Source organism: Actinacidiphila epipremni, assembly GCF_012034175.1.
GTDB lineage: Bacteria > Actinomycetota > Actinomycetes > Streptomycetales > Streptomycetaceae > Actinacidiphila > Actinacidiphila epipremni.
Map to the genome: position 1 here is coordinate 115,343 of NZ_JAATEJ010000001.1, position 55,799 is coordinate 171,141.

Consider the following 55,799-nt stretch of genomic DNA (forward strand, 5'->3'; position numbering starts at 1 on the left):
TCGCCTGCTGGTGGGCGGCGGCCGGATCGCGGAAAATGAGGGCATGGCGGTCGGAGGCTTCAGCAAGCTGCCGAGCGGCACGGTCGTCGTGGCGCTCGCGCTGCCGCACCCTGCCGACCCGGCCGAGCGGATACGCGTCGTGGTGCACGCGCAGAACCGGCAGCGCGCCCTGACCCGGCTCAGCAACCTGGGCTTCCGCGGCACCCGGCTGACCGGCAACACCGAGCCCCCCACACCGGACGAGATCACCGCGGTGCTGCATCACCCGGACGGGCTCATCTGGCGCGCGTACCACGCGAAGCTGTCCGACCCGTGGCACCCGATATCGACGCTGGACCGGACCTGAGGCGCTCAGCTGTCGACGAGCTCCACGCCCGCGCCGCGCAGCTCGCCCAGCGCCCGCTCGGTCGTCTCCGGGGCGACCCCCGCGGTGAGCTTGAGCAGCACCCGGGTGGTGAAGCCCGCGCGGGCCGCGTCCAGCGCGGTGGCCTTCACGCAGTGGTCGGTGGCGATCCCGACGACGTCGACCTCGGCGATCTGCCGCTCCCGCAGCCAGTCCGCGAGGCTCACGCCGTTCTCGTCCTGCCCCTCGAAGCCGCTGTACGCGGCGGCGTACGCGCCCTTGTCGAACACGGCGTCCACCGCGCCCGACGCCACGGCCGGCGCGAAGTTCGGGTGGAACCCGACGCCCTCCGTCCCGGCGACGCAGTGCACCGGCCAGGACGTCACGAAGTCCGGGTGCGCGGAGAAGTGCTCTCCGGGGTCGATGTGGTGGTCCCTGGTCGCCACGACGTGCCGGTAGCTCCCGGCGGTCTCCCCGATCAGGTCCGTGACCCCGGCGGCCACGTCCGCGCCCCCTGCCACGGCGAGGCTTCCCCCCTCGCAGAAGTCGTTCTGCACGTCGACGACGATGAGTGCGCGGTGCATATTGCCCTTCCGGCGGATCCACGAATACGGCCTGAGCCCTGGCATCTTCCCCCACCCCCTCCCACCTTCGCACGCCCCCCTGCAGGAGCCGCGGCTGCCGCCGCGTGGGCGCGCTCGGTCGGAGGCTGCATCTGCGCCGGACGCCAACCACCAGGGGCGCGGGGAACTGCGCGCTCAGCCACCCACCGGCCGGTGGTCCGGATCGAACCGAACAGCCCCTTTGGGACGGTGGCGACGTGCAGGCCGCATATGGCTGGTCGCGCAGTTCCCCGCGCCCCTGAAAAGCTCACCCCGCGGCGCGGATCGCGCCCACGCGGCGGCAGCCGCAGATCAGATACAGCCCCGCGCCCCTGAAAAAACACCCCGCGGCGCAAGCCGCAGCCCCGGGGGGTCGCGCTCAGCTGAAAAGCGCCCCGCGGCGCAAGGTGCAGCTCGGTGCGTCAGAGGAGCTCCGTGGGGAGGACGGGTTCGCCGCGGGAGAGTTGGGTGGCCGAGAGGGGGAGGGAGGCGCGAGCCTCGATGTGGCGGAGGCGGGCCGCGTCGAGAGGTTCGCGGCCGATGATGGAGCCCGCGCGGGCCAGGGGGACGAGGAGTTGGCGGTCGGCGAGGTCGGAGGGGATCTCGCCGCTGCCGATGACTTCCGCCGCGGCGACGCCATCGGCGTCCACCCGCCGGGCGGCCCACTTCCGGCCGCCCACACTCGTCTTGCCGCCCATGGACTTCTTGGCCACCGGGACGAGCCGCCCGGCGGAATCCTCGCGGGCGACGAGCTTGTAGACCATCGAGCACGTCGGCTGCCCGCTGCCGGTGACCAGCGACGTACCGACGCCGTAGGAGTCGACCGGCGCCGCCGCGAGCGACGCGATCGCGTACTCGTCCAGGTCCGAGGTCACCACGATCTTCGTGTCCCGCGCCCCGAGGTCGTCCAGCTGCTGCCGCACCCGGTGTGCGAGGAGCAGCAGGTCACCGGAGTCGATGCGCACCGCGCCCAGCTCGGGCCCGGCGATCTCGACGGCGGCGCGCACCGCCTCGCCGACGTCGTACGTGTCGACCAGCAGCGTGGTGCCGCGGCCGAGGGACTCGACCTGCGCGGTGAAGGCGTCCCGCTCGGTGTCGTGGACGAGGGTGAAGGCGTGCGCGCTGGTGCCCACCGTGGGGATGCCGTAGCGGAAGCCCGCCGCGAGGTTGGAGCTGGTGCGGAAGCCGCCGACGTACGCGGCCCGGGACGCGGCGACCGCCGCGAGCTCGTGGGTGCGGCGGGCGCCCATCTCCATCAGCGGCCGGCCCCCCGCGGCGACCGCCATCCGGGAGGCCGCCGCCGCGATGGCCGAGTCGTGGTTGAGGATCGACAGCACGACCGTCTCCAGCAGCACCGCCTCGGCGAAGCTGCCCTCGACCCGCAGGACGGGCGAGCCGGGGAAGTACACCTCGCCCTCGGGGTAGCCCCAGATGTCGCCGCTGAAGCGGTAGCCGGCCAGCCATTCGAGCGTCGGCTCGTCGACGACGCCCTCGCGCCGCAGGAAGTCCAGCACGGGCGCGTCGAAGCGGAAGTTCTCGACCGCGTCCAGCACCCGCCCGGTGCCGGCGACGACCCCGTAGCGGCGGCCCTCGGGCAGCCGCCGGGTGAAGGCCTCGAAGACCGAGCGGCGGTGCGCCGCACCGCTGCGCAGCGCCGCCTGCAGCATGGTCAGCTCGTAGCGGTCGGTGAAAAGCGCGGTGGACGGCACGTTCACCGGCAGTCCCAGCTCTGCTGTGCTCATGACCAGGATGCTACCCCCGATCTCGTCAGACTGACGAGATCTCCGCCGTGTGCGCGCCCTCACACCGCGCCGCCCCACCCGTCGCTCCGCACAACCCGCCCCCCACCGGGCACGCCCATTTGTGCGAGACCCCCCACCGGCGGCAGCATGGGGGTTGTGAGTGTTGCCGTCCCCGTCGGGCCCACCGAGACCCGCCCCGAGGAGAGCGAGGCGCCTTTCGAGGTGCCCGCGCCGGACGTCCCCTGGGTCACGATCGTCCACAACGACCCCGTCAATCTGATGAGCTACGTGACGTACGTCTTCCAGACGTACTTCGGCTACTCGAAGGACAAGGCCACCAAGCTGATGGAGGACGTCCACTACAAGGGCCGGGCCGTGGTCTCCAGCGGCACCCGCGAGGAGATGGAGCGCGACGTGCAGGCGATGCACGGCTACGGGCTGTGGGCGACATTGTCGCAGGACCGCTGATGGCCCGCGGACGCGCCCGCAAGGGCGCCTTCGGGCCCGTCGAGGGCGGCGGCGCCGCGATCGCGCTGGACGCCGACGAGATCTCCATCCTGCGCTCGCTCGCGGTGCAGCTGCTCGAACTCATCGGCCCGGGCCCCGGCGCGGCCGACGCCGACCCCGACCCGCTCGCCGAGATCTTCGCCGAGGGCCCCAGCAAGCCCCCGGAGGACCCGGCGCTGGCCAGGCTCTTCCCCAACGCCTACGAGGACGACGAGTCCGCCGCGGAGTTCCGCCGCTTCACCGAGAACGACCTGCGGGCCCGCAAGCGCGACGACGCCCTGGCGATGGTGCGCGGCCTGGACCGCGGCGGCTCGGGCATCGAGCTGTCGGCGCAGGAGGCCCGGCAGTGGATGGGCGCGCTCAACGACCTGCGGCTGACGATCGGCGTCTACCTGGACGTCAGCGAGGACGACCAGAACGGCCTCTACCACCTCCCGGACGACGACGACCGCAAGCCGATGGTGATGGCGTACCTGTGGCTCGGCCACCTCCAGGAGTCCCTGGTCGAGGCGATCACCTCCTGAGCCGCCCGGGCCGCCCGAGCCCCCGGGCCTGAGCCGCCCGGGCCCCTGAAGGCCCCCCGGGTGGCCCCGGCGAGGATTCCGCCGCCCCGCCCCCGTGGTACGAATCGGGCATGACGGACGTGAAGGACGTGCCCCCCGGCGCCGGAGCGGCAGGCGGCGCGGGCCCCGACCCCGACGCCGGCTACGTACGCGGCCTCGGCAGCCGGCAGATCCAGATGATCGCGATCGGCGGCGCCATCGGCACCGGCCTGTTCCTCGGCGCGGGCCGCGCCATCCACCAGGCCGGCCCCAGCCTCATCGTGATGTACGCGGTCGCCGGCGCCGCCGTCTTCGTGATCATGCGGGCGCTGGGCGAACTGCTCACCTACCGCCCGGTCTCCGGCTCCTTCGCCGACTACGCCCGCGAGTTCCTGGGCCCGTTCGCCGGCTACGTCACCGGCTGGACGTACTGGCTGATGTGGGTCGTCACCGGCATGGCCGAGGTCACCGCGGCGGCCACGTACATCGCCTACTGGTGGCCGGACGTGCCGCAGTGGAGCGCGGCGGCCGGCTTCCTGCTGGTGCTGTTCGCCGCCAACCTCATCTCGGTCAAGCTCTTCGGCGAGGTCGAGTTCTGGCTGTCGATGATCAAGGTCACCGCGATCGTCGGGATGATCCTCATCGGCGCCGGCGTGCTGACGCTGGGCCTGTCGGCGGCCGGTGACACCGCGTCGGTCACCCATCTGTGGCACGACGGCGGCTTCTTCCCCAACGGCGTGGGCCGCTCGCTGCTCACCTTGCAGATCGTCATGTTCGCCTACATCGCCGTGGAACTGGTCGGCGTGACGGCCGGTGAGGCGCAGGACCCGCGGCGCACCCTCCCCCGGGCCATCAACACCCTGCCGTGGCGCATCGCGCTGTTCTACGTCGGCGCGCTCACCGTCATCCTGTGCGTCGTGCCGTGGACCGAGTTCCAGCCCGGCGTCAGCCCGTTCGTCGCCGCGTTCGCGAAGATCGGCATCCCGTTCGGCGCCGGCATCGTCAACTTCGTGGTGCTGTCGGCCGCGCTCTCCTCCTGCAACTCCGGGATGTACTCCACCGGCCGCATGCTGCGCGACCTGTCCGCCAACGGCCAGGGCCCGGCCCTCTTCGGCCGCCTCACCGCACGCCGCACCCCGGCCGCCGGCATCGCGGTGTCGGTCGCCGTGATGGGCGTGGGGGTGTGGCTCAACTACGTCGACCCCGCGGGCGCGTTCACGTACATCACCGCCTTCGCCACCGTCGCCGGGGTGTGGACGTGGGGCGTGATCCTCGCCTCGCACATCCGCTACCGGGCCGCCGTACGCGACGGGCGCTGCGCCGCCGCGTGGTTCACCGCGCCCGGCGGCGCCGCGGCGAGCTGGGCGGCGCTGGGCTTCCTGGCCGCGGTGCTGGTGATGACCGGCGCCGACGGCCAGGCGCGGATCAGCCTGTACGGGGTGCCGGTGTGGGGCGCGGTCCTGGCGGCCGGCTACCGGGTGCTGCGCCGCCGCAACCCCGCCGCCTTCGCCCGCCGCCCCCACCTGCCGCCGCGGGCCCCCGGCGCCCTCGCCCCCGGGTCGCCGGAGGCCCCGGCCGCACCCGACCCGGCGCTCTAGCCCGCCGGCACTGTAGGGGGTCGTAGGGGCAGGGCCAGGCGATATGCGCCCGGGGTACTTTGCATGCATGCTGACCATCACCCAGGAGCTGCACGACCGGATCGTCGCCCACGCCCGCGCCGACCACCCCGACGAGGCCTGCGGCATCGTCGCCGGCCCCGAGGGCAGCGACCGCCCCGAGCGCTTCATCCCGATGCTGAACGCCGCCCGCTCCCCGACGTTCTACGAGTTCGACTCCACCGACCTGCTCAAGCTCTACCGGGACCTGGACGACCGGGACGAGGAGCCGGTGATCGTCTACCACTCGCACACCGCGACCGAGGCGTACCCCTCGCGTACCGACATCTCCTACGCCAACGAGCCCGGCGCGCACTACGTCCTGGTGTCCACCGCGGAGGAATTTCCCGAGCCGCAGTTCCGCTCGTTCCGCATCGTGGACGGCGTCGTCACAGAAGAACCGGTCAAAGTAGTGACTTCGTACGCCTGACGTCCCGGATGCCGAGACGCGGCCCCTGGCCCGGATCGGGGAATCGATACGATGACCCCATGGTTTCCACCGACGTGAGCGACACGGCGCCGGGCTCGCTGCTCGTGGCGCGGCTGCACGTCGACCTGTGCCGCCGCACCAGCGCCGCCTGACCGCGCGCCGACCGCACCCGTACCGCCACGCCCCGCCTGACCGCACGAACCCCGTACGGCCCGCACCGCCCCCGCGAGCCGCCGCGCGCCCCGCACGGCGACCGTGGGACCCCCGCACACCCCACGCACTCACTGGAGCGCAGACATGGCCATCGAGGTCCGCATCCCGACCATCCTCCGCACCTACACCGACGGCGAGAAGTCCGTCGAGGGTGCCGGAGCCACGCTCGACGAGCTGTTCTCCGACCTCGACACCCGGCACGCGGGTCTGCGGGACCGCGTCGTGGACGGCGGCGAGCTGCGCCGCTTCGTCAACGTCTACCTCAACGACGAGGACGTCCGGTTCCTCGACGGCATCGCCACCAAGGTCGCCGACGGCGACAGCGTGACGATCCTGCCGGCCGTCGCCGGAGGCATGGCCTGATGCGCTACGACAGCCCGCTGGCGGCGGTCGGGAACACCCCGCTGGTCCGCCTGCCGCGCCTGTCGCCGTCCGACGCGGTGAGCGTCTGGGCGAAGCTGGAGGACCGCAACCCCACCGGCTCGGTCAAGGACCGCCCGGCCCTGTACATGATCGAGCAGGCCGAGGCCGACGGGCGGCTCACCCCGGGCTGCACGATCCTGGAGCCCACCTCCGGCAACACCGGCATCTCGCTGGCGATGGCCGCCCGCCTCAAGGGCTACCGCATCGTGTGCGTCATGCCGGAGAACACCTCCGCCGAGCGCCGCGAGCTGCTGACCATGTGGGGCGCGGAGATCATCTCCTCGCCCGCGGCCGGCGGCTCCAACACCGCCGTGCGGGTCGCCAAGGAACTGGCCGCCGAGCACCCCGACTGGGTGATGCTCTACCAGTACGGCAACCCCGCCAACCCCGGCGCCCACTACGCCACCACCGGCCCGGAGATCCTGGCCGACCTGCCCACCATCACCCACTTCGTCGCGGGCCTCGGCACCACCGGCACCCTGATGGGCGTCGGCCGCTACCTGCGCGAGAAGGCCCCGGGCGTGGCGATCGTCGCCGCCGAGCCGCGCTACGACGACCTGGTCTACGGGCTGCGCAACCTCGACGAGGGCTTCGTGCCCGAGCTCTACGACGGCTCGGTGCTCACCACCCGCTTCTCCGTCGGCTCGCAGGACGCGGTGCGCCGCACCCGCGAACTGCTCCAGCAGGAGGGCATCTTCGCCGGCGTCAGCACCGGCGCCGCCCTGCACGCCGCGCTCGGTGTGGCCGCGAAGGCCGAGCGGGCCGGCGAGCGCGCGGACGTGGTCTTCATCGTCGCCGACGGCGGCTGGAAGTACCTGTCCACCGGCATCTACACCGCGCCCACCACCGAGGACGCGGTCGCCGCGCTGCACGGCCAGCTCTGGGCCTGAGGGCCCCCGCGCCCGCGCCGGACGGGACGCCCCGCCCGTCCGGCGCGCCGGCCCGCCCCCGCCGCCCCTTCCGCCGCCTCCCCCCTGCCCCCGGTAGCCCCCCGCCGCCCCTCCGGCGGCGCAATCCGCCCTGCGCCGCCCGCCCGGCCGCACGATACTGGCCGGATGAGACGGAAAGCCCCTTTTGTCGCTTCCGCCGGGGCGAGCCATGGCAGCCGCTGAGCCGGAGCGCACCGGCGCGAGCCTCCACCGGGGCGGCGCGGCCGGCCGGCAGCCGCCGGACAAGCCCTCCGACCTGCCTCCCGGCTCCACCCGCGACATCCTCAAGCGCACCTTGCGCGAGTACAAGGCCGACAACCTCGCCGACCTCGCGGCGGCCCTCACGTACTACGCGATCCTGGCGATCTTCCCCGCCCTGCTCGCCCTGGTCTCGATCGTGGGCCTGCTCAGCAAGTCCACCGCGAAATCCCTCACCGACAACATCACCAGCGTCGCCCCCGGCGCCGTCCGCTCCACCCTGACCAGCATCGTCAGCCAGGTGCAGGCCGGCGGCAACAAGGCCCTCATCCCGCTGGTCATCGGCGTGGCCGTCGCCCTGTGGTCGGCCTCCGGCTACGTCGCCGCCTTCATGCGGGCCGGCAACGCCGTCTACGACATCGACGAGGGCCGCCCCGCGTGGAAGACGCTGCCCCTGCGGCTGGCCATCACCGTCTTCCTCGTCGTCGTGCTCGCCGCGATCTCGGTCGGCATCGTCTTCACCGGCGGCCTGGCCCGCAAGACCGGGCACATCCTGGGCCTCGGCGACACCGCCGTGACGGTGTGGAACTACGCCAAGTGGCCCGTGATGGTGCTGCTGTTCGCCATGGTCGTCGCCGTACTGCACTGGGCCGCGCCCAACGTCCGGCACGCATTCCGCTGGGTCACCCGCGGCAGCCTGCTGAGCGTCGCCATCTGGATCGTCGCCTCCGTGCTCTTCGCCGTCTACGTCGCGAACTTCGGCAGCTACAACAAGACGTACGGCACCTTCGCCGGGATCATCGTCTTCCTGGTCTGGCTGTGGATCTCCAACATCGCGCTGCTGCTCGGCCTGGAATTCAGCGCCGAATCCGAGCGCAGCCGCGCCCGGGCCGCGGGCCACCCTGCCGGCGAAGAGCCCTACGTCGAACCGCGTGACCGGCCGTGAATCGCGTGCGGACCGGGGCAACTGCGGACAACTGGGCCGGTGCCTCCCGTCAGATGAGGCTCCGCCAGGACACCCGGACTGGTGATTCCGCCCACAACGGGGCGCCACGCAGGCCCAGCACCGGGCCTTGCGCTTTACCCTCGCAAGACATGGCGGACCGCTTCCGCCAATACCCCCACGCCCTCTGGAATGGGGTGATTGCGGCGCGCCCACGGAGGTGTTTCCCGGAATGAAGCTCACCGTCGTCGGCTGCTCGGGGTCTTTCCCGTCCGCGGACTCGGCTTGTTCGAGCTACCTCGTCGAGGCCGACGGCTTCCGGCTGCTGATCGACATGGGCAACGGCGCCCTGGGCGAACTGCAGCGCCACTGCGGGCTGTACGACCTCGACGCGGTCGTGCTGAGCCATCTGCACGCCGACCACTGCATCGACATGTGCGGCTACTTCGTGGCCCGCTACTACCGCCACGACGGCGGCCCGGCCCCGGTCATCCCGGTCTACGGCCCGGAGGGCACCGAGCGGCGGCTGAACATCGCCTACGGCGACGTGCCGGACGAGAAGTGCATGAGCGAGGTCTTCGACTTCCGCACCCTGCGGCCCGGCGCCTTCCGGCTCGGCCCCTTCGACATCACCACGGACCTGGTCTCGCACCCCGTCGAGGCGTACGGCTTCCGGCTCGGCTACCGGGGCCGCACCCTGGTCTACTCCGGCGACACCGGCCCCTGCGCGGCGCTGGACACCCTCGCCGAGGGCGCGGACCTCTTCTTGTGCGAGGCGTCCTTCGTGCACGGCAAGGAGGACATCCCCGACCTCCACCTCAACGGCCGCGAGGCGGGCCTGGCCGCCGCCCGGGCCGGTGCCGCCCGGCTGGTGCTCACCCACATCCCGCCGTGGACCAGCCCCACCGCCAACCTCCGCGACGCCCGCGAGGTCTTCCCGGGCCCGGTGGAACTGGCGAAGGCGGGCGCGGTCTACGAGCTGTAGACGGCGCCCGCCTGCGCGGGGCTCACCCGGCCGCTGCGGCCGGCGCGATCGCGACCGGTGCGATCAGCGGGTGATGTCCTCGACCTCCTCCTCGGGCTCGCGGCCCGGGGTCTTGAGGTCGAACTTCACGATCGCGAACCGGAAGACCACGTAGTAGACCACCGCGAAGACCAGGCCGATCGGGATGATCAGATACGGCTTGGTCGCCAGGTTCCAGTTCAGCGCGTAGTCGATCAGGCCCGCGGAGAAGGTGAAGCCCGCGTGCACGCCCAGCGCCCAGGTGATCGCCATCGACAGCGCGGTGAGCACCGCGTGGATCGCGTACAGCAGCGGCGCGATGAACATGAACGAGAACTCGATCGGCTCGGTGACACCGGTCACGAACGAGGTCAGGCCGATCGAGACCATCATGCCGAGCACGGCCTTGCGGCGCTCGGGGCGCGCGGTGTGCGCCATCGCCAGCGCGGCGGCCGGCAGGCCGAACATCATGATCGGGAAGAAGCCGGACATGAACTGCCCCGCGGTCGGGTCGCCGGCGAAGAAGCGGGTCAGGTCGCCGTGCACCACCGCGTGGTGGGCGGTGTCGTTGAAGTCGCCGATCTGGAACCACGCCACCGAGTTGACGAACTGGTGCATGCCGATCGGGATCAGCGCCCGGTTGATCAGGCCGAACAGCGCGGCGCCGAACCAGCCCAGGCCCGTCATCCACTTGCCGAAGTGGGTGATCTGGTCACCGATCGGCTGCCAGCCGGCGACCACCAGGACACCGAGCGCGGTGCCGGTGAAGGCCATGATGATCGGCACCAGCCGGCGGCCGTTGAAGAAGCCGAGCCAGTCCACCAGCTTGGTACGGTGGAAGCGCTGCCAGAGCACCGCGGTCAGCAGACCGAGGATGATCCCGCCGAGGACGCCGGGATTCTGGAAGCCGGCGCCGACGACCGTCTCGCCCTTCTGCCAGTAGCCGCCGCCCAGCCCGCTGCCCGTGTACGTCATCCCGGGCTGGCCCGGGTCGATCGGGAACTGGTGGATCACCGCGTAGTAGGTCAGGAACCCGACGACCGCGGCGAGCGCGGTCGAGCCATCGGCCTTCTTCGCGAAGCCGATGGCCACGCCTATGCAGAACAGCAGCGGCAGGCCGAAGGTCGAGTCCAGCAGGGCACCGCCGGCGCCGGCGAACACATGCGTGACGTCGATCGGGAAGTGCCACTTCTTGTGGACGTCGTCCTGGCCGAGCCGCAGCAGGATGCCCGCGGCGGGCAGGACGGCGATCGGCAGCTGAAGGCTGCGGCCGACCTTTTGCAGCCCCTGGAAGAGGCCGGAGCCCCGCTTCCTCGCGGGGGCCGGCGACGAGCCGGCAGCGGCCGTGGCCGTTGTCATTGGATTCCTCCGTGGTCTATACCACTCAGTGGTGTAGACCTATTTAACACGTCGGATCCGCGTAAAGGAATCCACGATTCCGCGTGCGCTGCGTCACATCCCTCACGCACAGCGAAGGCCCCCCGGTCCACCGACCAGGGGGCCTTACGCACGGTGCGGTCCGCGGTCACGGACCGTACGCGCTACTTGGTGTTGTCGCGCTCCATCTCCTCGCCCAGCTCCTCCGGTTCACGGCCCGGGGTTTTCAGGTCGAAGTGCTGGATCACCACCCGGAAGAGCACGTAGTAGACGACCGCGAAGCCCGCGCCGACCACCAGGATCAGATACGGCTTGGTCGCCAGGTTCCAGTTGATGACGTAGTCGATGAGCCCCGCGGAGAAGCTGAAGCCGTCCTTGATGCCCAGCGCCCAGCACAGCGCCATGGACACCCCCGTCAGCAGCGCGTGGATCGCGTAGAGCGCCGGGGCGATGAAGAGGAACGAGTACTCGATCGGCTCGGTGATCCCGGTCACGAAGGAGGTCAGCGCGACCGACAGCATCAGGCCGCCGACCTCCTTGCGGCGGTCCGGCCTGGCGGTGTGGGTGATCGCGAGCGCCGCGGCGGGCAGCGCGAACATCATGATCGGGAAGAAGCCGGTCTGGAACTGCCCCGCGGTCGGGTCGCCGGCCAGGAAGCGCGGGATGTCGCCGTGCACGACCGTGCCGTCCGGCTTGGTGAAGTCGCCGAACTGGAACCACACGAAGGTGTTCAGGAACTGGTGCAGGCCCACCGTGAGCAGCGCGCGGTTGGCGACACCGAAGATGCCGGCGCCGACCGAGCCCAGATCCACCAGCTTCTTGCTGAAGCTCGTCAGGCCGTCGCCGATCGGCGGCCACACGAACAGGCAGACCACGGCGAAGACGATCGCCACCCCCGACATGATGATCGGCACCAGCCGGCGGCCGTTGAAGAAGCCCAGCCAGTCCACCAGCCTGGTGCGGTGGAAGCGCTGCCAGAAGTAGGCGGTCAGCAGGCCCATGACGATGCCGCCGAAGACACCCGGGGTCTGGAACTCCGCGAGCGTCGTCGTGCCGTCCTTGAGGGTGCAGGCGCCGGCGAGCTGGCCGAGCTGGGTGAAGTGCGCGCCCTGCGGGCAGTCCTTCGGGAAGCGGGTGAGGATGCCGAAGAAGACCAGGTAGCCGGCGACCGCCGCGAGCGCGGTGGAGCCGTCCGAGCGCTTGGCCATGCCGATCGCGACGCCGACGCAGAAGAGCAGGGGCAGCCCGAAGGCGCCGTCCAGCAGCGCGCCGCCGGCGCCCACGAAGACCTTCGCCACCCGGTCCCAGCCCAGGCCCGTGGGCCCGAAGACGTCGTCCTGGCCGAGCCGGTTGAGGATGCCGGCCGCCGGCAGCACGGCGATGGGCAGCTGGAGGCTGCGGCCCATCTTCTGCAGGCCCTGGAAGAACCGGCTGCCCCGGCTCGGACCGGCCGGCGCGGCGGCGGCCTGCGCGGCGCTCACCTCGGGCCCGCCCGGTGGAGGCGGTCGCGTACAGTGGTGTAGACCACTTGGGGGTGCGGGTGACCGGCGTCCATGATCGACATGGTGGTCCATGGGGCGGCTGACCGCCCGTGAAGTTGGGCCAACCGTGCGTTACCGTGACACAACGGACCCGCGGTGGGTCAGGAAACAGGGAGACACCAATGGCCACCAAGGCAGAGAAGATCGTCGCCGGGCTCGGCGGAATCGACAACATCGAAGAGGTCGAGGGCTGCATCACCCGCCTGCGCACCGAGGTCCGCGACCCCGCACTCGTCGACGAGGCCGCGCTCAAGGCCGCCGGCGCGCACGGCGTCGTCAAGATGGGCACCGCGATCCAGGTCGTCATCGGCACGGACGCCGACCCGGTCGCCGCGGACATCGAAGACATGATGTGAGCTTCGCGGACCCCCTCCGCCGTCCGGGCCCGGCTGCGCCGGCGGCCCCGGACGGCGGAGGCGGGCACATCACCCGGATAGGCTCGGGGGATGTCACGTTTCGACGGCCGTAGGCCGGATCAGCTCCGCCCCGTCACCATCGAGCGGCGCTGGAGCAAGCACGCGGAAGGCTCCGTCCTCGTCTCGTTCGGCGACACCCGCGTCCTGTGCACGGCCAGCGCCACGCAAGGCGTCCCGCGCTGGCGCAAGGGCAGCGGCGAAGGCTGGGTCACCGCCGAATACGCCATGCTGCCGCGCGCCACCAACACCCGCGGCGACCGCGAGTCCGTCCGCGGCAAGATCGGCGGCCGGACGCATGAGATCTCCCGGCTCATCGGCCGCTCGCTGCGCGCCGTCATCGACTACAAGGCGCTCGGCGAGAACACCGTCGTCCTGGACTGCGACGTCCTCCAGGCCGACGGCGGCACCCGGACCGCGGCGATCACCGGGGCGTACGTCGCCCTCGCCGACGCGGTCGGCTGGATGCAGCACAACCACTTCATCAAGGCCAAGTCCCGGCCGCTGACCGGCACGGTCGCCGCGGTCAGCGTCGGCATCGTCGGCGGCGTGCCGCTGCTCGACCTCGCCTACGAGGAGGACGTCAAGGCCGAGACCGACATGAACGTCGTCTGCACCGGCGACGGCCGCTTCGTCGAGGTCCAGGGCACCGCCGAGGGCCAGCCCTTCGACCGCGCCGAACTCGACGCGCTCCTGTCCCTGGCGGTCGGCGGCTGCACGGAGCTCACGGCGGCGCAGAAGCTGGCGCTTGAGGCGACGACGGAGGCGTGAGCGCCCCCCCGCCGCCGCGGGGCCGGGCCCGAGCGGGGCCCCGCGGGCGGGCGGGGTCGGCCGTCCGGCCCGCGCGGCCGGGGGCGGGCTGCCCGGCCCGCGGCGGCCGGGGGAGGCCAGGGCCGGCCGGGGGGCAGGCTAGGGGGTAGGCCACGGAGGGTGACCCGGGCCGGGATAATCGGGGTATGAGCCGCCGCCTCGTCCTCGCCACCCGCAACGCCCACAAGGTCACCGAACTGCGGGCGATCCTCGCCGACACCGGGCTCGACGTCGACCTCGTCGGCGCCGACGCCTTCCCGCACATCCCCGACGTCAAGGAGACCGGCGTCACCTTCGCCGAGAACGCCCTGCTCAAAGCGCGCGCCCTCGCCGAAGGCACCGGCCTGCCCGCCGTCGCCGACGACTCGGGCCTGTGCGTCGACGTCCTCGGCGGCGCCCCCGGCATCTTCTCCGCCCGCTGGGCCGGCCGGCACGGCGACGACACCGCCAACCTCGACCTGCTCCTCGCCCAGCTCTCCGACATCGACACCCCCCACCGCGCGGCCCACTTCGCCTGCGCCGCCGCCCTCGCCCTCCCCGACGGCACCACCCGCGTCGCCGAGGGCCGGCTGCCCGGCACCCTCCGCTTCACCCCCACCGGCACCGGCGGCTTCGGCTACGACCCCGTCCTCCAACCCGACGGCGAAACCCGCACCTGCGCCGAGCTCACCCCCACCGAGAAGAACGCCATCAGCCACCGCGGCAGGGCCTTCCGCGCCCTGGCCCCGATGGTGGCGGAACTGCTGCGCTAGCCGCGGGAAACACCGATCGCCGCCCCCGCGGACGGGGACGGCGATCGGATCGTTCGACGGTGGGCCCGGTGGGACTCGAACCCACGACACACCGGACCTAAACCGGCGCCCTCTGGCCAGCTGGGGTACGGGCCCGTGCAGCGCTACTCTACTGGGTCGCCCGCGGGCCTCCCACGGCGCGACCTGCTGGCGTACGAGAGGGTCTGGCTGTGGCACGACGGGCACAAATACCGCAGGTTCTCCCGCGTGTTGTCCGCCCGGTCGCCGTTGACGTGGTCGACCTCCAGCACCAGCCGCCTGCCCTGCCACACCTCCCCGACCCCGCAGGCGGCGCAGGCCCGCGGCACCCCCAGCTCGTCCAGCGCCCGGCGCAGCAGCGCGGTCTTCGTACGCCGTGCCGCGCCCTCGCCGCGGCGCAGGATCTGCTCCGGAGTCAGCCGCCGCGGCGACACGCTGCCGCGCGCGTACGCCCGGCCGGTGAAGTGCCCGGTGCCGATCCCGTGGGCCTCCAGGCTGCGCCTCAGCCGGGCCCGCGCCGCGCCGCTGTCGGGGATGCCCAGGCGCCGCAGCGCACCGCCGAGGCTCACCGCGCCGGCCACCGCTGCCTCGCACTCCGCGCGCGGGATGAGCCCGGGGCAATACCGGCGGGTGCCGGTGAAGTGGCTGGTGTCGATGCCGTAGTGCGTCAGCCGGCGCCGCAGGTAGCCCCGCGGGCGCCGGCCACCCGGCGGGCGGCTGCCGGGCAGGGCGTCGAGGCGGCGGAGCATGTCGGCCAGGCTCGTCGACTGCGCGGCGGTGCGCTCCAGCAGCTCGCGGGTGTAGGCCGGCCGGCTCATGACGGCCTTTTACGGCCGCGGTAGGTGTCGGTGACGGCATGGCAGTTGGGGCACAGCAGCCGCAGGTTGCCCGGGCGGTCGTCCCACCACCGGCCGTCGACGTGGTCGACCTCCAGCGTGAGGGGACGGCCGTTCCACTGCGGCCCCGTGCCGCACATGCCGCACCGCTCGGCCACCCCGCCGGCCAGCAGCGCGCGCCGCAGCCGCCGCCCCGGAGTGCGCCCCTCGTCGGGCGTGCGCAGCCGCAGCAGCGCGGGACCCGTGGGCCCCCGGCGCCGCGCGGGCGCCCGGGTGAAGTGGCCGGTGTCGATCCCGTACGCGGCTATCCGCCGGGCGATGTGCGCCTGGTTGCCGCCCACCTGGCTGACACCCAGCAGGCGGACGACGCCCTTGAGGCTCGACGCCGCGGCGACGGCCTCGCGCAGCCGGCTCTCGGTGTGCCGGACCCGGCGGGTGGTCAGGTGCGAGGTGTCGATTCCCGCCTCGGCCAGCTTCCCGCGCAGATAGCGCCGGCTGCCGGGCGTCGGAACGCCCCCACAGTGGCGGACGGCGTCGTCGAGGTGCTCCGCCAGCCGGACCGCTTCCTCCAGCAGCTCCCTGGTGTACCTGGCCGCCATACCCCCTCCTTCGCTCACGCGTTCCCCCGTCGCAAGGGGTAACGAGGCGGGGCGGCCCGGGTCACGGGGTCAGACGTTGAGGTCGCGGAGGAGTTTGGCGACGTGGCCGGTGGCGCGGACGTTGTAGAAGGCGTGGGCGATGCGGCCGGACTCGTCGACGACGAAGGTGGAGCGGATGACGCCCATGATCTTCTTGCCGTAGTTCATCTTCTCGCCGTACGCGCCGTACGCCGTGAGGGTCGCGCGGTCGGGGTCGGACAGCAGGGTGACGCGCAGGGACTCCTTCGTGCGGAACTTCGCCAGCTTCTCCGGCGTGTCGGGGGAGATGCCCAGCACGTCGTAGCCGGCGCCGGCCAGCTGGTCGAGGTTGTCGGTGAAGTCGCAGGCCTCCTTCGTGCAGCCGGGGGTCATCGCGGCGGGGTAGAAGTAGACGATGACCTTGCGGCCCCGGCGGTCGGCCAGGGAGACGGGGGTGCCGTCGGCGTCCTGGAGGGTGAAGTCGGGGGCGGGGTCGCCGGGGGTCAGGCGGTCGGCCATGGTGCAAGCTCCTCAGTCGAACGGGGGTGCCGACGAGGCGCGCGCCGCGTCGAACTGACAGACTGTCCGAACGGTACCTAATCAGCCGATGGAGGAGACGCGGTGTCGGACGACGTCAGGACGCCCGCTCAGATCGAGGCGGAGATCGCCCGCAGGCGGCAGGATCTCGCGGACACGCTGGACGAGCTGGCCGTCCGCGTGCACCCGTCGACGATCGCGCGGGACGCGAAGGCCAAGGCGGTCTCGGCGGTGGACCGTACGGCCGGGAAGGCGTACACCGCGGTGAACGGCGCGGTCAGCCGGGTGGCCGCGCCCTTCGTCGGGGAGGACGGCTCACTGCGGCTGGAGCGGGTGGTGCCGGCCGTGGTGGCCGGGGTCGCGCTGGTCGCGGCGGTGGGCGGTCTCTCGTCGTGGCGGCGCCGCCGGTAACGTTCGTGGGCGTGAGTCCCAAGAACAGTGAGCACGACAAGCTGCCCATCCGGATGCTGCACGACCGGGTCCTGGTGCGGCACGAGACGGGCGAGGGCGAGCGGCGCAGCGGCGGCGGCATCCTGATCCCGGCGACCGCCGCCGTGGGGCGCCGGCTGGCGTGGGCGGAGATCGTCGCGGTGGGGCAGAACGTCCGGACGGTGGAGGTCGGCGACCGGGTGCTCTACGACCCGGAGGACCGCGCCGAGGTCGAGGTGCGGGGCGTGGCGTACGTGCTGATGCGCGAGCGCGACCTGCACGCGGTGGCCTCGGAGCGGCTGAAGGGCACGGACGACTCCCTGGGCCTGTATCTGTGACCCGGCTCCCGTAGCGGACCCGCAGCTCCGCTAGCCGCCCGTCGTGCCGCCCTCGCCCGGCTGCGCGCCGCCCGCGTCGCCGCCGGAGCCGCCACCGCCGCCCCCGGCGCCGCTCCCCGCGGAGTCCCCGCCGTTCAGGCCGCCGGACAGGCCGCCGAGCGGGTCGAAGGTCGGGCGGGTCGTGGGCTCGGACGTGGGGGGCTGGGAGGCCGGGCCGGTCGGTTCGCCCGGCGGGGTCGTCGAGGTGCCGGTGGACGGCGGGGCGGAGCTGTGCGGGGGCTCGCTCGTCGGGGGCTGCGACGTCGCCGTGTCGCCGGCGGACGGCTCGTCCGTGACGGGCGGCAGCGTCGGCACCGGCCCGTCCGTGTCGAGGTCGAAGTCGGTCGGCGGCGTGCCGGCCAGCGCCTTGGCCGTGTAGGCGGCCCACATGTTGCCGGGCGGCCCGCCGCCGTTGATCCGCGCGGTGTTCATCGCCTGGTAGAGCGGCTCCTGCTTGCCGTTGTCGGGGTTCATGCCGAACAGCGCGACCACGGTGGCGAGCTTCGGGGTGTAGCCGGCGAACCACGCCGCCTTGTCCTCGTCCGCGGTGCCGGTCTTCGCGGCCGACGGCCACCCGGAGTCCTGGGCGACGACGGCGGTCGCGCCGGGGCTCTCGACGACGCTGCGCAGCACCTGCGTGACGGTGTCGGCGGCCTCCCGCGGCACGTTCTGCTCCGCCTCCCGCTTGGGCAGCGCCACGTCGTCGCCGTCCTTGCTCACCTCGCGCACCAGGGTGTACGGGACCTCCTTGCCGTGGTTGGCGAGCGTGGCGTACACCTGCGCCATGTCCAGCGGGCTCGCGCCGAACGAGCCGAGCGCCATCGCCGGGGTCGTGGGGATCTTCACGTCCTCGGGCATGCCGAGGTCCCGCGCGGTCTCGACGACCTTCTGGGTGCCCACGTCCTGGGCCATCTGGGCGAAGACGGAGTTCACCGACTTGTCCATCGCCCGCGTCACGTTGATGTGCCCGTAGGAGACCTTGTCCTCGTTCTCCGGCGCGTAGCCGACCGGCCCGTCGGGGCCGACGACGGGGCGCTTGTTGCGGCCGTCGTAGATCGTGGTCGGGGTGATCGGGTCGCCGCCTTGCGTCTGCGCGTCGTGCTGGAGCGCGGCGGCGAGTATGACCGGCTTGAAGGTGGAGCCGGGGTGGTAGGTGGCGTTCGTGGCGCTGCTCACGTACTGCTTGGTGTAGTCGACGCCGCCGTAGATCGCCACGACCTCGCCGGTCGCCGGGTCGATGGACGCGCCGCCGGCCCGGACGTACTTGTCGGCCTTCTTCGTGCCGAGCTTGTCGTAGACCTGGGACTGGGCGGCGGCGACGAAGGCGTCCTCCTTGCCCTTCTGGATGCTGGTGACGATGCGGTAGCCGCCGCGGCGCAGGTCGTCGGAGGAGACGATGTGGTGGGAGTCGAGGTAGTCGTCGACGGCCTCGATGATGTAGCCGCGCTGCCCGGCCTTGCTGGCCAGCGGGACGGGCTTGCCGATGGTGGGGAAGACGGTCGCCTTCCGCTCGGAGGCGGTGAGCCAGCCCTCCTTGACCATGCCGTCCAGGACGTAGTTCCAGCGGGCCTTGGCGGCGGGCGCGTTCTCGGGGTGCGCGGCCAGGTCGTACTCGCTCGGGGCGTTGAGCAGCGTGGCGATATACGCGCCTTCCGCGGTCGTCAGGTCGGCGGCGTTCTTGTGGAAATACGCCTGTGCGGCGGCCTGGATGCCGTACGCGTTGCGCCCGTAGTAGCTGGTGTTGAGATAGCCCTCGAGGATCTGGTCCTTGGACTCGTTGCGATCGAGTTTGATCGCGATGAAGAATTCCTTGACCTTTCGCGACGCGGTCTGGTTCTGCGTCAGGTAGTAGTTCTTCACATACTGCTGGGTGATCGTCGAACCGGACTGCTTGCCCTTGCCGGTCGCCGTATTCCACGCCGCCCGCGCCATCGCCTTGGGGCTGACCGCGGACTCGTGGTAGAAATTGCGGTCCTCCGCGGAGAGCACGGCATATTGCGCGGTCTTGGCGACCTCGGCGAGCGTCACGTTCTGCCGGTTGACCGCGCCGTCGCGGGCCAGCTCGGTCTTGCCGTCGGCGTAGTAGTAGACGTTGTTCTGCGCCACCGCCGCCGCGTTCGGGTCGGGGATGGACACCAGCGTGTAGCCGAGGAAGAAGCCGCCGAGCAGCAGCACCAGCACGGCCAGGACCGTGCCGGTGACCACTCGCCAGGTCGGCAGCAGCCGCCGCCAGCCCGAACGCCGCGGCCGGCCGCCCGAGCCGCCCGCGGCGGCCCCGTAGTGCGCGTCGCTCATATCAGTAGGGACTCCTCATCCGCCGCCGGGGTTGGGTCCGCGGCGGAAAAACCTGGGCCTAATCGGCACGGACCTGCACGTAATCGTACGTACGCCCCCAGGCGCACACTCCTCCCACACTGGCGCATCCGCCCCGCGTCCGGACGCGTGCGGTCTTTCCGTGACAGCCCTGTGACAGGCCGCGGACGCCGCCGCGACGGCGTCCGGCCGCACAGCGGCGGGAAAAACCGGTGGAGTACGCGGCGGGCCGCGCACTAGGCTCTGCCGCTTGTGTGCCGTGCGGGGTGTGGCACATATCACGGCCGGATCCGGTGCGGCTCCGGCAGGGAATACGGCAGGGAGAGGCGGTGGGTATGGGCGGCTTCTACGGTGCCGTCGCGATCCGCGGCTTCCGGCGTTATGCGACGTATCGCATCGCGACCGCCGCGGGAATCTTCACCAACACGGTCTTCGGGCTGATCATCTCCTACAGCTACATCGCGCTGTGGGACCAGCGCCCGCATCTCGGCGGATACTCCGAGGCGCAGGCGCTGACGTATGTGTGGATCGGGCAGGCGCTGCTCGCGCCGACCGCGCTGATGGGCGGCGGCTTCGAGAACGAGCTGATGGAGCGGATCAGGTCCGGCGCGATCGCCGTGGACCTCTACCGGCCCGCCGACCTCCAGGGGTGGTGGCTGGCGTCGGACTTCGGGCGGGCGGCCTTCCAGCTGGCCGGGCGCGGGGTGCTGCCGATAGCGGCCGGGTCGCTGGTGTTCGACCTGGCGCTGCCGGCCGACCCGGTGGCGTGGCTGCTGTTCGCGGTGGCGATCGGGCTGGGGCTGACGGTGAGCTTCGCGATCCGCTTCCTGGTGGGCCTGAGCGCCTTCTGGCTGCTGGACGGGGCGGGCGTGGCGCAGATCGTGTGGATCGTCGCGCTGTTCTTCTCCGGCATGCTGCTGCCGCTCAACGCCTTCCCCGGGACGCTGTCGGCGGTGGCGCAGGCGCTGCCGTGGGCGGCGATCCTCCAGGTGCCCGCCGATGTGCTGCTGGGCCGCCGGCACGGCGCCGGCGCGCTCGCCGCGCTCGCGGTGCAGGCCGGCTGGGCGGCGGCGCTGCTGGCCGCGGGGCGGCTGCTGCAGGCGGTGGCGACCCGCCGGGTGGTGGTGCAGGGTGGCTGAGGCAGGCACCGGGGCGGTGCCGCTTGCCGGGCCGCCGGCCGCGAGGCAGGGCACGGTGTGGCGGGGCCTTGCCACGTACGGGCTGGTCGTGCGGATGTGGATGCGCTCCACGATGGCCTACCGCACGTCGTTCGTGCTCACCACGCTGGGCAATCTGGCGGCGACCGCGCTGGACTTCGTGACGATCACGCTGATGTTCAGCCACATCGACGCGCTCGGCGGCTTCTCGCTGCCCGAGGTGGCGCTGCTGTACGGCACCACCAGCGTGTCCTTCGGCCTGGCCGACCTGCTGGCCGGGTCGCTGGACACCCTCGGCGGCCGGGTGCGCGACGGCACGTTCGACACGCTGCTGCTGCGTCCGGCGCCGGTGCTCGCGCAGGCCGCCGCCGACCGGTTCGCGCTGCGCAGGTTCGGCCGGATCATCCAGGGCCTGGCGGTGCTGGGCTGGGCGGTGAGCCGGGTGGACGTGCGCTGGACGGTGCCGGCGGCGGCGCTGCTGGCGCTGACGGTGCTGTCCGGCGCGGCGATCTTCTGCGCCGTCTTCGTGGCCGGCGCCGCCTTCCAGTTCTGGGCCGGGGACGCCGCCGAGATCCAGAACTCCGTGACCTACGGCGGCAACACCCTGCTCCAGTACCCGCCGGGCCTGTTCGCCCGCGACCTGGTGCGCGGGGTGACCTTCGTCGTCCCGCTGGCGTTCGTCAACTGGCTGCCGGTGCTGCATGTGCTGGGCCGCCCGTACCCGCTGGACCTGCCGCCGTGGGCGGACTTCCTCGGGGCGCCGGTCGCCGTGGCGTGCTGCCTGCTGGCCGGGCTCGCCTGGCGGGCCGGCATCCGTTCCTACCGCAGTACCGGGAGCTGAGAGCGTGCCCGACACGTACGACACCCATGACACCCGCGACACCCATGACACCCGCGACACCCATGACACCCGCGACACCCACGCCACCCGCGGCAGGCCCGCCGCGACCGCGGCGGCCGGCGCGGAGCCCATGATCGCCGTCGAGGGCGTGCAGAAGGTCTTCGACGTGCGCCGCCGGGTCCCCGGCAGCCTGCGCCGCGAGCGGCACGAGGTCCGGGCGGTCGACGGCATCACCTTCGCGGTGCCGGCCGGCGAGATGGTCGGCTACATCGGCCCGAACGGCGCGGGCAAGTCCACCACCATCAAGATGCTCACCGGCATCCTCACCCCCAGCGGCGGCCGGGTCCGGGTGGCCGGCATCGACCCGTCGCGCGACCGGGCGCGGCTGGCCCGCCGGATCGGCGTGGTCTTCGGGCAGCGCACCACCTTGTGGTGGGACCTGCCGCTGCGCGACTCCTACGAGCTGGTCCGCCGGATGTACCGCATCGAGCAGCGGCGCTACACCCGCAACCTCGACGCCTGCGTGGACCTGCTGGACCTCGGGCCGCTGCTGGAGGTGCCGGTGCGGCAGCTCTCGCTCGGCCAGCGCATGCGCGGCGACATCGCGGCGGCGCTGCTGCACGACCCGGAGGTGCTGTACCTGGACGAGCCGACGATCGGCCTGGACGTGGTCAGCAAGGCCAAGGTCCGCGGCTTCCTCGCGACCGTCAACGCCGAGCGCGGCACCACCGTGCTGCTGACCACCCACGACCTGACCGACATCGAGACGCTGTGCAGCCGGGTCATGGTCATCGACCACGGGCGGCTGATGTACGACGGGGGCCTGGACGGGCTGCACGCGGCCGGCGAGTCCGAGCGCACCCTCGTGGTGGACTTCGCCCGCGAGCTGCCCGCCGTCGAGGTGCCCGGCGCGCGCTGGGTGCGCAGCGAGGGGCCGCGGCAGTGGCTGGCCTTCCCGGCGGGTGAGAGCGCGGCCCCGCTGGTGACCGCGCTCGCCGCGCGCTACCCGCTGGTGGACCTGTCGGTGCGCGAGCCGGCCATCGAAGAAGTCATCGCCCGGATGTACGGGGCGGCGTAACATCCCCGGAACCGTCCGTGCCGGCCGGGCCGTCGAACCACGCTCGAAGCGAGCTCGAACCAAGGGAGTTCATGTGCGGGAGGACTTCACCGTCGCCGAGGCGACGGCCGACGACTGGGACGAGATCGTGGAGTGGGCCGCGGCCGAGGGCTGGAACCCGGGCCTGGGCGACGCGGCCTGCTTCCGCCCCACCGACCCGGCCGGCTTCCTGGTCGGGCGGCTCGGCGGCCGGATCGTCTCGGCGATCTCACTGGTGGCCTACTCACCCGACTACGCCTTCCTCGGCCACTACCTCGTCCACCCCGACCACCGCGGCAGGGGCCTGGGCCTGGCGACCTGGGAGGCGGCGCTGCCGCACGCCAAGGGCCGGGTCATCGGCCTGGACGGGGTGCCCGAGCAGCGCCCGAACTACGAGCGCTCCGGCTTCACCGCCGCGTACGACAACGTCCGGCACACCGGCCGCCCGCACGGCGCCGAGCCCGTCCCGGCGGCCGTGGGCACGGTCGACGAGGTGACGCCCTACCACCTGGACGCGATCAGCTCCTACGACAGCGGCTGCTTCCCCGCCGAGCGGCACGCCTTCCTCAGCCGCTGGCTCACCGCCGAGGGCCATGTCGCCCGGGTGCTGCTGGACGCCAGTGGGCACGTCACCGGCTACGGGGTGATCCGGCCCGCCCGGCAGGGCATGCGCATCGGCCCGCTGTTCGCCGACACCCCCGAGGGCGCCGCGGCCCTGTTCGACGCGCTCACCGCCGAGCTGCCGCCCGGCGCCGAGGTGTGCGTCGACGTCCCCGACCACCACGAGGCCGCCACCCGGCTGGCCCAGTCCCGCGGCCTGACGCCGGGCTGGCGCTGCACCCGGATGTACACCGGGCCGGTCCCGTACGCCCGGCTGGAGGCGACGTACGGGACGACGTCCCTCGAACTGGGCTGACCCGCCCGCCGGTTCAGCCGGCCGAAGCCGAAACCGACGCCAGCGCCTCCGCCACCCGGCCGGCGACGGAGGCCGGCGTCGAGGCGTGCGGGGACAGCCGCAGCGAGTCGGCGCGCACGGTCGGGGTCAGGCCGTGCGCGTGCAGCGCCTCGGCCGCTTTCGCCGCCGGCACGCCCGGCAGCCGGAAGGAGACGATGCCGGCCCGCCGCGCCGGCTCCACCGGCGACAGCAGCTCGCCGCCCCGCGCCCGTACCGCCTCGATCAGCTCGCCGACCCGCTCGGCGACCGCGGCCTCGATCACCGCGACGCCGGTGGCCTCCACCAGCTCCAGGGCGGCGGCGAAGGCGGCGGCGGACACCGGGCTGAGGTTGGTCAGGCTCAGCCGGCCGGCGCCGGCCAGCGGCGGGTGCTCGGCGTTGTCGAAGAGCGCGACGTCCTCGACGCCCGTCCAGCCGGTCAGCGTCGGGGCCAGCCGCTCCAGGGCCCGGTCGGACAGCGCCGCGAAGCCCGTCGACCAGCCGGCCCGCAGCCACTTCTGGCCGCCCGCCACGACCACGTCGGCGGCCTGCCAGGGCATCTCGACGACACCGAAGCCCTGGATGGCGTCCACCACCAGCAGCCGGTCGGGGCCGATGACGTCCCGGAGCGCGGCGAGGTCGGCGCGGTGGCCGGTGCGGAAGTCCACCGCGCTGACCGCCACCGCCACCACGTCGCCGGTCAGCGCCTCGCGTACCGCCTCCGGTGTCGTCGCGCCGGCCGGCCCCGCGGGCAGCCAGCGCGGCCGGGCGAGGCCGGCGGCGGCGGTGCGCCGCCACGGGTAGTGGTTGGCCGGGAAGTCGCCCTCGGGCACCAGCACCTCGCCCTCCAGGATCCCGAAGGCGGCCTGGAAGAGCCCGGTGGTGGTGTTGGGGATCAGCACGGTGTGCTCGGCGTCGGTGCCGGCCAGCCGGGCGGCCGACTCGCGGGCGCGCAGGTCGGCGCGCATCAGCGCGTTGACGGTGGTGTGGTCGGCGTGCGCCGACCGGGTGAGCGCCCCGGCCGTCGCGTCCAGCACGTCGCGCGACGGCGGCCCGTAGCGGGCGAAGTCCAGATAGCCGTCGGGTGCCTCGAAGTGCGCGGCGTACGCGGCCGGGCCGGTGGCGGCGGCCGGTGCGGGGGCGCCGGCGGCGAGGCCGTCGGTGAGGTCGTCGATGCCGGGCATGGGGTGCCGCTCCCGTCCGCGGGTGTGGCGCGCGCAGCCGCCGGGAACCCGCCGTTCGTTCCACAAATGTCAGCGGTGGCGACAATACGCAGGTGGATATGCGGGCGAAGCAGGTGGACACGACGGGCGGCGGACCGGCAGGACCGGCGGGACCGGCGCCGGCGCCGGTCCCGGGCGGTACGGCCCCCGGGGCCGACCCGGACGCCGGGCGGCGGCGCGGGGTGCGGCGGATGAAGCTGATCGCGACGGGCTTCCTCGCGGTCGCCACCGTCGTCTACGCCCTGGCCAAGTGGGCGGACGCGGAAGGCGCCGGGGCCTGGGCGGGCTATGTGGCCGCGGCGGCGGAGGCCGGCATGGTCGGCGCGATGGCGGACTGGTTCGCGGTGACCGCGCTCTTCCGCCACCCGCTGGGCCTGCCCATCCCGCACACCGCGATCATCCCCACCAAGAAGGACGCCCTCGGCGCGAGCCTCGGCGACTTCGTGGGCGAGAACTTCCTGTCGGCGCAGGTGGTGCGGACCCGGCTGCGGGCGGTCGGCATCGGCTCCCGGCTCGGCGGCTGGATCGCCGAGCCCGCCCACGCCGACCGCGTCACCGAGCAGGCCGCGGCGGCGCTGCGCGGCCTGCTCACCGTGCTGCGCGACTCCGACGTGCAGGCCGTCGTGAGCGAGGCGATCACCCGGCGCGCGGAGGCCCAGGAGGTCGCGCCGGGCCTGGGCAAGCTGCTGGAGCGGATCGTCGCGGACGGCGGCCACCGCCGGCTGGTGGACCTGGTGTGCGTCCGCGCCCACGACTGGCTCGTGGAGCACTCCGGCTCGGTGCTGGAGGCCGTGCAGGGCGGCGCGCCCGGCTGGACGCCGCGGTTCGTGGACCGCAAGGTCGGCGAGCGGGTCTACAAGGAGCTGCTGCGCTTCGTCACCGAGATGCGCGACTCGCCCGAGCACCCGGCGCGCGGCGCCGTCGACCGCTTCCTCGGCGACTTCGCCGGCGAGCTCCAGTCCGACCCCGACACCCGCGAGCGCGTCGAGCGGCTGAAGAACGACCTGCTGGCCCGCCCCGAGGTGCAGGACCTCATCGCGTCGGTGTGGAGCGCGGTGCGCGGCATGATGGTCGCCGCCGCGCAGGACGAGCGCAGCCAGCTGCGGATGCGCACCCGCGCCTCGCTGCTGACCTTCGGCCGCCGGATGTCGGCCGACGCCCGCCTCCAGGCGAAGGTCGACAGCTGGCTGGAGGACGCGGCGGTCTACCTCGTCACCACCTACCGCGACCAGATCACGCTGCTGATCAGCGAGACGGTCGCCGGCTGGGACGCCGAGCAGACCTCCCGCAAGATCGAGGCGCACGTGGGGCGGGACCTGCAGTTCATCCGGATCAACGGCACGGTCGTCGGGTCGCTGGTGGGGCTGCTGATCTACACGCTCTCGCGGATCGCGACCGGATGACCGTACGCGGGCCCGGGCGGGGCGGCGCTCCGACGTCTGCCGCGGCGGCCGGAGCGGACGGGGTGACCGGAGCGGCCGGGGCGGGCGGAATTGCGGACGTCCAGCACCTGAACAGGTCTTGCGCCGGCGGCTTCGCGATCGGAGGATCGGACAGACATCCGATGTCACCGCCCTACGGATCTCATCGCCCTACGTACGGAGTACCACTGTGAAGCTGCTGCGCGTCGGACCCGCCGGCCACGAGCGTCCCGCCCTGCTCGACGCGGACGGGGTCGCCCGCGACATCGGCGGCCTCCTCGGCGGCGCCGAGGGCGCCGGCGGCGCCCGCGACATCGACGGCTCGCTGCTCGCCGACCCCGACGCCCTCGCCCGGATCGCCGCCGCCGACCCCGCCGGGCTGCCCGCGCTCGACGCGGGCCTGCGGATCGGGCCGCCGCTCGCCCGGATCGGCAAGATCGTCTGCATCGGCCTCAACTACCACGACCACGCGATCGAGACCGGCGCGCAGCCGCCCGCCGAGCCGGTCGTCTTCATGAAGGCGCCGGACACCGTCGTCGGCCCGTACGACACCGTGCTCGTGCCGCGCGGCAGCACCAAGACCGACTGGGAGGTCGAGCTCGCCGTCGTCATCGGCCGCGAGCTGCGGTACGCCGCGAGCCGGCAGGAGGCGATGGCGGCGGTCGCCGGCTACGCGGTCGCGCACGACGTGTCCGAGCGCGAGTTCCAGACCGAGCGCGGCGGCCAGTGGGACAAGGGCAAGAACTGCGAGACCTTCAACCCGCTCGGCCCCTGGCTTGTCACCGCCGACGAGGTGCCCGACCCGCAGGCGCTGTCGCTCAAGCTGTGGGTCAACGGCCGGCTCCGGCAGGACGGCACGACCGGCGACCAGATCTTCCCGGTCGCCGAAGTGGTGCGCTACCTCAGCCACTTCATGACGCTCTACCCCGGTGACGTCATCAACACCGGCACCCCCGCCGGTGTCGCCCTCGGCCAGCCCGAGCCGCGCCCGTACCTGCGGGCCGGCGACGTCGTGGAGCTCACGATCGACGGACTCGGCCGCCAGCGCCAGGAGCTCAAGCCCGCCTGACCTCCCGCGCCCCCGGGCCCGGGCCGCCGTGTGCGTCGGCCCAGGAAGCGCGTCAGGCCAGGAAGCGCCTCAGGGCCCGTACGACCAGGGCGTGGTCCTCGACCTGGGGCAGGCCGGAGACGGCTGCCACGCCGACGACGCCGGTGTCGCGCACCCGCAGCGGGAAGGCGCCGCCGTGGGCCGCGTAGAGTGCCGGGTCGAGGTGCGAGGACGCCTCGAACGTCGTGCCCTTGGCGCGGAAGCGCTCGCCCACGGCGAGGGAGGACGTCTCGAAGCGCCGGACGACGCGGGCCTTGCGCTCCAGCCAGTCGTCGTTGTCGGGGGTCGTGCCCGCCATGGCGTGGTGGAAGAGCCGGTGGCCGCCGCGCCGGATGTCGATCGCGACGGCCGCGCCCTGCTCGCGTGCGAGGTCCACGAGCAGGCAGCCCAGCCGCCAGGCGTCGTCGTTGCTGAAGCCCGGCAGCACCAGTTCGCGCTCCTGCGCGGCGAGTTCGGCCGGGTCCACGAGGTGCCGGACCTCCGCCGCGCCGGTCACAGCGCCACCGCCAGGCCGGTGCGGGCGGACTCCCGGGCGGCCTCGATGACCTGGATCGCCGCAGCCGCCTCCCACGCCGTGACCGGCGGGGCGGTGCCCTCGCGCAGGGCGGCGGCGACCGCCGCGTAGAAGGCCGGGTAGTCGCCGGGCAGCGACGGTACGGGCCGGGCCGTCTCGTCGGTGCCGGCCGTGCCCCACGCCGACTCCGGCTCCGCGCCCCACCCGGTGCCCTCGCCGGGCCGCAGGCCCTCGCGCAGCGCCGCCTCCTGCGGGTCCAGGCCGTAGGTGACATAGCCGCCGGTGCTGCCCAGCACCCGGAAGCGGGGGCCGAGGCGGGCGGCGGTCGCGCTCATCCACAGGTGGGAGCGGACGCCTCCGGCGTGGGTGATGGCGATGAAGTCGTCGTCGTCCGCGGCGGCGCCGGGCCGGCGTACGTCGGACTCGGCGTAGACCGACTTGGCCGGGCCGAAGAGGGTGAGGGCCTGGTCGACCAGGTGGCTGCCCAGGTCGTAGAGCAGCCCGCCGATCTCCGCGGGGTCGCCGGACTCGCGCCAGCCGCCCTTGGGCTGTGGGCGCCAGCGCTCGAAGCGCGACTCGAAGCGGTGCACCTCGCCCAGCTCGCGGCGCTCCAGCAGCGCCTTGAGGGTGCGGAAGTCGCTGTCCCAGCGGCGGTTCTGGAACACCGTCAGCAGCAGCCCGGCGCGCTCGGCGAGCGCGGCGAGCTCGCGCGCCTCGGCGGCGGTCGCGGCCAGCGGCTTGTCGACGACGACCGGCAGCCCGGCCCGCAGCGCGGCGGTCGCGAGCGGCACATGCGTACGGTTCGGCGAGGCCAGCACGACCAGGTCCAGCGCGCCGGCCCGCGGCCACAGCTCGTCCGCGGTTGCGGCGAAGGCGACCTCCGGATGCTCCCGCAGCGCCTGCGCGCGCCGCTCCTTGTTGCCGGTGACGATGGTGTCGAGGACCAGCCCGGGCGTGGTCGCGATCAGCGGTGCGTGGAAGAAGGACCCGGCCGGGCCGTAGCCGACCAGGGCGACACGGAGGGGTGCGGCGGTACCGGAAGCGCTCATGGGGTTCACTTTGGCAACACTGTTGCCAAAGTGCAAGCACGCGAGAGAATGCCTCTCGTGCACGCGAACCCGGCGCCTGGCGCCTCCACCCCCGGCCTGCCCTCCGCGGGCGGCGCGACGGCGCCGGGCGGCGAGGCGGTTGCGGCGGCCGGCGACCGCGGCCCTTCGGGCGCGGGGCGGGACGTGCCCGGCCACGCGGGCGCCGGCGGGCGCGGTCCTGCGGGCGCGGGAGGTGCCGGGACCGGTGGGCGCGGTCCTGCGGGCATGGGAGGCGCCGGAGCCGGCGGGCGCGGTCCTGCGGGCGGGCGGGGCGCGGAGTCCGGGGCGGGGGTTCGCGCCGAGCCCGCCGCGGCCGGGCCCGGCGTCAATCTGCCCGGGGTGCGCAGCCACAACGGGGCCGTGGTGCTGGGGCTGCTGCGGCAGGCGGCGGGGCGGGGGAGCGGGGGGATCAGCCGGCCGGAGCTTGCCGAGCGGGCCGGGCTCACACCGCAGGCGGTCAGCAAGATCACCCGGCGGCTGCGGGCGGAGGGGCTGGTCGAGGAGGCCGGGCGGCTCGCGTCGACCGGGGGCAAGCCGCGCACCGAGCTGCGGCTCGCCGCCGGGGCCGGCTGCGCCGTCGGGGCGCAGCTGGACGGGGAGCGGCTGACCGCGGTCGTGGCCGACCTCGCCGGGCGCACTGTCGCCGAGCACGCCGCGCCGCTGGACCTGGGCCGGCCCGTGCCGGAGGGCCTGGCCGCGATGGCGGAAGAGCTGCGTACCGCCGCGGGGCTCGCGCCCGCCCGGGTGCTGGGCGTCGGCGTCGGCATCCGCGGGCCGCTGGACCACCGCACCGGCACCCTGCACGGCGTGACCGGCTATCCGCACTGGTCGGGCTGCCCGCTGCGGACGGAGCTGGCCGGGCGGCTCGGCCTCCCGGTCGCGGTCGACAAGAACACCAACGCCGCCGCCCTCGCCGTCCTGGCCGAGCCGCGCCCGGCCGCGTACGGCGGCGGCGCGGACTCCTTCGCGTACCTCCACCTCGGCACCGGCCTCGGCGCGGCCCTCGTGCTCGGCGGCGGCCTCCACCGCGGCGGCGCGGCCGGCGCGGGGGAGTTCGGGCACCAGGTGGTGCAGCTGGACGGGCCGCGGTGCAAGTGCGGCAAGCGCGGCTGCCTCGAAGCGCTGTGCCTGGCCGCGGTCGCCCGCGGCGACACCGCCGGGGCCGCGCGGCTGCTCGGGGTGGGCGCGGCGAACCTCGTCGCGCTGCTGGACGTCGACCGGATCGTGCTGGGCGGCCGTACCGTCCTCGCCGCCCCCGGCCTCTTCCGCGACGAGGTCGCCGCCGCGGTGGGCGGCGTCCCGGTGGGGCTGCCGGCCGCCGGCGCCCGGGCGGTCGCGGAAGGCGCGGCGCTGCTGGCGCTGGCACCGCTGTTCTCCCGCGCGACCCTGGAGTGACCCTCGCCTGAGCCGTACGGGTCGGTGACCGGCAGCCGAGACGGCCGGGGCGGGGGCACCCTCGCCCCGGTTACGCTGGGGCACCACGCCGCGGGACGGGCCGCGGCGCGCGACCGGCCTGCACCCGGCGGGACCCCACCCGGCGGGAACAGGACCCGGCAGGACCGCACCCGGCAGGACCGGCGCGGCCGGCATGACGAAGAGGAGACCCATCGGTGTCGACCCGCAAGCCCATCGACTCGTGGCTGACCGACATGGACGGCGTCCTCATCCACGAGGGCACCCCGATCCCCGGCGCCGACGCCTTCCTCAAGGGGCTCAAGGACTCCGGCAAGCCCTTCCTCGTGCTGACCAACAACTCCATCTACACCCCGCGCGACCTGCACGCCCGGCTGACCCGGATGGGCCTGGACGTGCCGGTGGCGAACATCTGGACCTCGGCGCTGGCCACCGCGAAGTTCCTCGACGACCAGCGGCCCGGCGGCACCGCGTACGTCATCGGCGAGGCCGGCCTGACGACCGCGCTGCACGACGTCGGCTACATCCTCACCGACCAGGACGCCGACTACGTCGTGCTCGGCGAGACCCGTACGTACAGCTTCGAGGCGCTCACCAAGGCGATCCGGCTGATCCGCGGCGGCGCCCGCTTCATCGCCACCAACCCGGACGAGACCGGCCCCTCGCCCGAGGGCGTCCTGCCCGCGACCGGTTCGGTGGCCGCGCTCATCACCAAGGCCACCGGCCAGGAGCCGTACTTCGTCGGCAAGCCCAATCCGCTGATGATGCGCGCCGGGCTCAACGCGATCGGGGCGCACTCCGAGACCAGCGCGATGATCGGCGACCGGATGGACACCGACGTGCTCGCCGGGCTGGAGTCGGGTATGACGACGTATCTGGTGCTCACCGGGCTGACCTCGGTGCCCGACATCGAGCGGTACCCGTTCAAGCCGTCGCACGTCGTGGAGTCGATCGCCGATCTGGTCGCCGAGATCTGATCACTCAGCGTGATGGTGATGTCACCCTGATGGGTCACCGAGCGTGCGGCCGGCGGCGGCCGGCGGGATCTTCGTAGACACCGGGTGCGAGTCCCCGCCCCGGCCGAGCGGAGGTTCCCATGTTTGGTCTGAAACTGCCCGTCATCGCCGCTGCCGGCGCTCTCGGCGTGGTCGTCCTCGGTGGCGTGACCGGGCTGCCGAAGCAGGCGCTCGCGGACGAGGGGGGAGGGGGGTCGGCCTCCTCGTCCTCGTCGTCGTCCTCCTCTTCGGCGTCGTCGAGTGCGTCGTCGGGCTCCGGGATGGATGTCTCGCCCGCGACGGTCGCGCCCGGCGGGGTGGTGAACCTCCATCTGAAGGCCTCCTGCAAGTCCGGCTCCAAGGCGCAGGCCAGCGCGGAGGTCTTCGTCGACGCGGTGACGCTGGCGCCGGCGGGCGACGGCTGGGACGGCACGGCGTTCATCAAGTCCGACGCGGTCGAGGGGTCGTACACGGTGTCCGTGGAGTGCAACGGCTCCGCGAGCTCGGCGAGTGCGACGGTGACGGTGAGCGGCGGCGGCTCCGGCGGGGGTGGTGGCGGTGGCGGGGGCGGCCAGTCCCCGTACGTGCCGGTGAACCCGGTGCCGGCGGGCGGCGGGGGCGCGGCGAAGCTCGTCTCGGGCCGGTCGGTGCCGGCGGCGGGTCACGCCGCGGGTGAGCCGGCCGCGCAGGGCGCCGGCGCGGGTCATGGCGGGGCTGCGCAGCTCGCCGCCGGGCCCGCGGCGGCCGGGGCGAGCACCGGGCCGCTGCTGGTCACCGGCGCGGTCGCCGCGGCGGGCCTGACCGGCCTGGTCGTCTACCGTCGCCGTGCCGCCTCCCGCGGCTGACCGGCGCTGAGCGGCATGGCGCGGGGGGCACGGGCGACGGGGCCGACACCGGCGGCGGGCACGACGGCCGACCTCGGCACGACGGCCGGCATGGGGGCGGCGGGGGAGCCGAACGACGGCCCCGGCGCCGGCCGGACCTGGGCGGCGGCGGTCATCGGCCTGATCCTGCTGGCCGCATGGCTCCTCGGCCACGGCCACGCCCCCTCCCCGCCCGCGTCCCCGCGCCCCGGCGGCAACCTCGCGGCAGCCGCCGGCACCGACCAGCCCCCGCACCTGTACGCCGCGCACGTCCCCCTCCCCGACGCGGTGCCGCTCCGGCTCGACATCCCCTCCGTCGGCATCCACGCCCCGCTCGTCCCGCGCGGCCTGAAGGACGGCGCCGTCGACCCGCCCCCGTACGCCACCCCCGACGTCGCCGGCTGGTGGAGCGACGGCCCCCGCCCCGGCACCGCGGGCGCGGCGATCGTCGTCGGCCACGTCGACACCGAGACCTCCCCCGCGGTCTTCTTCGGCCTCAGCGCGATCACCCGCGGCGCCCTCATCGACATCCCCCGCTCCGACGGCACGACCGCCGAATTCGCCGTCGAGGCCGTCGAACTCCAGCAGAAGTCCCACTTCGACCCCACCCGCGTCTACGGCTCCACCCCCCGCCCCGACCTCCGCCTCATCACCTGCGGCGGCACCTTCGACAAGTCCACCCAGACCTACTCCGCGAACGTCGTCATCTACGCCACCCTCACCGGCTCCCACCACACATAGCGCCCTCCCCGGCCGGCATACCCGCATCCCCGGCGCTCGTCCGGAGACGGCTTGTACGGAACGACAACCGAGGGTCACACTGAGTTCCGGTACCTGACGACGAGGGGGCCAGATGACAGCGCCAGATGCGAGGCCGTGGGGTTTGAGCCGGATGAGGCCGTTTCCCGTCTCGGCCGTCGTGGCCGCCGCCACAGTGGTGCTGGATGCGGAGAGCCAGACCGGGCGGTGGGTGGGGCCGGACGGGTCCGTCGCAGTGGGCTCCGCCCGGCACAAGCGGAGCGAGACGAGCAAGGAGACAAAGCCCAAGACGTCTCTGGACGGCACCACCGACGAAGGCAGTGACCAGGAGGGGGACACCGATTGACGCTGCCGTCGCCCGTGCTCGTGGTCACCGGTCTGGACGATGTGACCGCCGACGTCGTGATCGAGGAACTGGGGCAACGAAGAGTTCCGGTGATCCGGCTCGACCCGGCGGACTTCCCGACCGCAGTGACCGTGAACGCGCAGGTCCACGGCTCCGGACTCGTCGGCGAGGTGCGTACCCGGACCCGGATTGCGGCGCTGGACGGCATACGGGCGGTGTACTGGCGGCGACCCGGGCCGTACGCCGCACCCGCGGACCTGGACGAGCGCGACGCACGGTGGTGCGTGGACCAGGCCCGCTACGGGCTCGGCGGCATCCTGGCCTCGCTTCCCGGCGCGCACTACGTCAACCACCCGTGGCGGAACCGAGCCGCGGAATACAAACCGGCCCAGCTCGCGGCAGCCGCCAGGTGCGGACTGCGCGTGCCGCCGACGCTCCTCACGAACGACGTCGACGCCGCGCGGCGATTCGCCGCCGACCACGGGCCGGTGGTCTACAAGCCCCTCTACAACAGCGACTACACGGACCCGCAGGGGCGCGGGATGACCGTGTGGGTCGAGGAAGTAGCGCCAGAGGCCCTGGACGACGGCGTCGGGAGGACGATGCACCTCTTCCAGCAGCGAGTGGACAAGGTCGCGGACATCCGGCTCACGGCTGTCGGTGACCGGCTCTTCGCCGTGCGGATCGACGGCTCACCCGGACTGGACTGGCGCCGGCACTACGACGACCTCTCGTACGAGCTGATCGACACTCCTGCGGGCGTCGCGGAGAGCGTGCACGACTACCTCGGGCGGTTCGGCCTCGCCTACGGCGCCTTCGACTTCGGTCTTGACGCCGCCGGCGAGTGGCACTGGTACGAGTGCAACCCCAACGGCCAGTTCGCATGGTTCCCTGAGCACATCACCAGTCAGATCGCCTCGGCCATCGCCGACCGACTCCAACACCCCGACCTGGACCGCAGATGACCAGCAGCAGCTCGCTCCGCCGGGGCCTCGCCGACACACTCGCCCGTGGCGGCCGGCTCTCGGACCCGGCCTGGCGGGCGGCCGTCGAGGCGGTGCCTCGCGAGCTGTTCCTCGGGGAGGCCGTCTTCCGGCCGGACGGCGCCCGGTGGGTGCCCGTCCACCGGGAGCAGCTCGGCGAGGAGGAGTGGCTGCGCCTGGCCTACTCGGACACCACGTGGGTGACGCAGGTCGACGGCATCGGCGCCGAGCACGCCACCGGGGTGCTTGCCGGACAACCCACCTCCTCCAGCACCCTGCCGTCCCTCGTCCTGAGGATGTTCGAGCTCGCGGACGTCCGGGCCGGCGACAAGGTGCTCGAAATCGGCACCGGCACCGGCTACTCCACGGCCATCGCGTGCCACCGGCTCGGCGACGAGGCCGTCCACTCGGTGGAGTACGACGCGGACGTGGCCGTGGCCGCCGCCCGCCATCTGCGCGAGGCCGGCCACCGCCCCCACCTCGTCGTCGGCGACGGCCTGCGCGGGCACCAGGAAGGGGCCGACTACGACACCGTCATCGCCACATGTGCGGTCCGGACGATCCCGCCGTCGTGGCTCTGGCAGCTCCGGGACGGCGGCAGCATCGTGACAACGCTCGGCGGATGGATGCTCGCCTCGGGCCTGATCCGGCTCACCCTCGACGAGGAGGGCGTCGCGCGCGGCCACTTCACCGGCGACACCGTCTCGTACATGCTCGCCCGCCCGCACGAACGGCCGCCCCGCCCCACCTTCTATCCGCATCCCGGCACGACCCGCAGCACCCGCGTCGACCCCGCGCTGCTGGACGACTGGACCGCCCACTTCGTCGCCCAACTCGCCGCCCCCTCGGCCGAACTGATCCGGACCGCGGAGGGCGTCGCCCTCATCGACGCGGCGTCCGGCTCACAGGCGTGGACCGAGCCGGACACCGGGGGCTGGACGGTCCACCAGGACGGCCCGCTCCGGCTGTGGGATGTGATCGAGGAGGCCCTCACGCTGTGGCAGCGGGAGGGCGCACCCGACCAGACGTCCTTCGGTATGACGGCCACCGAATGGCACCAGACGGTCTGGCTCGGTTCCCCGGACGGTCCCCGCTGGCGCCTGCCGACCTGACTTCGCGGCGGGTCCGGCGGCCTTCGATGACCCCGGCCCCACCCGTCCGGCAGAGCGGCGTGCGTGACGTTCCCCTTCCCCCGGGCGGACGCCCCGCGTACCCCCGGCGCCCCAGGCCCAAGCCCCTGACCTGCGGGTTCCAGCCGAGGTCGGCGGCGGGGAGCCGCGCGCGGGGCGCGGAGCAAGGATGCGCAGAGCCGCCGGGACGGGCATATGTTGGCCAGCGGTAGGAACGGAATGCCGCCAGGTCCGGACCCCACCCCGTGGGGGACCGTTCGCCGAGGAGGTACCGATGGCCGTGCTCGAACCGAAGGGCCATGTGCTGCGGCCGGCGCCCGCGGGGGAGGCCGCGCCGGACCGGGTGGGGGAGACGCGCGCCGGGGGCACCCCGGTGCACCTCAGGACGGGGCTCACCCGGCTGCTGGGCCCGCACAAGGTGCTCAGCGGGCTCACCGACCTCGTCCGGTACGCCTCCGACGCCAGCCCCTACCGCTTCGTGCCGCAGGCCGTCGTCGTCCCCGACAGCGTGCAGGACGTCGTACGGCTGCTGGCCTTCGCCCGTGCCGAGCGCCGCAACCTGGTCTTCCGCGCCGCCGGCACGAGCCTGAACGGCCAGGCCCAGGGCGAGGACATCCTCGTCGACGTCCGCCGCCACTTCAGCGGTGTCGAGGTCGAGGCCGGCGGCACCCTCGCCCGGGTCCTGCCCGGCACCGTCCTGGCCCGCGCCAACGCCACCCTCGCCCGGCACGGCCGGGTCCTCGGCCCCGACCCGGCGAGCGCGATCGCCGCGACCGTCGGCGGCGTGCTGGCCAACAACGCCTCCGGCATGACCGCCGGCACCGCCCGCGACTCCTACCGCACCGTCCGCTCGCTGACCGCCGTCCTGCCGTCCGGCACCGTCGTGGACACCGCCGACCCCGACGCCGACGCGCAGCTCGCCGCCGCCGAGCCCGACATCTACCAGGGCCTGCTGGACCTGCGCGACGAGATCGAGGCCGACGCCGGCCTCACCGCCCGCATCCGGGCCAAGTTCGCCATCAAGAACACCAGCGGCTACCGCCTGGATGCCTTCCTCGACGCCGACAGCCCCGCCCAGATCCTGCGCGGCCTGATGATCGGCTCGCAGGGCACCCTCGGCTTCGTCGCCGAGGCCGTCTACGAGACGCTGCCGCTGCGCCCTGCCGCGACAACCGCCCTGCTGTTCTTCCCGACGCTGCCGGCCGCCGCCGCGGCCGTACCGCACTTCGCGCAGGCCGGCGCGGACGCGGTGGAGCTGATGGACGGCAATGTGCTGCGGGCCGCGACCGCCGTCGAGGGCGTGCCCAAGGAGTGGGCAGCGCTGCCGGAGACCTGCGCGGCCCTGCTGGTCGAATTCCGCGCCGCCGACGACACCCAGCTCGCCGCCTACGAGCGCGCCGCCGCCCGGATCTGCGCCGACCTCGGCCAGCTCGCCCCCCGCCCGGCCGGCGACGGCTACGGCTCCTTCACCCGTGACCGGGAGCGCGCCGCCGCCCTGTGGCGGGCCCGCAAGGCGTTCGTCACCGCCGTCGGCGGGGCCCGGCCGCCCGGCACCACCCTGATCACCGAGGACTTCGCCGTACCCCCCGGCCGCCTCGCCGAGGCGTGCGAGGAACTGCTCGCCCTCCAGCGCCGGCACGGCTTCACCGCCGCCGTCGCCGGCCACGCCGCCCACGGCAACCTGCACTTCCTGCTCACCTTCGACCCCGGGCAGCCCGCCGACGTCGAGCGCTACGCCGCCTTCATGGCCGACTTCTGCCGCACCGTCACCGAGCGCTTCGACGGCTCCCTCAAGGCCGAGCACGGCACCGGCCGCAACCTCACGCCCTTCCTTGAGCAGGAGTGGGGCCCGGCCGCGACCGCCCTGATGTGGCGGGTCAAGGCGCTGCTCGACCCGGACGGCATCCTCGCCCCGCATGTCGTCCTCGACCAGGACCCGCGCGCCCACCTGCGCGGCCTGAAGACCGTCCCGGCCATCGAGCCGGTCGCCGACCCCTGCATCGAGTGCGGCTTCTGCGAACCGACCTGCCCCAGCCGCGACCTGACGACCACCCCGCGCCAGCGCATCGTGCTGCGCCGCGAGATGCTGCGCCAGCCCGCCGGCTCCCCGGTGCTCGCCGAACTGACCGCCGCCTACGACCACGCCGCCGTCGACACCTGCGCCGGCGACTCCACCTGCAAGCTCGCCTGCCCGGTCGGCATCGACACCGGCGCGATGATGCGGGGCTTCCGCCGCGCCCGGCACACCCGCGCCCAGGAGCGGGCCGCCGCCTCCGCCGCGACGCACTGGCGCACCGCGGAACGCGCCACCCGCGCCGCCGTCGCGACCGCCGACGCCGTACGCCACCGGGCCGGCGACCGCCCGCTGGCCGCGGCCACCTCGCTCGCCCGCCGCGCGGCCGGCCCCGGCCTCGTACCGCACTGGCTGCCGGAGACCCCGGGCGCCGCGCCCCGCGCGCTGCCCCGTACGCGCAAGGACGGCGCCGCCGCCGTCTACTACCCGGCGTGCGTCAACCGGATCTTCGGGCCGCCCGCCGGGCGGACCGGCTGGCTGCCGCAGGCCCTGGTCACCGTCGCGGCCCGGGCGGGCGTGCCGGTGTGGATACCGCCCGGCGTCACCGGCACCTGCTGCGCGACCATCTGGCACTCCAAGGGCTACGAGGCCGGCAACGCGCTGATGGCCAACCGGATCGTCGAGCACGCCTGGGCGTGGACCGGCGGCGGGCGGCTGCCGATCGTCGTGGACGCCACCTCGTGCACGCTGGGCCTGGCCCGCGAGGTCGTGCCGTACCTGAGCGACGCCAACCGCGCCCTGCACGCCGAGCTGACGGTGCTGGACTCCACCGTGTGGGCCGCCGAGCACGTGCTGCCCCGGCTCGCGGTGACCGCGCCGGTCGGCTCGGCGGTGCTGCACCCCACCTGCTCGGCCGCCCACCTCGGCCGGCCCGGCGCGGCCCTCGCGGAGGTCGCCGCGGCGCTCGCCGAGGAGGTCGTGGTGCCGGACGACGCCGGGTGCTGCGGCTTCGCCGGCGACCGCGGCATGCTGCACGAGGAGCTGACGGCCGCCGCGACCCGCGCCGAGGCCGAGGAGGTCGCCGGGCGCGGCTTCGCGGCGTACCTGTCGGCGAGCCGGATGTGCGAGGTGGGGATGGCGCACGCGACGGGGGAGCCGTACGAGTCGGTCATCGTCGCCCTGGAGCGCGCCACCCGCTGAGGGCACCCCGCACGCGGGCCCTACAGCGGGATCGGCGGGTCCTGCGGATGCATCGGCAGCGGGCGCGGCTGCGGGGAGAGCAGCAGCAGGACGACGTCGTCGGACAGCGAGCCGCCCGCGTGCCGCAGCAGGTCGGCGTAGACGCGCTCCACCGCCGCGTCCAGGTCGCTGTGCGCGCCGGCCACCAGCGGGCCCACCCGCTCGCCCAGCGGGTAGAAGGTGCCGTCCACCGGGCTGCGGGCCTCGATCACGCCGTCCGTGCACAGCACGAGCACATCGCCCGGCCGCATCGGCACCCGCCACGGCGCGGGGCCGGCGGGCACCAGGTCCTTCAGGCCCAGCGGGACCCACGGGTCGGCCGGGTCCAGGGTCTGCACGGTGCCGTCGGTGGACACCAGCAGCGGCGCGACATGGCCGTAGTGGAGCAGCTCGACGCTGCCGGGGGTGTCGAACTGCGCGAAGAGCGCGGTGATGAAGTCGCCGGTGGTGACATGCCGTCCGACGCTGGTGTCGACGCGCGCGGCGACCGTGTCCAGGCCGCCCTCGTCGAACGCCGCCTCCCGGAACGCGCCGAGCACCACCGCCGAGGTCTGCACCGCCGCCAGGCCCTTGCCGCGCACGTCGCCGATGAGGGCGCGCACGCCGTGCGGGGTCTCCAGCACCGCGTAGAGGTCGCCGCCGATCTGCGCGGCGTCCGCGGCCGAGACGTACCGCACCGCCAGCCGCACCGGGCCGACCCGCGGCTCGGGCGGGCGCATCAGCGCGTGCTGGGCGGCCTCGGCGACCGAGGCGATCGCGGTGAAGGCCTTCGCGCCGGTCTCCCGCCGCCAGGCGATGTAGACGCTGAAGAGGGTGACGAACGCGTACGCGAACGCCTGGCCGAAGAAGACGTCGTGGTCGGGGATGTCGGTGATGCCGTCGTACGGCGCGAGCGCGGCCTGCACCAGCAGGCCCAGCACCCCGACGAACAGCGTCTTGCGCCAGGTGACGGTGATCGCGGCCAGCGGCGGCGCCACCACGATGCCGGGCGTGAGGAAGTGGTCCCGCCCCTCGACGAGGTCCGCGAGCACGACCAGCGCCATGGAGGCCAGCGGCAGCGACAGGCCCATACGCGCCAGGTACTCGCCCTCCACCCGCTGGAGGGCCCGGGACAACCAGGCAATCTTCACATGGTCGAACCTATCCGGCCCCGCCCGTGACGGGGGTGTACGTCCCGGGATCGGGGTGACGCGGCGTCATGTGTTGCGCCAGGTGAAGTTTCTGCGACGGATGGGGGCGATGGGGTGGCTGAGCGCTCGGGTGATCCCTACCGTCGTCGTGTACCTGCCACCGACCGGCACCTCCTGAGAACCCCTCGCACCCCATCGCACCGGAGGACCTTCGTGCGCAAGCAAGTGATCGCGACCGCTGCCGCCGCCCTCGGCTTCCTGCTGGTGATCCCGGCATCGGCGGCCGACGCCGGCCCGGGCGCACCCGGCATCGGCGACCCGTACTACCCGACGTACGGCAACGGCGGCTACGACGTCGCCCACTACGGCCTCGCGCTGCGCTACCAGCCCGCCACCGACACCCTCAGCGGCACCGCGACCCTCCAGGCCACCGCGACCCAGGGCCTGACCAGCTTCGACCTGGACTTCGCCCTGACCGTCAGCAAGGTCACCGTCGACGGCCGCCCGGCGTCCTTCACCACCAGCGGCGAGCAGGAGCTCGTCATCACCCCCGCCCGCACCATCCCCGGCGGCCGGCACTTCACAGTCGCCGTCACCTACTCCGGCGTCCCCTCCACCGTGCAGCGCTACGGCTTCACGTCCTGGCAGCGCACCCCGGACGGCGGGGTCGCCGCCAACGAGCCCGAGTCGGCCTGGTGGTGGTTCCCCAGCAACGACCACCCGCTGGACAAGGCCACCTACGACGTCGACGTGAGCGTGCCGGCCGGCGAGCAGGCCGTCAGCAACGGCCTGCTGCTCTCCCAGCGCACCGCGCACGGCTGGACCGACTACCACTGGCGCCAGGACAAGCCGCAGGCCACCTACCTCGCCACCCTCGCCCTCGGCCACTTCGACATCACCCGCAGCCGCACCCGCACCGGCGTCCCCGTCATCAACGCCTACAGCACCGCGCTGCCCGCCACCACCGCCGCCAACGCCCGCAAGGGCGTCGAGCGCACCGGCGAGATCATCGACTTCCTGAGCACCTGGTTCGGCCCCTACCCCTTCGACGCGGCCGGCGGCTACGTCCCCGACGTGCCCTCGCACTTCTCGCTGGAGGCGCAGACCCGGGTCTTCTACAGCCCCGCCGTCTTCGCCGCCAGCGACGGCATCGGCACCGTCGCGCACGAGCTGTCCCACCAGTGGTGGGGCGACGACGTGTCGCTGGAGCGGTGGTCCGACATCTGGCTCAACGAGGGCTTCGCGACCTACGGCAGCTGGCTGTGGCAGGAGCACGAGGGCGGCCCGACGACGCAGCAGGCGGCCCGGCAGACGTACGACTCCTACCCGGCCGACGACCCCTTCTGGACGGTCAAGCCCGGCGACCCGGGCCCGGACAAGCAGTTCGACGACGCCGTCTACGACCGCGGCGCCATCGCCATCCAGGCGCTGCGCACCACCATCGGCGACCACGCCTTCCGCGCCCTGCTCAAGGCCTGGCCGGCCCAGCACCGGTACGGCAACGGCACCATCGCCGAATTCCGCGCCCTGGCCGAGCACCTGTCCGGCAAGGACCTCGGCGGCTTCTTCACCACCTGGCTCTACACGGCGGCCAAGCCCGCGGTGCTGCCGGGCAGCTGACCGCCGCGGCGGGCGGGTGCGGCACCATGGACCCCTGGCGAGGAAAGGGGCCCGCACCATGGAGGACGGCGCGCTGCTGGCGGACTGCGGCAACTGCTTCGGGCTGTGCTGCGTCGCCCTGGCCTTCACCCGCTCCGCCGACTTCGCCCAGGACAAGCCCGCAGGCCGGCCCTGCGGGCACCTCGGCGCCGACCACCGCTGCGGCATCCACGACCGGCTGCGCGACCGCGGCTACGCCGGCTGCACCACCTACGACTGCTTCGGCGCCGGCCAGAAGCTCTCCCGGCACACCTTCGCCGGGCAGGACTGGCGGGACGCGGCCGACGGCGGCCGGGCGATGTTCGCGCTGCTGCCGGTCGTGCGCCAGCTCCACGAGCTGCTGCGCCACCTCGCCGAGGTCCGCGCCCTGCCGGCCGCCGCCGCGCTGCACGACGCCGCCGCGCAGGCCGCCGCCCGGGTCGAGGCGCTGAGCCTGGCCGGGCCCGACGAGCTGCTGGCGCTGGACGTCGCCGCCGAGCGGGCCCGGGTCGCGGCGGTGCTGCGGGACGCCTCCCGGCGGGCCAGGGCCGGCCACCGCGGCGCCCGGGACCACAGCGGGGCCGACCTCATGGGCGCCCGGCTGCGCCGCGCTGACCTGCGCGGCGCCGACTTCCGCGGCGCGCTGCTGCTCGGCGCTGACCTGCGCGGGGCGGACCTGCGGGACGCCGACCTGCTGGGTACGGATCTGCGCGGGGCCGATCTGCGGGGCGCGGACCTGCGCGGCGCGCTCTTCCTGACCGCTGCCCAGCTCGCCTCCGCCGCCGGCGACGGCGCGACCCGCCTCCCAGCGCCGCTGGCCCGCCCGGCGCACTGGGCGTGACGCCGGGAACGCATGAGGCCCGTACGCCGGAGCGTACGGGCCTCACAAGTGCGCCGCCAGGGACTCGAACCCCGGACCCGCTGATTAAGAGTCAGCTGCTCTAACCAACTGAGCTAGCGGCGCAACGAGGAAAACTATATCTCCTCCGCGGCCGTGCTCGTGACCATCCCGGGGCCGGCGGGAGGATCAGATGCTCATCGACAGCAGGACCGGCGCCGCCCGCTCGTTGAGGGTGTCCACTGCCGGGCGCAGCCGGTGCGCCTCGGTCAGCGGCATGGACAGGGCCAGGCAGGCCACCGTCTTGCCGATCGTGACCGGGATCGCCGCGCACACCGTGCCGACCGCGTATTCCTGCAGGTCCAGCGTGGGCACGGTGGCCGGCTGGCGTTCCAGCCGGGTGAGCAGGGCGCGGTCGTCGATGACGGTGCGGGAGGTCAGGCGGGCCGGCCGGTGCCGGGAGAGGTGTTCGAGCCGCCCGTCGTGGTCCAGCTGCGACAGCAGGCACTTGCCGACCGCGCTCGCGTGCGCCGCCGAGCGGAAGTCGACCCACTCGTTGACCTTCGGTGCGTTGGGGCCGTCCGCGAAGTCGATGATGTTGACCTCGCCGTCGTCGTAGCGGCTGAAATACACCGCGGCGCCGACCTCGTCGCGTAGTTCCACCAGAACTGCGCGCAGTTTCTCGGCGAGCGCCTCGTCGTGGTTGGCGGCGCCGAGCAGGATGAGGGATTCACCCACCACATATCCGCCGCCGGGCAGGAATCCCAGATAACGCTCACGTCGCAGCATGACGAGGAGTTGGTTGAGGTACCCGACGGGCACGCCTATCTCCCTGGCGAGCTGATCCGCGGTGACGCCGTGCCGATGCGAATCGACGGCTTCCAGTACACGCAAGGCGTGCTGGACCGCGTGGATCTGCGCGGTCGTGCGGTGCTCCAGCGCCACGGTGGCCCCCTGCAAGGTGTGACCGTCTGCGTCACGGCCGTTGCTACCGGTCACGGTGGGTACTCGACGGCGGGTCCCACCGGCAGCTCGACCGGATTCCACGATAGCCCCAATACCGTTGCCGGAAGAGGCCGTTGGCGAGTTCTTCGGACGCCTCCGACCGTATATGCAGGAAGGGGCCACTCTGGCATATGCCAGCGACATTGCCCAGTTTCCGCATGCACCGAATTCACGCCGGGGAATAACCGGAAGCGCGCTCCGGTTGCGCCACCCGAGAGCCCTGCGTGCGCCCCGGCGCACCGCGGGGCGGTCACGGGACGCGCGAGCGGCATGGACGAGCGGTACGCGTGAGCGGCGCGGACGACGAGAGCAGTACGGACGACGAGAGCAGTACGGACGAGGAGGCACCGGCAGTGGCTGACGAGCTGGCACGGGACGGCGGCGGGTCGACGGGGCAGGGCGGGCGGCGGCCGGCCGGGCACGGGATCCGCGGCACCGCACGCGGCAGCGCGCCCGTCCCGCTGTCCGTGCTGGACCTGGCCGGCGTCGGCGCGGGGCTGACGGCCGGCGACGCGCTGCGTACCAGCGTGCAGATCGCCAGGACCGCCGAGGCCCGCGGCTACCACCGGATGTGGGTCGCCGAGCACCACTCGATGCCGGGCGTCGCCAGCTCCTCGCCCGCGGTGATCCTCGCCCATCTGGCCGCCTTCACCCGCACCCTGCGGCTCGGCTCCGGCGGCGTCATGCTGCCCAACCACGCGCCGCTGGTGATCGCCGAGCAGTTCGGCACCCTGGAGGCGCTGGCCCCGGGCCGGATCGACCTGGGCCTGGGCCGCGCGCCGGGCACGGACGGGGCGACCGCGGCGGCGCTGCGCAGGACCGAGTCCCTGCACGAGGGCGCCGACGAATTCCCGCAGCAGCTCGCCGAGCTGATGCGCTTCCTGGACGACGACTTCCCCGAGGGCCACCGCTACGCCCGTATCCACGCGGTGCCGGGCCCGGTGCAGGGCAGCGCGCTGGGCGGGGTGCAGTCGGAGGACCGGCCGAGCATCTGGCTGCTGGGCTCGTCGGGCTTCAGCGCGCAGCTGGCCGGCGCGCTCGGGCTGCCCTTCTCCTTCGCCCACCACTTCTCCGCGCAGAACACCGTTCCGGCGCTGCGGCTGTACCGCGAGTCCTTCCGCCCCTCGCCGGTGCTGGACCGCCCGTACGCCTCGATCGGCGTCGCGGCGCTCGCGACCGAGGACCCCGAGCAGGCCCGCCGCCAGGTGCTGGCCGGCGCGCTGAGCATGCTGCGGCTGCGCACCGGGCGCCCCGGGCTGATCCCGACGCCGGAGGAGGCCGCGGCCTACCCCTTCAGCCCGATGGAGGAGGAGTTCGTCGGCTCCTGGACCGCCAACGTCATCCACGGCGACCCGCAGACCGTACGGGCCGGGCTGGATGAGCTGGTGGAGCGCACCGGCGCGGACGAGCTGGTGATCACCGCCAACGCGCACACCCCGGGGGTGCGGGCGCGCTCCTACGACCTGATCGCGGACGCGTACGGCTTCCCCGAGGACGTCGCCGCGGACGGCGCCGCGGGTTAAATAGCGGTTTCCGTGCCCCCGGTGGTCCAACACCGAACCGACCGCGGGGGTGAGCCTCACCGGCGGTCAAAGCCGCTCGTCACCCGGCTGACGAGCGGCTTTTGTCATGTCGTGAACTTTCAACCGGCCCCGAGCGGCGGCAAATTGGTCTAGTCCTGGCTTTGGTTCAGACCATTGACGTGCACTTGATCAGGGGACTATCCATAGCCCAACAGCCCCCTGTCGTTTCCTCCCTCTCCCCCCGGAGGTCTTCGTGCAGTCCAGGAAGAGAGCGCTGGTGGCCGCCGCCACCAGCGCCGCGCTCGCCCTCGGTGCGTTCACCGCGCTCGTCGGCGGCCTCGGCACCGCCCAGGCGGACACCGCGAGCGGCAAGAGCGCCGCCGCCGCGGCAGCTCCCGCCGCCGCTGCCGCCAGCAGCGGCGGGGTCAACATCGCCTACTACGACCAGTGGAGCATCTACGGCAACGCCTTCTACCCGAAGAACCTCGACACCGAGGGCATCGCCGGCAAGCTCGACATCCTCAACTACTCGTTCGAGAACATCGACCCGGTGAACCTCACGTGTTTCGAGGCCACCAAGGCGTCCGACTCCACGAACGAGAGCGATCCCAACGCCGGTGACGGGGCGGGCGACGCCTTCGCCGACTACCAGAAGTCCTTCGGCTCCGACATCAGCGTCAACGGCACCGCGGACACCTGGAACCAGCCGCTGGTCGGCAACTTCAACCAGCTCAAGCAGCTCAAGGCGAAGTACCCGAAGCTGAAGATCCTGGTCTCGCTGGGCGGGTGGACGTACTCGAAGTACTTCTCCGACGCCGCCGCGACCGACGCCAGCCGCAAGAAGCTGGTCAGCTCCTGCATCGACATGTTCATCAAGGGCAACCTGCCGGTGCAGGGCGGCTACGGCGGCACCGGCGCCGCGGCCGGCATCTTCGACGGCTTCGACATCGACTGGGAGTACCCCGGCTCGCCCAACGGCCACACCGGCAACCACTACAGCCCGAACGACAAGGCCAACTTCACCAAGCTGGCCGCGGAGTTCCGCACCGAGCTGGACGCGTACGGGGCCGCGAACGGCGGCAAGAAGATGCTGCTGACCGCCGCGCTGCCGTCCGGCCAGGACAAGATCGCCACCGTCGAGACCGACAAGCTCGGGCAGTACCTCGACTACGCGAACATCATGACGTACGACATGCACGGCGCCTGGGACGCCACCGGTCCGACCAACCACCAGGACCCGACGTACCAGTCGCCGAACGACCCGTCGAACCCGATCACGCCCGGCACCGCGAAGTACAGCACGGACGAGGCGATCAAGGCCTGGACGACCGGTGACCCGGCGTACGGCATCCCCGGCGGCTTCCCGGCCGGCAAGATCACCATGGGCTACCCGCTGTACTACCGCGGCTGGACCGGTGTCTCGGCCGGCAGCAACCACGGCCTCTACCAGCCGGCCTCGGGCGCGGCCCCGGCGCGCGGCATCAGCCAGGTCGCCGGGACGGCGTACTACAAGGAGCTGACCGGCATCGTCGACAACGCCTCGACGACGTACTGGGACGCGGCCTCGCAGTCCAACTACTTCTACAACGGCAACGAGTTCTGGACCGGGCTCGGCAGCCAGGGCGTCCAGGCCAAGGCCGACTACGCGCACTGCCACGGGCTCGGCGGCTCGATGATGTACTCGCTGCTCGACCTGGACCCGTCGGCGACGCTCTTCAACAAGATCGTGAACGCCACGAAGGGCTCCGCCCCGGCGAGCTGCTCGAACCCGACCTCGCCGCCCACCACGCCCCCCACCACCCCGCCCACGACGCCGCCGACCACCCCGCCGACGACGCCTCCCACGACCCCGCCGACCACGCCCCCGACCACCCCGCCGGGCGGCACCTGCACCCTGCCGTCCTGGTCCGCCTCGGCGATCTACGTCGGCGGCAACCAGGTCTCCTGGAAGGGCCACAACTGGAACGCCAAGTGGTGGACCACCAACGAGGAGCCGGGCACGACCGGCGAATGGGGCGTCTGGCAGGACCTCGGCGCCTGCTGAGCCCTGGCTCCTGCCGGCTCCTGCCGGCCCCTTCCGGCCTCGGCTGAACCCGGCTGAGACCCGCTGAACCCGGGACCCGCGTCCTCCCTCCCCCCGAGGACGCGGGTCCCTCCGGGGTTGCCGGCCTCCTGCGCGGCAGCAGCCGCTAGCCGAGCAGACCCGCAATCGCCGCCGGGGGGACGGGGCGGGAGAAGTGGTAGCCCTGGCCCGTGTCGCAGCCGATACGGCGCAGGCGCTCGGCCTGCTCGGCGTTCTCGACGCATTCGGCGGTGACCGTCAGGCCCAGCCGGTGCGCGAGGTCGACCAGGGCCTCGACGATGGTCTCGTCCGCCGGGTTGGGGTGCTCGGCGTGCCGGAAGCCCTGGACGAAGGAGCCGTCGAGCTTGAGCGCGGAGACCGGCAGCCGGCTGAGGTAGGCCAGGTTCGAATAGCCCGTGCCGAAGTCGTCGATGACGATCCGTACGCCCATCTCGTGCAGCGCGTGCAGCGCCTGGAGGGGCCGGCCGGCCGAGCCCATGAGGGCGGACTCGGTCAGCTCCAGCTGGAGCAGCCGCGGCGGCAGCGCGTTCTCCTGGAGGATCCGGGCGACGTCCGCGACCAGGTCGGAGTCCCACATCTGCCGCACCGCCACGTTGACGCTCACCACCGGCGCCGTCGCCGGATACGCCAGCTGCCACGCCCGGGCCTGCCGGCAGCTCTCGGCGAGCACCCACCGGCCCAGCTGCACGATCGAGCCGTCCTCCTCGGCGAGCCCCACGAAGCGGCCCGGCGACAGCCGCCCGAAGTGCGGGTGCTCCCAGCGCACCAGCGCCTCCACCCCGCGCAGCTCACCGGTGCCGAGCGCGACCAGCGGCTGGTAGTCCAGCACGAACTCGCCGCGCTCCACCGCCTGCCGCAGCGTGCGGCTGAGCGCCTGGCGGGTCATCCGGTGCTCGTTGCGCTCGGGGTCGAAGAGCGTCCAGCGGGCCTTGCCGTCGGCCTTGGCCCAGTAGAGCGTGGTGTCGGCGGCCTGCATCAGGCCGGTCGCCGAGCTGCCCGGCACCTCCCGCTCCACCACCCCGATGCTCGCCGACACCGCGAGCCGCTGCCCGGCGACGTCGAAGGGCTGCTGGAGCGCGGTCAGTACCGACTCGGCGAGCGCGGTGGCCTGCCCGGTGCCGGTGGAGTCCCGTACCAGCAGCGCGAACTCGTCGCCGCCGAGCCGCGCCACCAGGTGGCCGCCGGGCTCGGCGCACGCCAGCAGCCGGCGGGCGACGGCGGCGAGCAGTTCGTCGCCGACCCGGTGGCCGAGGGTGTCGTTGACCGCCTTGAAGCCGTCCAGGTCCAGGTAGCACAGCCCGATCCGGCCGGTGCCGCGGCCGGGCGGGCTGTCGCACGCGTCGGTGAGGCGTTCGAAGAACAGCGCCCGGTTGGGCAGCCGGGTCACCGGGTCGTGCATCCGCAGATGCCGCAACTGCTCGCGCAGCGCGTCGCGTTCGCCGACGTCCTCGACGGTCAGCAGCAGGGGGCGCGCTCCCGTGCGCGACAGGGTGATCTCGGCCAGTACGTCCCCGCCGTCGTCCTGACGGGTGATCCGGCGGGTGCAGCGCAGCCGGTCGCGGCGGCCGGTGAGCACGTCGTGGAAGGCCGCCCGGGCGTGCGGATCGCCGGCCAGGCCCAGCAGCGCTCCCGCGCCGACCGCCGCCAGCCGCTCGGGCGCGGCCCCCAGCAGGGTGGCCAGCGCCGGGTTCGCCGCGAGCACGTCGCCCTCCGGCGACAGCAGCGCCATCGCGGCCCTGGCCACGGCGAACGCGGCGCGGTAGTCACGCGGCTCGGCCTCGTCACGGCCCGCCGCACCGCGCGGGTGTGGGGCAGAACTGTGACTCTGCGTGATGACCTGTGCTGTGCTGTCGGGGTCGACGCCGGGGCCGCCCGCGGGTCCGCCCATGGCCTGCTCCCCGTGTTGCGCTCGTCTCGCACGCGATCATATGGGCTGGCGGGACAGGTGATCCAGCGTCGCAGTGGTGATTTCCCGCACGCGCCCCGGCGCACCGACCGTTTCTGCGCGATTCGGCGACGGTCCTGATCGATTCCCCGCCGCCGTCACGGAACGTAGTGCCGCAGCCCGCGCGGGTGTTCGCCCGCGCGCCGCCGCACCCGTGACCCGGGCGGAGCATCCGAAGGCCGCATAACCCCGCAAACCGCAGCAAAGTGAGGGAGGTGTCCCGAACGGGTTCGCGAACCCTCCCCGGAGGTCCAAGTGCGGCGGTCAGGCATCTCGGCAGGTGATACGCGCGGCGCCGGCGGCGCGCCCCGCGCACGGGCCGTGGCGGGTGCGCCGGAGCGCTCGCGCGGGGCGCGTGCGCTGGCGGCCACCGGCTGCGTCCTGGCCGCCCTGGTCGCCTGGACGCTCGCCACCGGGCCGGACGCGCACGCCGAGCCGTCCTCGGCGGTGTGCCTGCTGCCGCGCACCGCCGTGCACCACTCCGAGGGCGTCGACAGCGCCCCCGGCGGCTACGCCAGGGCGCAGGGCGACGTGAACGCGCTCATGGTCTTCCTGTCCTTCCCCGACGCGCCCCCCGAGCTGACCCCGCGGCAGGTCGCCGCCGACCACTACCCGGCGACCGCGGACTTCTGGTCCGCCGCGTCGTACGGGAAGTTCCGGCTGCACCTGCACACCGTGGACCGCTGGCTGACGATGCCGCACTCGGCCACCCGGTACGCCATCAGCCGCGACTGGCGGGCCGCCGACCGCACCGCCTACCTGCGCGACGCGCTCACCGTCGCCGACCCGGTCGTCGACTTCGCCGGCTACGACGTGGTCTACCTCGTCGCCGACCCCGGCGCGCCCGGCGTGGACTCCGACGCCACCAAGGTCGTCAACCTCGCCGCGCCCGTCACCCTGGACGGCAACCCGATCGGCCGCCTGGTGACCGTCTTCGAGCAGCACCCGCCGGACCACAACGTGCTCGCCCACGAGACCGGCCACGTCTTCGACCTGCCCGACCTCTACTACCGCCCGCCGCTGGGCAGCACCGCCGACTGGGACACCCATGTGGGGGACTGGGACCTGATGGGCAGCCAGTTCGGCCTGGCCCCCGAGCCCTTCGCGTGGCACAAGTGGAAGCTCGGCTGGCTCGCCCCCGGCCAGGTCGGCTGCCTCACCGGCGCCGGCACGACCTACCACGACCTGAGCCCCGACGAGACCCCGGACGGCGGCACCAAGCTGCTGGTCGTCCGCACCGGCCCGGACTCCGCGCTCGCCATCGAGGCCCGCACCACCGCGGGCAACGACGCCACCGCCTGCCGGCAGGGCGTACTGCTCTACCGGGTGCGCTCCGACCGCGAGTCCGGCGACGGCCCGATCGACGTCATCGACGGCCACCCCGGCACCTCGGCCTGCGCCGGCAGCTCCGTCTACCCGCCGCTGGCCGACGCGCCGCTCGGCGTGGGGGAGTCCTACGCGCTGCCCGACGGCTCCACCCGCGTCACCGTCACCGGCCACGAGCCGGACGGCGACTGGGCGGTCAAGGTCACCCGGACCCTCCCGGGCGGCACCGGTGCCTGACGACGACCTGCCGGGCGCCGGGCGGCGCGCCGTCACCTACGGGCTGCGCCGCGGTCTGCGGGCAGCCGCGCTCGGCGCCGCGGGCCTGCTCGCGGTCGGCAGCTCGGTGTCGGTCGGCGGCGGCCCGCCCGCGCTGCCCGCCCCGCCGCCGGCCGCCCGCCCCTGCGCGCTGCGGGCCGTGCCCGGCGTCGCGATGTCCGAGGGCTTCCCGGACTCCACCCGGCGCGGCCCCGGCGCCGAGTTCGCCCCCTCCAGCGGCACCCTGCGCGCCCTGACGCTGCTCATCGACTTCCCCGACGCCAAGGCCCCCTACAGCGCCGCCGAGCGCTACGACGAGTTCTTCCCGGCCGTCAAGCGCTGGTACGCCACCGCCTCGTACGGCCGGCTGGACTACGAGTCCACGCCCGTGCTGCGCTACATACGCATGCCCCGGCCCTTCAGCGCGTACGGCATAGGCCGCGGCTACGGCTGGGACGCGCACACGCAGATGATGCGCGACCTGCTGAAGGTCGCCGACAAGGACATCGACTTCCGCGGCTACGACCTGGTCAACATCCTGGTCACGCCCAACGCCGGCCCGCCCGCCGACGAGGCGGTGCTCTCGGTCACCTGGACCGGCGCCTCGGCCGCCACCACCGACGAGGGCGCCCACCTGGACAAGGTCTCGCTCATATACGGCCACGACCAGTCCGGCTCACGGGTCCTCAGCCACGAGAACGGCCACGACTTCGGGCTGCCTGACCTCTACTCCGCCGACGACTTCCCCCGCACCGACAAGCTCGCCGGCCAGTGGGACACCATGTCCCTGGACTGGGGCCTGCAGGGCGACTTCCTCGCCTGGCACAAATGGCGCCTGGGCTGGCTGGCGGACCGGCAGATCTCCTGCGTCACCGCGCGCGGCGCCGCCACGTACACCCTCAGCCCCGTCGAGGTGCCCGGCGGGCGCAAGGCGGTCATGATCCCCTACGGCCCCACCAAGGTCTTCGTGCTGGAGGCCCGGGCGGCGGTCGGCGACGACGGCGACGCCTGCCGGCAGGGGATACTCGCCTACCGGGTGCGCACCGACGTCGACTCCGGGCAGGGCCCGGTCACCGTCGTGGACGGCCACCCAGGCACCTCCGCCTGCGACTTCAGCAGCGGCGCCTTCAACTCCCTCAACGACGCGCCCTTCACCGCCGGCCAGACCTACCACGACAAGGCGTCGGGGGTGACCTTCCGGGTGCAGGGGCGCGACGCGGCGGGCGACTGGACGATACGCGTCACCCGCCGCTGAGGCTCACCGCGGGACGGCCGCTCAGTCGAGCAGTTCCGCCTCAAGGGTGATGGTGGTGCCGGCCAGCGCCTTGCTCACCGGGCAGTTCTCCTTGGCGGTCTTCGCCGCCGCCTGGAAGTCCTCCGCCGACAGCCCCGGCACCCGGGCCTTGACCGACAGCGCGATGCCGGTGATGCCCTCGCCCGGCTGGAAGGTGACGTTCGCGACCGTCTGCACCGTCTCCGGCGGGGTGCCGGCGCCGGCCAGGCCGTGCGAGAGCGCCATCGAGTAGCAGGAGGAGTGGGCCGCGGCGATCAGCTCCTCGGGGCTGGTCTTGCCGTTGGCGGCCTCGGCGCGCGAGGGCCAGGAGACCTCGTACGTGCCGACGCCCGAGGTGTCGAGCGAGACGGTGCCTTCGCCGCCGATCAGCGCGCCCTTCCACTGAGTGGTGGCGGTCCGGGTGGTTGCCATGGTCTCAAGCCTCCATCGAGTACGTACCGTCGGTCGGCGGCGCACGCCGCCCTCGCGGAACGCTACCCCGTCCCGCCCGCGCCCCGTCGCCGCCGTCCCGCCCCGCGGACACCGCCCGCCGCGGCAGGCGCGTCAGCCCAGGTGGCCGGTGTCGTTCCAGCGCTCGATCGCCGGCTGCCCGTACGCCCAGCCCAGCACCGACAGCGAGGCCGGCTCCAGCCGCAGTGCCGCCCCGAACGACGGCGGCAGGCCCAGCCAGCGGGCGCCGAGCATGCGCAGCACATGGCCGTGCGCGAAGACCAGTACGTCGTGGTGGGCCGAGCGCGCCCACGCCACCACCTCGTCGGCCCGCGCCGCCACCTCGCCGGGCGACTCGCCGCCCGGCGCCCCGTCGCGCCAGATCAGCCAGCCGGGCCGCAGTGCCTGGATCTCCGCCGGCTTCAGGCCCTCGTAGTCGCCGTAGTGCCACTCCAGCAGCGCGTCCCACTCCTTGGCGCCGGAGAAGCCGGCGAGCTCGCACGTGTCGGCCGCGCGGCGCAGCGGGCTGGTGCGCACCTCCACCTCCCGCAGGCCGTTCCAGGGCGCGCCCGCGAGCCGCTCGCCGAGCAGGGCGGCGGTGCGGCGGCCCTCGTCGGTCAGCGGGATGTCGGTCCGGCCGGTGTGCCGGCCGGACAGGGACCATTCCGTCTGGCCGTGCCGGACCAGAAGGATGCGCGCAGCCATGCGGGGCGGCCTCTCGTGCGGGAGCGGGAAACCCCCATCATCGCTCAGACCTGCGGCGCAGCGCCGAGCAGCCCCCGCAGCAGCCCGTCGAGCCCGTACTCGAACTGGCCCGTGCCCTCGTTGCGGGCGCACAGCAGGTCGGGCGCGAGCGAGACCAGCGCCGGGTACGCGCCGGCGTCCAGCGCCGCGATCTTGGCCAGCACCCGGTCGCGGGCGCCGTCCTGGCACAGCGTCCTGGCCCGCCGGGTGTTCCACAGCGCCGAGCCCACGGTGTACTGCATCAGGGCGATATGGGCGTGCGCCGCGTCCTGCGGCCCGAGCCCGGCCCGTACCAGCAGCGCCAGCATCCGGTCGATGAGCGCGATCGCGTCGTCCCCGCGCAGCGGCCGGCCCGCGAGCAGTTCGAGCGCGGAAGGATGCTCGGTGAACAGCCGGTACACCCCGAGGCACACCTCGCGCAATTCGCCGCGCGGATCGCCGGAACCCTCCCGCGGAAGCTCTATCGTGTCCAGCAGCCGCTGGGCGACGGCGTCACTGATCTCGTCCTTGCCCCGGAAGTGCGAGTAGACGGCCATCGTGCCGACTCCGAGCTGCTGGGCGAGGCCGCGCATGGTGAAGGCCTCGGCGCCGTCGCGGTCGAGCAGGGTGAGGGCGGCATCGAGGATACGGTCGGGGTTGAGCGAGTTGCGTGGGGCGCGGCGCCGTGGGGGGCTGGCCGGCGGGGTGCTGGGCATAGGGTGCTCTTTTTCACGTCCTTCGCGGCCGGGGGCAACCCGGAGATCGCTCCGCGCGTCCTCCGCGGTGCATGCATACCCCCCGCCCGGGGTGGTTGAACACCGTACGAGCGCTGAATGCCGCCTGAACGCAGGGTTTCGACGCTTTGCCGGGGCGGTGTGCGTACGGTTTACCGTACGTCGTACGGTAGAGGGTACGCCACACGTCCATGACCGCAGCCCGCGGCCTTCGGAGAACCTGGAGAGACGCCCGCAATGACGATCACCGCCGCCGCGCCGCGAGCTGCCGCGTACCGCGGCAGGCTGCGCTGGTGGACCGAGCTGCCGTTGATTGCCGTGGTCTACGCGCTCTATTCCGGAGCGCGCCTGCTGGTGCGCGGTGACGTGGACGACGCCGTCAAGCACGGCGCGGACATCCTGCACTTCGAGCAACTGACCCACCTCGACCCCGAGCGCTGGTTCAACCGGCTCTTCACCGAGCACGCGTTCCTCGGCGTCCCCGCCGACTTCATGTACGCGTCCCTGCACTACGTGGTCACGCCGACGATCCTGGTCTGGCTGTGGCTGCGCCGCCCCACCCACTACCGCAGGGCCCGCACCTGGCTGCTGCTGTCCACCGTCATCGGCCTGGTCGGCTTCACCACCATGCCCACCGCCCCGCCCCGGCTGCTGCCCGGCGCGCACGGCTTCATGGACACCATGGCGCAGTACGGCTCGTACGGCTGGTGGGGCACCGACGCGAGCGCCCCGCGGGGCCTGGGCCACCTCACCAACCAGTACGCCGCCATGCCGAGCCTGCACGTCGGCTGGTCCCTGTGGTGCGGCATCATGCTCTTCCGCTACGGCCGCAACGCCGCCGTGCGCACCCTCGGCGTGGTCTACCCGCTCGCCACGGCCTTCGTCGTCATGGGCACCGCGAACCACTACCTGCTGGACGCGGCGGCGGGCGTGGTCACCATGGGCATCGGCTTCGTGCTCTCCAAGCCGGTGCTGCGGGTCGTGGACACGCTCCAGTCGGGGCTGCACCGGCGCATCGGCCGGACGCCGGGTGCGGCCCCTGTCGCGCTCGCCGCGGCGCCGGCCGTGGCGCCCGCCGCGCCGGCCGCGCCGGCCGCTCCGGCCGCCGAGGGCAAGGTGCCCGGGCCGCGCCCGGCGCCCGTACCGTCCGCGGAAGCGGGGCGGCCGGCGGCGCATGCGGGCGGGGAGGCGGAGCCGGACGGCGAGGCGGACGCGGACGCCGGACTCGCCGCCGAGCTGGACGCGGACCTCGACGCGGACCTGAAGGCCGATCTCGACGCGGGCCTGGACGCCGACCTGGACGCCGACCTCGAAACGGGCCTCGAAACGGACCTGGACGCCGGGCGGGACGCGCACAGCAGGGCGTCCTGAACGCCGGCCCGGGCGGCGAATCGGCGGGGCGCGCGGGCGCGTTGTCGTAGCCGGGTGCAAGACTTTCCCGGGTGAGCACGACGCACCACACACTCCGGGAGCGGCTGGCGGCCCTGCGCGGCCCCGGCACCGCCCCCCGCCCGCTCGACGCCCGGGCGCTCGCCGCGCTGGCCGCCAACCCCGGCTGCCGGCGGCGGGCGCTGATGGACGCGGCGGGCGTCGACAAGGGCGCGGTCGCCGAGGCGCTGGGCGCGCCCGCCCGCTTCGGCCAGTCCCGCTTCGCCTTCTCCCGCGGCCACGCCTTCGAGGCCCGCGTCAAGGCCGACGGCTGCGCCGAGCTGCTGCGGCTGCTCGGCGCGGAGGGCGCCCGCGCGCAGGTCCCCGACCTCGCCGCCGCCGGCCCCGAGGGCCGCACCGCCCGCACCCGGCTGGCCCTCGCCGAGGCCCCGCGCGGCGGCTGGACGCTGCTCGACCACCCGCTGCTCGCCGTGGAGGTCGCCGGCTCCACGGTCTTCCTGGAGCCCGACGCGGTGGCCGTCGCGCCGGACGGCAGCTGGACGGTCGTCGAGATCAAGTCCTTCCCGATCCTGGACGGCGCCGCCGACGCGATGAAGGTCGGCGCCGCCGCCCGCCAGGCCGCGGTGTACGTCCTCGCGCTCGACGCGGTCGAGGCCGGCAGGGCCCGCAGCGCGATCCTGCTGGTCTGCCCCAAGGACTTCTCCAACCTCCCGACCGCCGAGAGCGTCGACGTCCGCAAGCAGCTCGCCGTGACCCGCCGCCAGCTCGCCCGGCTGACCCGTATCGAGGAGATCGCCGCGGCCCTCCCCGAGGC

Annotated in this window: 53 protein-coding genes and 2 tRNA genes (1 of these 55 cut by a window edge); 36 read left to right on the forward strand and 19 right to left on the reverse strand. The window is 73.6% G+C overall.

Annotation, left to right across the window (positions count from 1 at the left end):
* The first annotated feature begins 43 nt into the window (after positions 1–43).
* Positions 44–346: a hypothetical protein gene (locus HCN08_RS00410; RefSeq protein WP_167980770.1), complete on the forward strand. Its 303-nt coding sequence runs from the start codon at positions 44–46 to the stop codon at positions 344–346.
* A gap of 5 nt (positions 347–351) precedes the next feature.
* Here the strand turns inward: HCN08_RS00410 and HCN08_RS00415 are convergent, their stop codons facing one another.
* Positions 352–927, reverse strand: a complete 576-nt coding sequence (locus tag HCN08_RS00415) for an isochorismatase family protein (RefSeq protein WP_167980771.1) — start codon at positions 925–927, stop codon at positions 352–354.
* A gap of 440 nt (positions 928–1,367) precedes the next feature.
* Positions 1,368–2,687: a nicotinate phosphoribosyltransferase gene (locus HCN08_RS00420; RefSeq protein WP_167980772.1), complete on the reverse strand. Its 1,320-nt coding sequence runs from the start codon at positions 2,685–2,687 to the stop codon at positions 1,368–1,370.
* 147 nt (positions 2,688–2,834) lie between these two features.
* Between HCN08_RS00420 and clpS the strand changes: the two genes are divergently transcribed.
* The 8 genes from clpS to HCN08_RS00460 all read left to right on the forward strand — a co-directional run bounded on the left by clpS (position 2,835) and on the right by HCN08_RS00460 (position 9,512).
* A complete protein-coding gene (gene clpS, locus HCN08_RS00425) occupies positions 2,835–3,155 on the forward strand; it encodes an ATP-dependent Clp protease adapter ClpS (protein ID WP_167980773.1) in 321 nt (106 codons plus the stop codon).
* Positions 3,155–3,718 (forward strand): DUF2017 domain-containing protein, encoded by a 564-nt coding sequence (locus HCN08_RS00430; protein WP_167980774.1) that lies wholly within the window; start codon positions 3,155–3,157, stop codon positions 3,716–3,718. The genes clpS and HCN08_RS00430 overlap by 1 nt, the downstream gene beginning before the upstream one ends.
* Positions 3,719–3,828: 110 nt before the next feature.
* Positions 3,829–5,334, forward strand: coding sequence for an amino acid permease (locus HCN08_RS00435; RefSeq protein ID WP_167980775.1), 1,506 nt, complete (start codon positions 3,829–3,831; stop codon positions 5,332–5,334).
* 67 nt (positions 5,335–5,401) lie between these two features.
* Complete coding sequence (locus HCN08_RS00440; protein ID WP_167980776.1) at positions 5,402–5,821, forward strand: Mov34/MPN/PAD-1 family protein; 420 nt, start codon at positions 5,402–5,404, stop codon at positions 5,819–5,821.
* 297 nt (positions 5,822–6,118) lie between these two features.
* Entirely contained in the window at positions 6,119–6,397 is a 279-nt protein-coding gene (locus HCN08_RS00445; RefSeq protein WP_167980777.1) for a MoaD/ThiS family protein, read from the forward strand.
* Positions 6,397–7,347 carry a PLP-dependent cysteine synthase family protein gene (locus tag HCN08_RS00450; protein ID WP_167980778.1) on the forward strand — a complete coding sequence of 317 codons (951 nt, stop codon included), beginning with the start codon at positions 6,397–6,399 and terminating at the stop codon, positions 7,345–7,347. Before HCN08_RS00445 ends, HCN08_RS00450 begins: the two co-directional genes overlap by 1 nt.
* Before the next feature lie 208 nt (positions 7,348–7,555).
* Positions 7,556–8,530 (forward strand): YihY/virulence factor BrkB family protein, encoded by a 975-nt coding sequence (locus HCN08_RS00455; protein ID WP_167980779.1) that lies wholly within the window; start codon positions 7,556–7,558, stop codon positions 8,528–8,530.
* A 229-nt stretch (positions 8,531–8,759) separates the two neighbouring features.
* Positions 8,760–9,512, forward strand: coding sequence for an MBL fold metallo-hydrolase (locus HCN08_RS00460; RefSeq protein WP_167980780.1), 753 nt, complete (start codon positions 8,760–8,762; stop codon positions 9,510–9,512).
* A 63-nt stretch (positions 9,513–9,575) separates the two neighbouring features.
* Here HCN08_RS00460 and HCN08_RS00465 read toward each other — a convergent pair whose 3' ends face one another.
* Positions 9,576–10,889, reverse strand: a complete 1,314-nt coding sequence (locus HCN08_RS00465; protein ID WP_167980781.1) for a PTS transporter subunit EIIC — start codon at positions 10,887–10,889, stop codon at positions 9,576–9,578.
* Positions 10,890–11,071: 182 nt separating this feature from the next.
* Positions 11,072–12,388, reverse strand: coding sequence for a PTS transporter subunit EIIC (locus tag HCN08_RS00470; protein WP_407648620.1), 1,317 nt, complete (start codon positions 12,386–12,388; stop codon positions 11,072–11,074).
* 182 nt (positions 12,389–12,570) lie between these two features.
* On the opposite strand from HCN08_RS00470, the gene HCN08_RS00475 reads away from it, so the two are divergent.
* The 3 genes from HCN08_RS00475 to rdgB all read left to right on the forward strand — a co-directional run bounded on the left by HCN08_RS00475 (position 12,571) and on the right by rdgB (position 14,423).
* Positions 12,571–12,804, forward strand: a complete 234-nt coding sequence (locus tag HCN08_RS00475) for a glucose PTS transporter subunit EIIB (protein WP_167980783.1) — start codon at positions 12,571–12,573, stop codon at positions 12,802–12,804.
* Between the two features lie 90 nt (positions 12,805–12,894).
* The gene (rph, locus tag HCN08_RS00480; protein ID WP_167980784.1) at positions 12,895–13,632 is read left to right on the forward strand and encodes a ribonuclease PH; all 738 of its coding nucleotides are present in this window, start codon (positions 12,895–12,897) and stop codon (positions 13,630–13,632) included.
* 185 nt (positions 13,633–13,817) lie between these two features.
* Complete coding sequence (gene rdgB, locus HCN08_RS00485) at positions 13,818–14,423, forward strand: RdgB/HAM1 family non-canonical purine NTP pyrophosphatase (protein ID WP_167980785.1); 606 nt, start codon at positions 13,818–13,820, stop codon at positions 14,421–14,423.
* Between the two features lie 60 nt (positions 14,424–14,483).
* Here rdgB and HCN08_RS00490 read toward each other — a convergent pair.
* From HCN08_RS00490 to bcp, 4 genes are all read right to left on the reverse strand, one after another.
* Positions 14,484–14,558 (reverse strand) — tRNA-Leu (locus HCN08_RS00490).
* Between the two features lie 8 nt (positions 14,559–14,566).
* Positions 14,567–15,259, reverse strand: coding sequence for an HNH endonuclease signature motif containing protein (locus HCN08_RS00495; protein WP_167980786.1), 693 nt, complete (start codon positions 15,257–15,259; stop codon positions 14,567–14,569).
* A complete protein-coding gene (locus tag HCN08_RS00500) occupies positions 15,256–15,876 on the reverse strand; it encodes an HNH endonuclease signature motif containing protein (RefSeq protein ID WP_167980787.1) in 621 nt (206 codons plus the stop codon). Before HCN08_RS00500 ends, HCN08_RS00495 begins: the two co-directional genes overlap by 4 nt.
* Before the next feature lie 69 nt (positions 15,877–15,945).
* On the reverse strand, positions 15,946–16,413 hold the full coding sequence (gene bcp / locus HCN08_RS00505; RefSeq protein ID WP_167980788.1) for a thioredoxin-dependent thiol peroxidase: 468 nt from the start codon (positions 16,411–16,413) through the stop codon (positions 15,946–15,948).
* 102 nt (positions 16,414–16,515) lie between these two features.
* On the opposite strand from bcp, the gene HCN08_RS00510 reads away from it, so the two are divergent.
* Both HCN08_RS00510 and HCN08_RS00515 read left to right on the forward strand, forming a co-directional pair.
* Positions 16,516–16,842, forward strand: coding sequence for a DUF3618 domain-containing protein (locus HCN08_RS00510; RefSeq protein ID WP_167980789.1), 327 nt, complete (start codon positions 16,516–16,518; stop codon positions 16,840–16,842).
* Between the two features lie 53 nt (positions 16,843–16,895).
* The gene (locus HCN08_RS00515) at positions 16,896–17,198 is read left to right on the forward strand and encodes a GroES family chaperonin (RefSeq protein ID WP_206318210.1); all 303 of its coding nucleotides are present in this window, start codon (positions 16,896–16,898) and stop codon (positions 17,196–17,198) included.
* A gap of 30 nt (positions 17,199–17,228) precedes the next feature.
* On the opposite strand, the gene HCN08_RS00520 is transcribed toward HCN08_RS00515, so the two are convergent.
* The gene (locus HCN08_RS00520) at positions 17,229–19,532 is read right to left on the reverse strand and encodes a transglycosylase domain-containing protein (RefSeq protein ID WP_167980791.1); all 2,304 of its coding nucleotides are present in this window, start codon (positions 19,530–19,532) and stop codon (positions 17,229–17,231) included.
* A gap of 353 nt (positions 19,533–19,885) precedes the next feature.
* Here HCN08_RS00520 and HCN08_RS34940 point away from each other — a divergent pair, with 353 nt between their 5' ends.
* The 4 genes from HCN08_RS34940 (at position 19,886) to HCN08_RS00535 (ending at position 23,560) form a co-directional block, all read left to right on the forward strand.
* Entirely contained in the window at positions 19,886–20,689 is an 804-nt protein-coding gene (locus HCN08_RS34940) for an ABC transporter permease (RefSeq protein WP_240969652.1), read from the forward strand.
* A complete protein-coding gene (locus tag HCN08_RS00525; RefSeq protein ID WP_407648623.1) occupies positions 20,682–21,548 on the forward strand; it encodes an ABC transporter permease in 867 nt (288 codons plus the stop codon). The genes HCN08_RS34940 and HCN08_RS00525 overlap by 8 nt, the downstream gene beginning before the upstream one ends.
* Positions 21,549–21,678: 130 nt before the next feature.
* Complete coding sequence (locus HCN08_RS00530; protein WP_167981204.1) at positions 21,679–22,626, forward strand: ABC transporter ATP-binding protein; 948 nt, start codon at positions 21,679–21,681, stop codon at positions 22,624–22,626.
* Positions 22,627–22,699: 73 nt separating this feature from the next.
* Complete coding sequence (locus HCN08_RS00535) at positions 22,700–23,560, forward strand: GNAT family N-acetyltransferase (protein WP_167980793.1); 861 nt, start codon at positions 22,700–22,702, stop codon at positions 23,558–23,560.
* Positions 23,561–23,573: 13 nt separating this feature from the next.
* On the opposite strand, the gene HCN08_RS00540 is transcribed toward HCN08_RS00535, so the two are convergent.
* On the reverse strand, positions 23,574–24,761 hold the full coding sequence (locus HCN08_RS00540) for an aminotransferase class V-fold PLP-dependent enzyme (RefSeq protein ID WP_167980794.1): 1,188 nt from the start codon (positions 24,759–24,761) through the stop codon (positions 23,574–23,576).
* Positions 24,762–24,859: 98 nt separating this feature from the next.
* Here HCN08_RS00540 and HCN08_RS00545 point away from each other — a divergent pair, with 98 nt between their 5' ends.
* Together HCN08_RS00545 and HCN08_RS00550 are read left to right on the forward strand one after the other, a co-directional pair.
* Positions 24,860–26,203, forward strand: a complete 1,344-nt coding sequence (locus HCN08_RS00545; protein ID WP_167981205.1) for a DUF445 domain-containing protein — start codon at positions 24,860–24,862, stop codon at positions 26,201–26,203.
* Positions 26,204–26,411: 208 nt separating this feature from the next.
* Positions 26,412–27,290: a fumarylacetoacetate hydrolase family protein gene (locus HCN08_RS00550; RefSeq protein ID WP_167980795.1), complete on the forward strand. Its 879-nt coding sequence runs from the start codon at positions 26,412–26,414 to the stop codon at positions 27,288–27,290.
* A gap of 52 nt (positions 27,291–27,342) precedes the next feature.
* Here the strand turns inward: HCN08_RS00550 and HCN08_RS34945 are convergent, their stop codons facing one another.
* A complete protein-coding gene (locus HCN08_RS34945; protein WP_322974154.1) occupies positions 27,343–27,825 on the reverse strand; it encodes a heme-degrading domain-containing protein in 483 nt (160 codons plus the stop codon).
* Positions 27,822–28,892: a Gfo/Idh/MocA family oxidoreductase gene (locus HCN08_RS34950; RefSeq protein WP_167980796.1), complete on the reverse strand. Its 1,071-nt coding sequence runs from the start codon at positions 28,890–28,892 to the stop codon at positions 27,822–27,824. The genes HCN08_RS34945 and HCN08_RS34950 overlap by 4 nt, the downstream gene beginning before the upstream one ends.
* A gap of 264 nt (positions 28,893–29,156) precedes the next feature.
* Between HCN08_RS34950 and HCN08_RS00565 the strand changes: the two genes are divergently transcribed.
* From HCN08_RS00565 to HCN08_RS00600, 8 genes are all read left to right on the forward strand, one after another.
* Entirely contained in the window at positions 29,157–30,326 is a 1,170-nt protein-coding gene (locus HCN08_RS00565) for an ROK family transcriptional regulator (RefSeq protein ID WP_167980797.1), read from the forward strand.
* Between the two features lie 215 nt (positions 30,327–30,541).
* Positions 30,542–31,321, forward strand: a complete 780-nt coding sequence (locus HCN08_RS00570) for an HAD-IIA family hydrolase (protein ID WP_167980798.1) — start codon at positions 30,542–30,544, stop codon at positions 31,319–31,321.
* A gap of 119 nt (positions 31,322–31,440) precedes the next feature.
* The gene (locus HCN08_RS00575) at positions 31,441–32,184 is read left to right on the forward strand and encodes a hypothetical protein (protein ID WP_167980799.1); all 744 of its coding nucleotides are present in this window, start codon (positions 31,441–31,443) and stop codon (positions 32,182–32,184) included.
* Positions 32,185–32,199: 15 nt separating this feature from the next.
* On the forward strand, positions 32,200–32,943 hold the full coding sequence (locus tag HCN08_RS00580) for a class F sortase (protein WP_240969653.1): 744 nt from the start codon (positions 32,200–32,202) through the stop codon (positions 32,941–32,943).
* 151 nt (positions 32,944–33,094) lie between these two features.
* Entirely contained in the window at positions 33,095–33,307 is a 213-nt protein-coding gene (locus tag HCN08_RS00585) for a putative ATP-grasp-modified RiPP (protein WP_240969654.1), read from the forward strand.
* Positions 33,304–34,272: an ATP-grasp ribosomal peptide maturase gene (gene tgmB / locus HCN08_RS00590; RefSeq protein WP_167980801.1), complete on the forward strand. Its 969-nt coding sequence runs from the start codon at positions 33,304–33,306 to the stop codon at positions 34,270–34,272. The genes HCN08_RS00585 and tgmB overlap by 4 nt, the downstream gene beginning before the upstream one ends.
* The gene (gene tgmC / locus HCN08_RS00595; RefSeq protein WP_167980802.1) at positions 34,269–35,402 is read left to right on the forward strand and encodes an ATP-grasp peptide maturase system methyltransferase; all 1,134 of its coding nucleotides are present in this window, start codon (positions 34,269–34,271) and stop codon (positions 35,400–35,402) included. The genes tgmB and tgmC overlap by 4 nt, the downstream gene beginning before the upstream one ends.
* Before the next feature lie 292 nt (positions 35,403–35,694).
* Complete coding sequence (locus HCN08_RS00600; protein ID WP_167980803.1) at positions 35,695–38,634, forward strand: FAD-binding and (Fe-S)-binding domain-containing protein; 2,940 nt, start codon at positions 35,695–35,697, stop codon at positions 38,632–38,634.
* Positions 38,635–38,654: 20 nt separating this feature from the next.
* On the opposite strand, the gene HCN08_RS00605 is transcribed toward HCN08_RS00600, so the two are convergent.
* The gene (locus HCN08_RS00605; protein ID WP_322974155.1) at positions 38,655–39,803 is read right to left on the reverse strand and encodes a PP2C family protein-serine/threonine phosphatase; all 1,149 of its coding nucleotides are present in this window, start codon (positions 39,801–39,803) and stop codon (positions 38,655–38,657) included.
* A 213-nt stretch (positions 39,804–40,016) separates the two neighbouring features.
* Here HCN08_RS00605 and HCN08_RS00610 point away from each other — a divergent pair, with 213 nt between their 5' ends.
* Complete coding sequence (locus tag HCN08_RS00610) at positions 40,017–41,423, forward strand: M1 family metallopeptidase (protein WP_167980804.1); 1,407 nt, start codon at positions 40,017–40,019, stop codon at positions 41,421–41,423.
* 58 nt (positions 41,424–41,481) lie between these two features.
* Positions 41,482–42,282, forward strand: a complete 801-nt coding sequence (locus tag HCN08_RS00615) for a pentapeptide repeat-containing protein (protein WP_167980805.1) — start codon at positions 41,482–41,484, stop codon at positions 42,280–42,282.
* Between the two features lie 49 nt (positions 42,283–42,331).
* Here HCN08_RS00615 and HCN08_RS00620 read toward each other — a convergent pair.
* Both HCN08_RS00620 and HCN08_RS00625 read right to left on the reverse strand, forming a co-directional pair.
* Positions 42,332–42,405: transfer RNA gene (locus HCN08_RS00620), tRNA-Lys, on the reverse strand.
* A 63-nt stretch (positions 42,406–42,468) separates the two neighbouring features.
* Positions 42,469–43,224 (reverse strand): IclR family transcriptional regulator, encoded by a 756-nt coding sequence (locus HCN08_RS00625; protein WP_167981209.1) that lies wholly within the window; start codon positions 43,222–43,224, stop codon positions 42,469–42,471.
* Between the two features lie 425 nt (positions 43,225–43,649).
* Between HCN08_RS00625 and HCN08_RS00630 the strand changes: the two genes are divergently transcribed.
* Positions 43,650–44,807, forward strand: a complete 1,158-nt coding sequence (locus HCN08_RS00630) for an LLM class flavin-dependent oxidoreductase (RefSeq protein WP_167981210.1) — start codon at positions 43,650–43,652, stop codon at positions 44,805–44,807.
* Positions 44,808–45,060: 253 nt separating this feature from the next.
* Positions 45,061–46,851 (forward strand): glycosyl hydrolase family 18 protein, encoded by a 1,791-nt coding sequence (locus HCN08_RS00635; RefSeq protein WP_322974156.1) that lies wholly within the window; start codon positions 45,061–45,063, stop codon positions 46,849–46,851.
* Between the two features lie 145 nt (positions 46,852–46,996).
* Here HCN08_RS00635 and HCN08_RS00640 read toward each other — a convergent pair whose 3' ends face one another.
* Complete coding sequence (locus HCN08_RS00640; protein ID WP_167980806.1) at positions 46,997–48,778, reverse strand: putative bifunctional diguanylate cyclase/phosphodiesterase; 1,782 nt, start codon at positions 48,776–48,778, stop codon at positions 46,997–46,999.
* A gap of 378 nt (positions 48,779–49,156) precedes the next feature.
* Here HCN08_RS00640 and HCN08_RS00645 point away from each other — a divergent pair, with 378 nt between their 5' ends.
* Together HCN08_RS00645 and HCN08_RS00650 are read left to right on the forward strand one after the other, a co-directional pair.
* Positions 49,157–50,398, forward strand: coding sequence for a M6 family metalloprotease domain-containing protein (locus HCN08_RS00645; protein ID WP_167980807.1), 1,242 nt, complete (start codon positions 49,157–49,159; stop codon positions 50,396–50,398).
* Complete coding sequence (locus tag HCN08_RS00650) at positions 50,391–51,671, forward strand: M6 family metalloprotease domain-containing protein (protein ID WP_322974157.1); 1,281 nt, start codon at positions 50,391–50,393, stop codon at positions 51,669–51,671. Before HCN08_RS00645 ends, HCN08_RS00650 begins: the two co-directional genes overlap by 8 nt.
* Positions 51,672–51,692: 21 nt before the next feature.
* Here the strand turns inward: HCN08_RS00650 and HCN08_RS00655 are convergent, their stop codons facing one another.
* The 3 genes from HCN08_RS00655 to HCN08_RS00665 all read right to left on the reverse strand — a co-directional run bounded on the left by HCN08_RS00655 (position 51,693) and on the right by HCN08_RS00665 (position 53,578).
* Positions 51,693–52,121: an OsmC family peroxiredoxin gene (locus HCN08_RS00655; RefSeq protein WP_167980808.1), complete on the reverse strand. Its 429-nt coding sequence runs from the start codon at positions 52,119–52,121 to the stop codon at positions 51,693–51,695.
* A 132-nt stretch (positions 52,122–52,253) separates the two neighbouring features.
* Positions 52,254–52,844, reverse strand: coding sequence for a histidine phosphatase family protein (locus HCN08_RS00660; RefSeq protein ID WP_167980809.1), 591 nt, complete (start codon positions 52,842–52,844; stop codon positions 52,254–52,256).
* Positions 52,845–52,888: 44 nt separating this feature from the next.
* A complete protein-coding gene (locus HCN08_RS00665) occupies positions 52,889–53,578 on the reverse strand; it encodes a TetR/AcrR family transcriptional regulator (RefSeq protein WP_167980810.1) in 690 nt (229 codons plus the stop codon).
* A gap of 255 nt (positions 53,579–53,833) precedes the next feature.
* Here HCN08_RS00665 and HCN08_RS00670 point away from each other — a divergent pair, with 255 nt between their 5' ends.
* Entirely contained in the window at positions 53,834–54,967 is a 1,134-nt protein-coding gene (locus tag HCN08_RS00670) for a phosphatase PAP2 family protein (RefSeq protein ID WP_167980811.1), read from the forward strand.
* Between the two features lie 71 nt (positions 54,968–55,038).
* A protein-coding gene (locus tag HCN08_RS00675; protein WP_167980812.1) for a hypothetical protein crosses the window boundary here: on the forward strand, positions 55,039–55,799 show its 5' portion. Its footprint extends 316 nt past the window's final position; 761 of the gene's 1,077 nt are visible here — the first part of the coding sequence; it begins with the start codon at positions 55,039–55,041; its stop codon lies beyond the right edge, outside the window.

Excerpts from the sequence above, each read along its gene's own strand:
- HCN08_RS00575 (WP_167980799.1), top strand. The coding sequence starts at position 31,441 with ATGTTTGGTCTGAAACTGCCCGTCATCGCCGCTGCCGGCGCTCTCGGC.
- HCN08_RS00450 (WP_167980778.1), top strand. The coding sequence starts at position 6,397 with ATGCGCTACGACAGCCCGCTGGCGGCGGTCGGGAACACCCCGCTGGTC.
- HCN08_RS00540 (WP_167980794.1), bottom strand. The coding sequence starts at position 24,761 with ATGCCCGGCATCGACGACCTCACCGACGGCCTCGCCGCCGGCGCCCCC.
- clpS (WP_167980773.1), top strand. The coding sequence starts at position 2,835 with ATGGGGGTTGTGAGTGTTGCCGTCCCCGTCGGGCCCACCGAGACCCGC.
- HCN08_RS00660 (WP_167980809.1), bottom strand. The coding sequence starts at position 52,844 with ATGGCTGCGCGCATCCTTCTGGTCCGGCACGGCCAGACGGAATGGTCC.
- HCN08_RS00640 (WP_167980806.1), bottom strand. The coding sequence starts at position 48,778 with ATGGGCGGACCCGCGGGCGGCCCCGGCGTCGACCCCGACAGCACAGCA.
- HCN08_RS00670 (WP_167980811.1), top strand. The coding sequence starts at position 53,834 with ATGACGATCACCGCCGCCGCGCCGCGAGCTGCCGCGTACCGCGGCAGG.
- HCN08_RS00455 (WP_167980779.1), top strand. The coding sequence starts at position 7,556 with ATGGCAGCCGCTGAGCCGGAGCGCACCGGCGCGAGCCTCCACCGGGGC.
- HCN08_RS00465 (WP_167980781.1), bottom strand. The coding sequence starts at position 10,889 with ATGACAACGGCCACGGCCGCTGCCGGCTCGTCGCCGGCCCCCGCGAGG.
- HCN08_RS00565 (WP_167980797.1), top strand. The coding sequence starts at position 29,157 with ATGGGAGGCGCCGGAGCCGGCGGGCGCGGTCCTGCGGGCGGGCGGGGC.
- HCN08_RS00495 (WP_167980786.1), bottom strand. The coding sequence starts at position 15,259 with ATGAGCCGGCCGGCCTACACCCGCGAGCTGCTGGAGCGCACCGCCGCG.
- HCN08_RS00445 (WP_167980777.1), top strand. The coding sequence starts at position 6,119 with ATGGCCATCGAGGTCCGCATCCCGACCATCCTCCGCACCTACACCGAC.
- HCN08_RS00420 (WP_167980772.1), bottom strand. The coding sequence starts at position 2,687 with ATGAGCACAGCAGAGCTGGGACTGCCGGTGAACGTGCCGTCCACCGCG.
- rph (WP_167980784.1), top strand. The coding sequence starts at position 12,895 with ATGTCACGTTTCGACGGCCGTAGGCCGGATCAGCTCCGCCCCGTCACC.
- HCN08_RS00435 (WP_167980775.1), top strand. The coding sequence starts at position 3,829 with ATGACGGACGTGAAGGACGTGCCCCCCGGCGCCGGAGCGGCAGGCGGC.
- HCN08_RS34950 (WP_167980796.1), bottom strand. The coding sequence starts at position 28,892 with ATGAGCGCTTCCGGTACCGCCGCACCCCTCCGTGTCGCCCTGGTCGGC.
- HCN08_RS00545 (WP_167981205.1), top strand. The coding sequence starts at position 24,860 with ATGCGGGCGAAGCAGGTGGACACGACGGGCGGCGGACCGGCAGGACCG.
- HCN08_RS00475 (WP_167980783.1), top strand. The coding sequence starts at position 12,571 with ATGGCCACCAAGGCAGAGAAGATCGTCGCCGGGCTCGGCGGAATCGAC.
- HCN08_RS00410 (WP_167980770.1), top strand. The coding sequence starts at position 44 with ATGGCGGTCGGAGGCTTCAGCAAGCTGCCGAGCGGCACGGTCGTCGTG.
- HCN08_RS00460 (WP_167980780.1), top strand. The coding sequence starts at position 8,760 with ATGAAGCTCACCGTCGTCGGCTGCTCGGGGTCTTTCCCGTCCGCGGAC.
- HCN08_RS00520 (WP_167980791.1), bottom strand. The coding sequence starts at position 19,532 with ATGAGCGACGCGCACTACGGGGCCGCCGCGGGCGGCTCGGGCGGCCGG.
- HCN08_RS00415 (WP_167980771.1), bottom strand. The coding sequence starts at position 927 with ATGCACCGCGCACTCATCGTCGTCGACGTGCAGAACGACTTCTGCGAG.
- bcp (WP_167980788.1), bottom strand. The coding sequence starts at position 16,413 with ATGGCCGACCGCCTGACCCCCGGCGACCCCGCCCCCGACTTCACCCTC.
- rdgB (WP_167980785.1), top strand. The coding sequence starts at position 13,818 with ATGAGCCGCCGCCTCGTCCTCGCCACCCGCAACGCCCACAAGGTCACC.
- HCN08_RS00600 (WP_167980803.1), top strand. The coding sequence starts at position 35,695 with ATGGCCGTGCTCGAACCGAAGGGCCATGTGCTGCGGCCGGCGCCCGCG.
- tgmC (WP_167980802.1), top strand. The coding sequence starts at position 34,269 with ATGACCAGCAGCAGCTCGCTCCGCCGGGGCCTCGCCGACACACTCGCC.
- HCN08_RS00585 (WP_240969654.1), top strand. The coding sequence starts at position 33,095 with ATGAGGCCGTTTCCCGTCTCGGCCGTCGTGGCCGCCGCCACAGTGGTG.
- HCN08_RS00580 (WP_240969653.1), top strand. The coding sequence starts at position 32,200 with ATGGCGCGGGGGGCACGGGCGACGGGGCCGACACCGGCGGCGGGCACG.
- HCN08_RS34940 (WP_240969652.1), top strand. The coding sequence starts at position 19,886 with ATGGGCGGCTTCTACGGTGCCGTCGCGATCCGCGGCTTCCGGCGTTAT.
- HCN08_RS00440 (WP_167980776.1), top strand. The coding sequence starts at position 5,402 with ATGCTGACCATCACCCAGGAGCTGCACGACCGGATCGTCGCCCACGCC.
- HCN08_RS00500 (WP_167980787.1), bottom strand. The coding sequence starts at position 15,876 with ATGGCGGCCAGGTACACCAGGGAGCTGCTGGAGGAAGCGGTCCGGCTG.
- HCN08_RS00655 (WP_167980808.1), bottom strand. The coding sequence starts at position 52,121 with ATGGCAACCACCCGGACCGCCACCACTCAGTGGAAGGGCGCGCTGATC.
- HCN08_RS00530 (WP_167981204.1), top strand. The coding sequence starts at position 21,679 with ATGATCGCCGTCGAGGGCGTGCAGAAGGTCTTCGACGTGCGCCGCCGG.
- HCN08_RS00430 (WP_167980774.1), top strand. The coding sequence starts at position 3,155 with ATGGCCCGCGGACGCGCCCGCAAGGGCGCCTTCGGGCCCGTCGAGGGC.
- HCN08_RS00615 (WP_167980805.1), top strand. The coding sequence starts at position 41,482 with ATGGAGGACGGCGCGCTGCTGGCGGACTGCGGCAACTGCTTCGGGCTG.
- HCN08_RS00665 (WP_167980810.1), bottom strand. The coding sequence starts at position 53,578 with ATGCCCAGCACCCCGCCGGCCAGCCCCCCACGGCGCCGCGCCCCACGC.
- HCN08_RS00515 (WP_206318210.1), top strand. The coding sequence starts at position 16,896 with ATGCTGCACGACCGGGTCCTGGTGCGGCACGAGACGGGCGAGGGCGAG.